Genomic DNA, 57,671 nt, shown 5'->3' with positions numbered 1-57,671 from the left:
CCCCCTCGCCCTGCTGGTCCTCCGGCGGGGTCCAGAACGCCGCGATGCGTGCCTCCTCCAGCAGCGACAGGGTCGCGGCGTTGTTGACATGCCCGTACGCGTCGAGGTCGGACCAGCGGACGTCCACATGCAGATCGAGATGCGCCATGGGGTGATTGTCGCAGGGATGACCGTGAGGTGGGGGCCGGCGGCGTGCGGGAGAGTCGGCGCCCCTACGATGGCGGTATGGCCGTCTCCCCCGACCCCACGCCCCATGCCGTCTCCGCCGCCCTGCTGTCCCTGCTGGATCTGCGCACGGCGGAGGCCGCGCAGTCCCTGAACCCCGGCACCACCGTCGCGGCGTATGAGGGTGACACCGCCGCCGCCCCCGACGGGCACGTGTTCGGCGGCCAGGTGATGGGTCAGGCCGTGGTCGCCGCCTCCCGCACCGTCCCCGACGGCCGCACCATCCACTCGATGTACGCGTACTTCCTCGCTCCGGGCCGCCCGGGGATGCCGATCCGTTTCGAGGTCGAGAGCCTGCGCGACGGCGGATCCTTCTCCGTGCGGCGGGTGCTGGCCCGGCAGGGGACGTGACGATCTTCGCGATGACCTCCTCGTTCCAGGAGCTGCAGCCCGGACTGGAGCATGAGGGCACCGCCCCCGAGGCCCCGGACCCCGAGCAGCTGCCCACCACCGCTGAGGTGCTGAGGGACGTGGACCACCCGATCGCCCGCTACTGGTCCACGCAGCGCCCGATCGACATCCGCCACGTCACCGACCCGATCTACCTGCGTCCTGATCCGGCCGGTGCCGATCGGCAGCTGGTGTGGATGCGGGCTGTCGCCCCCCTGGAGGCGAGCGCGGCGGTGCATGACGCGATCCTCGCCTTCGCCAGTGATTTCACGCCCTTCGAGCCGATCCTGCGTCGGCACGGACTGGCGTGGGTGACGCCGGGTCTGCGGATGGCCACCATCAACCACGCCCTGTGGTGGCATCGCCACGTGGACCTGAACGACTGGCTGCTGTTGGAGCAGGTGAGCCCGTCGGCGGCGGGCGGACGCGGTCTGACCACCGGGCACCTGTGGACCCGTGACGGGCACCTGGTCGCGACCATCACCCAGGAGGGGATGATCCGCACCGGACGCCCCTGACGCCACCCGTGGCGGACGTCGTGGGTCTCAGGCGGTGGCGTCGTTCGCGGCCTGCTGCGCCTCGGTCAGGGCCTCGGGCACGGGCGCGGTCCCCGCGAAGGCCTCCCGGATGTGAGGCAGCGCAGCGGAGGTCCCGTCGGCGGAGCGCACTCCGGTCTCGGGGCGCGCGACCTGCGGGGTCGGTTCCAGAGCGGCGGCGACATCCACTCCGCGGGCCGTCCAGGCCTCGGTGAAGGCGGAGCGGGCGTCACGGTGCGCGGGGATCCCGAGGTGCGCCTCGGCGAGGGTCCGCTGCAGCGGCGCCGATCCCAGCCATGCCAGCAGCGCCACGGCCCCGTCCTTGCGGGGGCGGGTCCCGTCCTCTGCGTCCTGCTCCTCGGCCAGGGCCCGGGGCGCGCACGCCGCGATGCCGTGCACCAGGGGGCGGCGGCCGGCGGGGCCCGGCACCACCGGGTGCACGCTCCACGGGAGGGTGTCCCCGATGGCGTCGGCGACGACCCGCAGGTCGTACGTCCCGGTCTGGAACAGCGCCAGGCGACCGCGGGTGAACCATTCCCGGGCGAGGGTCGGCGACGCGGCCGAGTCGGCACCGGGCGGGGCGACATGCCAGGTGTTCGCCATGTCCACCAGGTACTGGACAGCGGCGGTGCCCTCCGGAGAGGCGAAGGTGAAGCGCTCGGCCTCGTCCTGCCAGGTTCCGCCGTTGCCAGCGATGAAGGGGCCCAGCACTCCGGCGCGGTCGGGCACCGCCCCGAAGCCGACGGAGGTGAGGCCGGCGGGGTCGAAACCGGATCCCCCGGGGTGGGTGCCGTTCTGGTCGGCGGTCAGCGCACGGGTGGCGGCGCGCAGGGGGTCATCCTCCGCGGCGGGGTCGAAGGACAGTGCTGCGGGATCCACCCCGGCGCCCTCGACCAGACTGCGGTTGGCCAGCAGGACGGTCACGTCCCACAGCATCGGCACCCCCCACAGGCGGTCATCGCGGCGGTAGAGGTCGACGACCTGTGGCTCCCAGGCCTCATCCCCGGGCAGATCCTCACGACTCAGGTCGAGCAGGCCGTCGCTGACCTGGAACTGGGCGAGGTTCGCGGCGTTCATGAGGAACACGTCGGCGGACGTCCCCCCGGCGATGTCCAGAGGGAGGCTCGTCCAGTAGTCCTCCCAGTCCCGCACCTCGACCTGAAGCTTCCAGCCGCTGGCGCGGGTGAACTCGGGGGCCGCTCGGGTGATCGCCTCACCCAGGGGTCTGCTCCAGACCCGCAGCACGAGGGTGTCGGCGGGGACGTCGGTGGCGCTCGTCGGGGTGGGGTCACCGCTGTCGGAGCAGGCCGCGAGCGCGCCGACGCCCCCCGCGGCGAGGGCCGCGAGGAGGCGTCGGCGACTGAGGTCGCTGGTCACGCGGTGGCGACCAGTCCCAGTTCGGCGCGGTCGGCCAGGGCGGGATGCTGCGGGACCACGCGGATCGTGTACCCGGCGGGGCCGGTGGCACCGAGCACCGCGCGGGTGGCCCAGCGGCCGTCGGCCTCCTGCCGCATGGGCAGCAGCTCGACATCCTGCAGCTCACCGTCGCTATCGGGGGTGCCGACGATCGCCTCGACCTGCACGTCCTGCGCGCTCAGCGGGCCGAGCTCCACCAGGGCGGAGAGGGTGACCTCGGCCCCGGCCGGGACCACGTCCCCGCGGGCGCCGTCGAGCCGGACGTCGTGGATCCGCACCTGCGGCCAGGCGTCGGCGACGGTGGCCTTCCAGTCGCTGAAGCGGCGGCGCAGCTGCGGGTCCTCACCGAACGCGGCGGCGGCGCGTGCCGCGGGGGCGTACAGCTCGGTGACGTAGTCCCGCACCATCCGGGAGGAGGTGATGCGCGGGGCGATCTCCACCAGGGAGGCGCGGATCTTCTGCAGCCATCCGACGGGCACACCCTGGGCGTCGCGGTCGTAGAACAGCGGCGCGATGCGGTGCTCGAGGATGTCGTAGAGGGCCTCGGCCTCGATGCGGTTGCGCTCGGCTCGGTCCTCCCGATCGGCGGTGGGGATGGTCCAGCCGGCGTCATCGGTGGCCATCTCGTCCCACCAGCCGTCGGAGATGGAGAAGGTCAGGCCGCCGTTGAGGACCGCCTTCATGCCGGAGGTGCCGGAGGCCTCCTCCGGGCGCACCGGGTTGTTCAACCACACGTCGGACCCGGCCACCAGCACCGAGGCCATGGAGATGTCGTAGTCCGGGAGGAAGGCGATGCGGTGACGCACCCCCGCCTCGTCGGCGAACCGCACCATCTGCTGCATGAACTCCTTGCCGGGGCGGTCCGCGGGGTGGGCCTTGCCGGCGATGACGAACTGCACGGGCCGGTCGGGGTTCAGCAGGATGCGGCGCAGACGCTCGGGGTCCTGCAGCATCAGGGTCAGGCGCTTGTAGGTGGAGACGCGGCGGGCGAAACCGATGGTCAGCACCTCGGGGTCGAGGATGCTGTCGGTCCAGCCGAGCTCCGCCGGGTCGGCGCCGCGCACCAGCCACGACTCCCGCACGCGGCGGCGGGCCATCTCCACGAGATCCCTGCGCAGGGTGGCGCGCACGTCGAGGAGATCGTGGTCGGTGAGGGTGCCCAGGGCGCTCCAGTCGCCCATCGAGGAGATGTCGACGTCCCCGAGGGCCTTCTTGTACAGATCGTCCATCGCGCGGGAGGTCCAGGTGCGCCGGTGCACACCGTTGGTGACGGAGGTGATGGGCACCTCCGGCACGTCGAACCCGGGGTACAGGTCCTGGAACATCTCGCGGGAGACGGCGCCGTGGAGCTGGGAGACACCGTTGGCGCGCTGCGCCAGGCGGAAGCCCATATGCGCCATGTTGAACACCTGACCGCCGGCCTCGGTGCCCAGGGAGAGGGCGGCCTCCACCGGCAGGCCCTCCACCAGGCGGGAGATTCCGGCGGCATCGGCGTCGAGGTACCGGCGCAGCTGGGCGGCGTCGAACCGGTCGATGCCGGCGGGCACCGGGGTGTGGGTGGTGAACACGGTGCCGGCGCGGGTCTCCCCGAGGGCCTCGTCGAAGCTGGCGCCCTCGCGCATGAGGCGGCCGATGCGCTCCAACCCGGAGAAGCCGGCGTGGCCCTCGTTCATGTGGAACACCTGCGGGGTGGGGAATCCACTGGCCTCGCAGAAGGCGTCGACCGCGCGGACGCCGCCGATGCCCAGCACGATCTCCTGGACGATGCGGTGCTCGTGGTCCCCGCCGTAGAGACGGTCGGTGATGGCGCGGGCGTCCTCGTCGTTGGCCTCGAGGTTGGTGTCCAGCAGCAGCAGCGGCACCCGGCCGACCTGCGCCTTCCACAGGGCGATGGCGACCTCGCGGCTGCCGGGCAGGGTCACCGACACCTGCAGCGGCTGGCCGTCGGTGCCGAGCACCCGTTCCACGGCGAGCTTCGAGGGGTCGTTGAGCTTGTAGTTCTCCTGCTGCCAGCCGTCACGGTCGAGGCTCTGCGAGAAGTAGCCCCACTGGTACAGCAGGCCGATCGCGACCAGCGGCACCCCGAGGTCGGAGGCAGCCTTGAGGTGGTCGCCGGCGAGGATGCCGAGACCGCCGGAGTAGATCGGCAGCGTGGGGGTGATGCCGAACTCCATGGAGAAGTACGCCACCGACGGGGTGGCGGGGCCCTGGTCGCCGACGGTCCGCTGGAACCAGCGGGTGGCGCCCATGTAGGTGTGCAGCTCCCCGGCCTCGTGCCGCATACGGGCGAGGAAGGACTCGTCGCGGGCGAGTTCGGCGAGGCGATGCGCGGGCACCAGCGGCAGCATGGCGATGGGGTCCTCGCCGCTGCGCTGGAAGGCCCGCTCGTCGATCATGCGGAACAGGTCGACGGCCTGGCGGCGCCAGGTCCAGCGGAGGTTCAGGGCGAGCTCGCGCAGCGGGGCGAGCTCCTCGGGCAGGTCGGACGCAACCGTGATCGTGCTGATCGGCTTCATGCCTGCGAGGCTACTGGAGGAGGCGGATCCGATGCAGTTCCGGAGGTCCCGCGTCGACGTGCGCTGAACCACGCTCGGCGCCCACGATCCGCCGTCCGGGGCGTGGACGCCCGCTGCTCACCCCATGCGCTTGAGGATCCGCCCCATCATGACCACCTCCACGGCGGTGGCGCCGACGCGGGCGACCTCCTCATCCAGGAAGGCCACGACGTCGGAACGATCGGGCAGGCACACGTTCACGACCACGGAGGTCGGGCCGGAGGTGGCGGCGGCGAACCGCACCGCCGGATGGGCCCGCAGGGCCTTCCCCGCTGCGGTGATCCGCCCCGGGGGATGCTCAGCCACACCATGGCGTCGCCCAGGGCGTCGAGGGCCGCGGGGTGCAGATCGGCCTCCAGGTAGAGGATGCCGTCCTCGATCAGTCGACGGCGGCGCCGCGAGACCGTGGAGGAGTCCATCCCGAGCCGCAGGGCGAGGGTGCTGGTCGGCAGGCGGCCGTCGGTGCTCAGCAGCGTCAGGAGGGCGCGGTCGCGGTCATCGAGGTCCCGGGACGGGCGGTCCACCACCGTCCCGGCGCGCGGCCAGACCTGCAGCAGGGAGGCGACGTGCACCTCGCGCACCTCGTCGTGGTCGACGAGTTGTTCGAGGGCCGGGTCGGGCCCCTCCACGGAGACCAGGCCGCACATGAGCTCCGTGCGGTCCTCGGACAGGCGCACCCACCGGGAGGAGGGCCGGGAGGCGACGGCGGAGGCCATCCGGGCGAGGACGGCGGGGCGGCCGTGGACCCGCACCAGGTGCGCGAGGGTGCCCTCGAAGGTCGGCAGGGTCCGGCCCCGGACCTGGACCACATCGGCGGCCCGCAGACGCTCCAGTCGGCGGGCGGCGGTCCGGGCGCTCACCCCGACCTGGGCACCGAGGTCGGTGACGCTGATACCGGGATCGGCGTCGAGGGCGAGCAGCACGGCCCGGTCCACGGGGTCGAGGTGGATGCGCAGGGGTCCGCGCCGGGGCATGGGGGCTCCTCACTGCTCGGGACACGGCGATGGTGCCGCATTCAGGCACCATCTGCCCCGAGCATGCCGGGATTCGTGCCACCAGCGTGCACCATCTGACGGATCTGTGCATACAGGCGCGAGGACGATCACGGGGTTGCTGTCATGGATCCCGCTGTCCACCCCCTCCCCCACGAAAGACAGGATCTCGATGCGCGCTGCCCCGCGTCCTCCGCCCCTGCATCCTCCGCCGCGGCATCCTCCGCCGCCGTCGAGACCACCGCTGCGTCCACTGCCGCGGTGGAGCCCCCGCACGGGGGCAGTGCACCCACGCCCCCTGCCGTGCCCCCGGGGACGCGCGGTGCGACCCGCGCCATCACCGCCGTCGGTGCCTTCAGCTGCCTGGTGGTGGCCCTGCAGCAGACCCTCGTGGTGCCCGCGGTGCCGCGGTTCGGTGTGCTGCTGGGTGCCGGACCCACCGCCATCGGCTGGTTGGTGACGGCGACGCTGCTCACCGGAGCGATCGCCACTCCGGTGATCGGCCGACTCTCCGACCTGGTGGGCAAGCGCCGCATGGCGGTGCTGTCCATCGCGGCGATCGTGCTGATCGCTCTGACCTTCCCGCCGTCCGTGCCCGATGACCGCGGTGGTTTCGACCTGACCGGTGCCATCCTCATGACGATCGCGCTGAGCGCACTGCTGCTGGCCGTGTCCCGGGGCAACACCTGGGGCTGGGGCAGCCTCGCGACGATCGGCTGCCTGGCGGTGGGTCTCGTCGTCGGCGTCGCCTGGGTGGTGTTCGACCTGCGCGTGGAATCGCCTCTGGTGGACATCCGCACCTCGGCCTCGCGACCGCTGCTGATGACGAACCTCGCCTCGATCGTCATGGGCGTGCTGATGTTCACGAACCTGCTGCTGACCACCCTCACTCTGCAGAACCCCGTGGTGGACGGCGGCTTCGGGTGGAGCGCCGGCGCCGCCGGGCTCGCCATGCTGCCCAACGCCGCGGCCATGTTCGGGGTCGCCGCACTGTCGAGCTCCCTGGCCCACCGCATGGGCCCGCGCTCGGTGCTCGCCATCGGCGCCGTGGTGATCGGCATGGGGTACCTGCTGCGTCTGCTGGTCACTCCGAACGCGGTGGCCGCGATCATCTGGACGACGGTGATCGGCATCGGCGCCGGCATCGGGTACGCCGCCCTGCCGATGCTGGTGGCGCGCTACGCCCCGGTGCGGGAGATGGGGTCCGCCAACGGGGTGAACGCCCTGATGCGGGCGATCGGATCGGCGATCTCCAGTTCGATGGTCACGGCGATCACCACCGCCCTGGCGGTGCGTGCGGCCGGGGCCTCCCATCCCAGCGCCGCGGCGCTCGCCCTCATCGCGGGGCTCGGTGTGATCCTCGCGGGCGTCTCACTGGTGCTCGCCCTCGCCGCCCGTGGTGATGCAGCGACCGAGCGCGCGATCATGGCGCAGAACGCCGCCTGACGACACCCCCAGGAGCCATCATGACCCGTGACCTTCCCACCCCCGGTGCCGGGGCGATCGACACCCACGCCCACGTGTATCCGGCCGAGTACCTCGACCGGCTCGAGGCGATGGGCGTCGACCCGGAGACCACGCGCATCGCCCGCGACATCGACGCCGACATCACCGAGGACGATCTGCGCGAACGCCTGGAATGGATGGACCGCGCCGGTGTCGCCGCCCAGGTGCTGTCGGTGGTGCCGCAGTCGCCCGCCGGGACCGACCCGGAGGCGTCCCTCCGGGCAGCACAGTGGATCAACGACTGCTATGCCGGGCTCGTCACCGCCCACCCCGGCCGCTTCCTCGCCTACGGGGCGCTGCCGCTGCCCCACATCGACCAGTCCCTCGCGGAGCTCGAGCGGGTGCTGACCCTGCCCGGGATGGTGGGCATCGCCCTGCCGGCGGTCCTGGCCGGCGGGGTGACCCTCGACGATCCCCGGCTGGACCCGGTGTGGCAGGCGCTGGATGCGGCGGCCACGGTGGTCTACGTGCAGGCCACCGGCGGCGGGCTGCAGTCTCCGCTGCTGTCCGATCACGGGCACACCTGGGTCAACGGCGCCCCGGTCGAGGATGCCACCGCGGTGCTGCACCTGCTGCGCGCCGACGTCCCGGCGCGGTTCCCGGCGATCCGGTTCCACGTCGCGCATCTGGGAGGCGACCTGCCGTTCCTGGCCCGCCGGCTGGAGGACAACTACGAGGATTGGGGGTCCTTCGCGCAGTCGCCGCTCGAGGCCCTGACGCGGATGTGGCTCGACGCGGCGAACTTCCATGAACCGTCGCTGCGACTGGCGGTGGAGACCTTCGGTCGCGGCCGGGTGATGGCAGGCTCCGACATGCCGTACTTCCGCCGGGAGAAGTACGTGCGGGCCCACGAGAACGTCCGCACCTCCTCCCTGGAGGCGGCGGAGATCGAGGACATCCTCGCGGGGACCGCCCGCCGTCTGTACGGTCTGCCGCCGGTCGACTGACGTGGACGGACCGACGGCGACGACCTGAGGCCGCGGGATGATGCTGGGGCCCCGGGACGCACCGGGGCCCAGCATCATCCCCACTCCCACGCCCGGAGGCCCGATGGCATCCCCCCTGTCCGATTCCCCCACCCCCGGGATGCGCGCCGCCGTCATCGACGAGGTCGGCCGCATCGACGCGATCCACACCACCCACCTCCCTGTGCCCCGGTGCGGCCCCGGAGAGGTCCTCATCCGTGTGCGGGCGGCGGCCATCGACCATGTCGACGTGCTGGTGGTGACCGGCGCCTACCCCACCCGCACACCGTTCCCCTTCGTGATCGGCCGTGACGCGGTCGGTGAGGTCGTCACCGTCGATGGGGAGGCTGTCCCCTTCACCCCCGGGGAGATGGTGTGGACGAACTCCCTGGGATATGACGGGCGTGCCGGCGTGTTCGCCGAGTAAGCGGTGGTGCCGGCGGAGCGCCTGTACCACCTGCCGCGCGACGCCGACCCGGTCGCTGCGGCCGCGGTCCTGCACACCGGGGCCACCGCAGCGGTCGGCCTCACCCAGCGGGCCCCCGTCCGCGCCGGGGACACCGTCCTGGTGGGATCCGCCGCGGGCGGTGTCGGCAGCGCCGCCGTGCAGCTCGCCGTCCAGGCCGGGGCGCGCGTGGTGGCGACAGCCCGGGACGACGACACCGACGCGGTCCGGGCCCTCGGGGCCGAGGAGGTGGTGGACTCGCGGGCCGCTGATCTTCCCGCCCGCCTGCAGGCCGCGCTGCCCGACGGGGCGGACATCGTGTGGGACACCTCCGGGCACCTCGGCCTCGAGCGGGCCCTCGCGTGCGCCCGGCCCGAGGGCACAGTGCTCCTCACAGCGGGCCTCGGCGGCAGTGCGCAGCTGCCGCTGGCGGACTTCTATCCGCGCAACCTCACCCTGCGCGGTTTCGCCATGTCGGCCCTGGGGGTGGAGGAGCTGGCCCTCGCCGCACCCGTGGTCGAGCGGTTGATCGCGGCCGGCGCCCGGACCGTGCGCGGCCGCCGCGTGATCGGCCTGGAGCAGGTCGCCGACGCCTACCGCCGCCTGCTGGAGGGCCGGGCGCGGGACCGGTTCGTCGTCGTCCCCTGAGCATGCGACAGGGCGCCCGCATCGCTCGAGATCCCTCGGTGATGCGGGCGCCCTGTCGTGTGACGGAGGCGACCGGTGTGCGGGGCGCGCCCGCCGGGGTCAGTCGCGGGTGAGACGACGGTGGGTGACGCGGTGGGGACGGGCGGCGTCCTCTCCGAGGCGCTCCACCTTGTTCTTCTCGTAGGCCTCGAAGTTGCCCTCGAACCAGTACCAGCGGGCCGGATCCTCCTCGGTGCCCTCGTAGGCGAGGATGTGGGTGGCCACACGGTCCAGGAACCAGCGGTCGTGCGAGACGACCACGGCGCAGCCGGGGAACTCCAGCAGCGCGTTCTCCAGGGACCCGAGGGTCTGGACGTCCAGGTCGTTCGTCGGCTCGTCCAGCAGCAGCACGTTGCCGCCCTCCTTGAGGGTCAGCGCCAGGTTCAGGCGGTTGCGCTCACCACCGGAGAGCACCCCGGCCTTCTTCTGCTGATCGGGGCCCTTGAAGCCGAACTGCGAGACGTACGCACGGGAGGGGATCTCCACCTTGCCCACCTGGATGAAGTCCAGGCCGTCGGAGACGACCTCCCACAGCGTCTTCTCCGGGTCGATGTTCTCGCGCCCCTGGTCGACGTAGCTGATCTTCACGGTCTCACCGATCTTCAGCTCGCCCGCATCCAGCGGCTCCAGGCCGACGATCGTCTTGAACAGCGTCGACTTGCCCACGCCGTTCGGACCGATGACCCCGACGATGCCGTTCGGCGGCAGGGAGAAGGACAGGCCGTCGATGAGAACGCGGTCGCCGAAGCCCTTGCGGATGTTCTTCGCGTCGATCACCACGTTGCCCAGGCGCGGGCCCGGCGGGATGGTGATCTCCTCGAAGTCGAGCTTCCGGATCGACTCGGCCTCCTTGGCCATCTCCTCGTAGCGGGCCAGACGGGCCTTCGACTTCGCCTGACGGCCCTTCGCGTTGGAGCGCACCCACTCCAGCTCCTCCTTGAGGCGCTTGGCGAGCTTCGCGTCCTTCTTGCCCTGGATCTCGAGGCGCTTCTCCTTCGTCTCCAGGTAGGTGGAGTAGTTGCCCTCGTACGGGTACAGGTGGCCGCGGTCGACCTCGGCGATCCACTGCGCCACGTGGTCCAGAAAGTAGCGGTCGTGGGTCACGGCGATGACGGCGCCCTCGTACTGCTGCAGGTGCTTCTCCAGCCACAGCACGCTCTCGGCATCGAGGTGGTTGGTGGGCTCGTCCAGCAGCAGCAGGTCCGGCTTCTCCAGCAGCAGCTTGCACAGCGCCACGCGGCGGCGCTCACCCCCGGAGAGGTGAGTGACGGGCTCGTCACCGGGCGGGCAGCGCAGCGCATCCATGGCCTGCTCCAGCTGGGAGTCGAGATCCCAGCCGTTGGCGGCGTCGATGTCGGTCTGGAGCTTGCCCATCTCCTCCATCAGCGCGTCGAAGTCGGCGTCGGGGTCCGCCATCTCCTCGCCGATCTGGTTGAAGCGCTGCACCTTGCGGTACAGGTCGCCCATGCCCTCCTGGACGTTCTCCAACACCGTCTTGGACTCATCCAGCGGCGGCTCCTGCAGCAGGATGCCGACGCTGTACCCGGGCGACAGTCGCGCCTCACCGTTGGAGGGCTGGTCCAGGCCCGCCATGATCTTGAGGATGGTCGACTTGCCCGCACCGTTGGGGCCGACCATGCCGATCTTCGCCCCCGGGTAGAAGCTCATGGTGACGTCATCGAGGATGACCTTGTCACCGACGGCCTTACGGGCCTTGTACATCGTGTAGATGAACTCTGCCAAGCTGCTCTCCCTGCTCGCGTGGGTGGTTCGGGTGGGTTCGAGGGGACCGGTGTCCAGGACGGACGGGGCGGTCCGGGTGGGGCGCTCGCCGCAGTCGGCGCGCCCGCGCACCACCCGTCAGAGTACCGGGTGGCGATCGGCGGGGATCAGGTCACTCCAGCGGCACACCGCGGTCGGTGAGGATCTCGCGGGCCTGCGCAGCGCCACGACCGGAGCCATCGTTCGTCGGCCACAGGTGGGCGTCGATTCCCAGCTCCCGTGCTGCCTCGACGTTCCCCTCGACGTCGTCGAAGTAGATCACCTCACGGGGACGGGACACTCCGCCGGTGTGATGGGCGAGGGTCTCCAGCAGGATCTCGTAGATCTCCCGGTCGGGTTTCTGCACACCCTCCTCCCCGGAGATCACAGCGAGGCTGAAGGCCTCGAACCAGTCGGCGCGTCGCACCGCCTGCCCGAAGGCCGCCGAGGTGTTCGACAACAGGGCCAGACGCACCCGGTTGCGGGCGAGGTCGTGGACGAGGGCGCGGGCGGCCGGGTCCAGGCGCAGGAAGTAGCGGTTGTCGGCCTCCTGCAGGTCCTGCGCCTGCTCCTCGGTGAGAGTGGTGACGCCGACGCCGGCGGCGACCCTCCTCCAGTACTCGGTGCGGTCCAGGCGACCGCCGTCGTAATCACGTCGCGGGGCCCACAGGGCCCGGCGCAGCTCCTCCGGTTCCCCGCCCAGCAGCTCCTGCAGATCGGGCACCGGATCGAGGCCGCCGGAGAGGACCCCTCCGAAGTCGAAGACGACGGTGGGCAGGCGGGGTGTGCTGCGGCGGTGGGCTCGGCTCATGATCTCCTCACTGGCAGGTCGGCAGGCCCGCAGCGCTCCCGCTGCGGCCGATCTCGGTCACGGCCCCGAGGGCCTCGTCGAAGGTCTGCACCCGCACCACGGTGAGGCCGTCGGGCACGTGGCCGAGGACCTCATCGCAGTTCGCGGCGGGGGCGAGGAAGAACTCGGCGCCCTCCTCCCGGGCACCGATCATCTTCTGGCGGATCCCGCCGATGGCGCCGACCTTCCCGGCGTCGTCGATGGTGCCGGTCCCGGCGATCTCGCGTCCACCGGTGAGGGGCCCAGGAGTGAGTTCGTCGTACACCCCGAGGGCGAAGATGGTGCCGGCGCTGGGGCCGCCGATGTCTCCGACGGCGATGCGCACGTCCACCGGCAGGTCGTACCCGGGGGCGAGGACGACGCCCATCCGGGGGGTGCCGTCCACCATCCGGGTCGGCACCCGCACGGTGGTCTCGGTGCCGTCACGGCGCACCCGCACCTCGACGGGTCGCCCCTCCGGGGTGCCGGCGGAGGCATCGCGCAGAGCCTGGACCTCGGTGGAGGCGGTGCCGTTGATCGCGAGCACCTGGTCACCGGGTCTCAGGACCCCTTCGGCGGGGGCACCCTCCTCCACGCCCGCGACCACGACGACGGCAGGAACCTCCCGCCCGAGCTCCCGCAGGGCCACGGCGACGGCGGTCTGCTGGGAGGTGGACATGTCGACGCTGTTGATGAGGGCGGTCTGGTCCTTGGTCTGGCCCTCGGGGAACACGGCCTCCCGGGGCAGCACCTTCCGGGTCGGGTCCACCCAGGCGCGCAGCACCTCGACGCCGTTCACCGGGTACCCGGGGCCGCCGTTCACGGAGACGGTGGTGAGCATGAGGCTGCCGGTGACCGGGTAGGTGCGCTCGTCCTCGACGGAGACGATGTCCTTGCCGTCGAACTCCCCGAGCACATCCACGGCAGGGCCGGGGCTCTCCACGGCGTACGGCACCGGCATCAGCATCCCTCCCAGCAGGAGGACACCCATCGCCGAGAGCGAGGCGAGCGCGGTGCGGGGTCGGATCGTCACCGGGTCATTGTGCCGCACCAGGGTCTGCCCTAGGACGTGTTGCTAAATCCATTGCAAGGCGGCGGAGAGGCAGAGCCCTGCCGCGTATGAACGGTTCGCCGGAGCCGCCTGTCGGAATTGAACCGACGACCTAATCACGTCGGCTTTGCGTCTATCGCTTGATGCGCCCACTGGGCGAACGAGCCGCTGACCTGCGCAAACGCCGGGGCCTTGGCCCTTGATCGTGGACACGGTGTCGGTTCGGTTATGCCGCTTCCGCGAGCGTAGCGGAGCGTGCGGCTTCGTAGGCGTTCGGGCTGATGTTGCCGATCGCGGAGTGCCGCCAGTGAGTGTTGTAGCGGTTCGCCCACCGGAACACGGCCCGGTAGGCGGTGGCCTGGTGGGCGTGACTACTTGCTCGTGTGCGGCATGTCCATCTCTGTGGGACGGCTCGCACCGAGGATGTCCGTCGCAAGCAATGCGGTATGAAGTGGACTGAGATCCGTGCCAAGGTCTCGGCCGAGGATCTCTTCTGCGCGCCGGAGCCGGTAACTCACGGTGTTCTTCGAAACGTGAAGCCGACGTGCAGCTGCGTGTTGGCTGCGATTGACATTGAGGTACTCCAGCATCGTGCTGCGCAGGTCGGTCTCGCGCCGACCGGCACCGAGGAGACCGCCGAGCTGAACCTCCAGGAATCGTTCCAGACGCTCGGGCCGGGCGGCGAGCTCTGCAACAGCCCCATATCGGTCATAGGGAAGGATTCGGCCGAGGTTCCGCCACCCTGCCATCATGGAGACTCGTTGCAAAGCTCGTGCCTCGTCATGACTGGCGATAAACCCGGCTGTTCCCCTCCCCGGGAGGCCGACGGCCAGCGTCCATGCGTTGCACTGAGTCGGCGGCTCCAGGTGGAGATCGTCAGCAGTGCGTACGCTGCCCCACGCCCAGAGCACGTTTGGTGCGATCATCACCTTGAATATTTGATCGCATCCCATGCTTTCGAGAGCCTCCATGGTCGCCGCCTCAAGCTTGCTGGGCTCTCGCCGTTTGCTGAATGCGATGGCCGCTACATGGATGCGGTCGAGTGGGTATCGGGTGACCTGCTCGAACCGTTCCGGTCGCCCGCGCCCGCTCAACAGGGATGCGAGGACTCCCGACTCTGTTTCGTGGAGGAACCGTACGGGGTCGCCCGTGGCCGGTTGCATGTCCGCGATGGCCACCGCTCCCAGCTTCCGCATGCCTCCCGAGGCGTTCCCCGAGCTCGGCGACCGCCTCACGGCCTACGCGCAGCGCCTGGGCCGGATGATCGCCGCCTGAGGGACCCGCGCCGGACGGTTCAGCGGGCCGCGGGCTCGTCCTGGCGGGCCTGCGCGAAGTAGAGGGCGGTCGCCTCTGCGCGGCTCGAGACGCCGAGCTTGCGGTACACATTGGCCAGGTGGAACTTGACGGTGTTCTCGCTGATGGTCAGCTCCGCCGCGATCTCCCGGTTGCGCAGGCCAGATGCGACCCGCACCAGGATCTCCTGTTCGCGCGCCCCGAGCGCCCAATCCGCAGAGAGTCCGGCCGATGCGTGCGGCGGATCCAGCGGGATGACGATGGACAGGTGGGTCCCCCACCTGGGCGTCGCGTCCAGCGCGATGCGCCCGCGCAGCGCCTGGATGCGGTCCTCGACCAGCTGGTACTGGATCGATTCGCGGGACAGTCCTCCCTCGCCGTCGTCGCGCATGCCGATCAGGAGGTTCCTGCCGTCGCAGTCCCACTGCACGCGCACCCGCCCCACCTCGGGGTCGTCGAGCATGGCCAGGATCGTCCCGCGCACCACCGCCCGCGCCCCGTGCGCGACCTCGCCGGGGAGAGGACGCCCGTCGAGCGGCGGCTCGACGAACTGCATGTCGATCTCGCGGTAGCGCACGAGCGGACGCAGATCGTCGCGCAGCCGCTCGAACGCCGTCGTGACGGGCTCCTCCCCGACCGTCCGGACACGGTCGCTCACCGTGCGCAGGTGGACGAGCCCCGCCGCCGCGATGCCGGTCGCGGTCGTGCGCGCCGCGGCGTCGTCGAGCGCCCGCGATCGCAGCGCCGCGAGCACGGTCTCGAGAGTGGTCGAATACTCGTCCGCGAGCTCGGTGAGAGCCTCCATCCGCTCTCCCGCCGACATCCGGGCCAGGCGCAGCCAGCTCGGCGGAGCGGTGTCCGCGAACCGCTGCACCCGAAGGCTCACGATGTTCCAGAGGTCGAGCACCGCCCGCTCGCCCTCCGCGTCGCAGGTGGGGCCGGCGAGCGCCAGCAGCGCGCCGTTGCGCGACAGGGCGAGCAGCACCTCCTCGGCAGCGCCCTCCGCAACGATCGTGTCGCGCCGGACCGTGCCGGGCGACATACGGCGGCGCATCTCGACGAGATCGAGATACGGGACCTGATCGAGGACGGACGACTCTCCGGCGCCGCGTCGATGCCCGCCGTCGACATCCGCGGCGAGGATCGTCAGCGCCCGGTGGCCGGCGCCGGGCGCGAGCAGGCGGGACAGCGCCGCCGGCAGCTCCCCGATGGGCCCGTGGATCACCTCGGACAGCTCACGAAGCGTCTCCACCCGCATCCCCTCCTCGGGGCACGAGCCTAGACCTACCCGTTCGGGTAGGGGAAACCGCCCGTCAGGGTGATCGTGTCCCCTGGGCGGGCCGGAGAGGCTCGTCATGCAACCATCCGCACACAGATCGGAGGGCGAAGATGCCTGGGAACAGAGCGGTTGTCTACAAGGGTCCGGGAGAGGTGGAGGTCGTCGACACCCCCTACCCGGAGTTCGAGCTGAAGGACGGGCCGGGGGTCCACCCCGCGAACGTGGGCCGCAAGGTGCCGCACGGCGCGATCCTGCGCACGGTGAGCACCAACATCTGCGGCTCGGACCAGCACATGGTGCGCGGCCGCACGACCGCCCCGGCCGGGCTGGTGCTCGGCCACGAGATCACGGGCGAGGTCGTCGAGGTCGGCCCCGACGTCGAGTTCATCAAGGTCGGCGACATCGTGTCGGTGCCGTTCAACATCGCCTGCGGGCGCTGCCGCAACTGCAAGGAGGGCAAGACCGGCATCTGCCTGAACGTGAATCCGGATCGCCCCGGCTCGGCGTACGGGTACGTCGACATGGGCGGCTGGGTGGGTGGGCAGGCCGAGTACGTGCTCGTCCCGTACGCCGACTGGAACCTGCTGAAGTTCCCGGACCGCGACCAGGCGCTCGAGAAGATCCTCGACCTGACGATGCTGTCGGACATCTTCCCGACCGGCTTCCACGGCGCGTACACGGCCGGCGTCGGGCCGGGGTCGACCGTGTACATCGCGGGCGCGGGACCGGTCGGCATCGCCGCGGCTGTGGGGGCGCAGCTCCTCGGCGCCGCGGTCGTGATCGTCGGCGACCTGAACCCCGACCGCCTGGCCGCCGCGAGGGCGATCGGCTGCGAGACCGTCGACGTGTCGCAGGGCGATCCGAAGGACCAGATCGAGCAGATCCTGGGGGTGCCCGAGGTGGACGCCGGCGTCGACGCCGTCGGCTTCGAGGCACGCGGCCACGGCGCGGACGCGTCGCACGAGGCGCCCGCGGCGGTCCTCAACTCGCTCATGGACCTCACGGCGGCAGGCGGCGCGATCGGCATCCCGGGGCTCTACGTCACGGCCGACCCGGGCGGGATCGACGAGGCGGCGCAGCACGGCTCGCTGTCCCTCCGGTTCGGGCTCGGCTGGGCCAAGTCCCTGTCCTTCACGACCGGGCAGTGCCCCGTGATGCGCTACAACCGCAAGCTGATGCAGGCGATCCTGCACGACAAGGTGCAGATCGCGAAGGCCGTGAACGCCACGGTGATCTCGCTCGAGGACGCGCCCCGCGGCTACGCGGAGTTCGATCAGGGCGCGGCCAAGAAGTACGTGCTCGACCCCAACGGCTACATCAAGGCCGCCTGATAAGAAGGAGAACCATATGTCCGTCACCCTCGAGGACGCCCGCCGCGTCATCGCCGCCGCCGAGAAGCGCGCGGACGAGATCGGCCAGCCCATGAACATCGCGGTCGTCGACGCCGGCGGCAACCTCGTCTCGCACGTGCGTCAGGACGGCGCGTGGATCGGCAGCATCGAGATCTCGATCAGCAAGGCCTGGACGTCGCGGGCGTTCGACATCTCGACGAAGGACCTGGGCGACAACGCGCAGCCCACGCAGCAGTTCTTCGGCATCCACACTACGAACGCGCACGGCCGCGGGGTCGCGATCTTCGCGGGCGGCGTGCCGCTCCGCCGCGACGGCGCCGTCGTGGGTGCCGTCGGCGTGAGCGGCGGCTCGGGGGAGCAGGACCAGACGGTCGCGGAGGCCGGCGCCGCCGCGCTCTGACCGCCCGCGCACGCGAGGGGTCGTCCCGCCGAGGCGGCCCCTCAGCGCGCGCGGGCGTGGTCGGCGTCACCACCCTGGGCCGGACCCTGAAGAAGCGAGCCGCCGACGTGCTCGCCTACTTCGAACGACCCGGCACCAGCAACGGGCCGACCGAGGCGCTCAACGGACGGCTCGAACACCTGCGCGGCTCCGCACTCGGGTTCCGCAACCTGACCAACTACATCGCCCGAAGCCTGCTCGAGACCGGCGGCTTCAGACCCCAACTCCTACACCCCCGATTGGGATGAGCCGGCTTCACGATCCGCTTGACCACGGGCAGTGGCGTCTTCGTCGGCGTCGATCGCGGCCGACTCGAACGATCGGTCATCCCGGCGGGGCCCTCCAGCCTCAGCCGAGCCGCCCATTTTCGGGCCGTGACGCGGGAGAGACCATGAACATCTTCGCCGCGACCTGCGGCGACCAGCCGTCCTCGACGATCAGGCGCGCCAGGCGGAGTCGAGCGCGCGGGGTCAGGGCAGCGTTAGCGTGGGACACGAGGGCCTCCTGGTACGTGAAGCGGTTGAACTCAACAGCTCCACTTCACAACCGGAGGCCCTCACCTCTCAGCTGTTCACGGCCGTGTCGCCGAAACAACGTCCCTGGACATCAGACCTTCTCATTGCGAAAGCCTCCCTGCCGTGGATTGGCCCCGTATGGAGGCGGTTCCACGCCTGCCGAGAGCTGCACGGATGCTGTCGATTTCAGCCCGGGGGTCCGCCGGGGGCCCGCGCCTGACGGCTGTTCGAATCTTCGGTCCGGCGCGGTCCATGCCGGTGAGAACTTTGCCACCGCCGGTGCTGCCGGCATGGACCGTGGCGGCGTTCTACCTGCTGACGAAGCCCAGGTCTGCGTAAAGGGCGTGAGCTGCGGGCGAGGTGCCCTCCCCTACTCTCAACGACAGCTGTTCATCACCGGTTTCAGTGCACTGGCTGATTGCGTGCTGGACCAGGGCTCGACCAAGCCCCGCGCCCTGGGCGACCGGATCGACGAACAGGTCGATGACGAACGGCCCGTCGAGTTCGGCATCCCAGATGGACCGTTCGACAACGAAGACGGCGCCCACGACACGGCCCTGATGGGTGGCCATGGCCGACGCGTCGTGACGAAGGCTGCCGTACTCACCGGCGAAGGTCTCGCGGATCTCCTGAACGGCTTCTTCGATGGTGTTGCAGGCGATGCCAGGCGGGTAGGCGTTGAAGTAGGCCTTGGCGAGTTCCTGGGTGCGGTTCGTGTCCAGCGGGACGAGCTCGACGGAGGGTGACTGAGGGGTGGCACCGGTGAGGTGCAGGGTCATGAGGTCTGAGGGCATGGTGGTTCCGTTCGGGTCGAGGTTGTTGGCTGACTGAATCGCCGGGTCTGATGGAGGCTCTCATTCCACGGAAGGATGAGAGTCATGGCAGCACCGCGGAAGTACAGCGAGGAGTTGAGGGACCGCGCGACGCGGATGGCGATGGACGCGCGGAAGGACCCTGCGACGGCCACGGGAGCGATCACGCGGATCGCCGATCAGCTTGGGATTCATCCCGAGGCGTTGCGGACCTGGGTCCGCCAGGCCGAGATCGATGGTGGGGTCCGGCCCGGCACGACGACGGATGACGCGACGCGGATCGCCCAGCTCGAGCGCGAGGTCCGCGAGCTGCGGCGGGCGAACGAGATCCTGAAGACGTCCGCGGCTTTTTTCGCGGCCGCGGAGCTCGACCGCAAGATCAAGTAGCCCGCGAAGTGCCGACCGAGGTGGTGGTCGAGTACATCGACACCCACCGCGATCGGGTCGTTGAGGGTCGCCGGCTCGGGGTCGAGCCGATCTGCGCCGTGCTCAAGGACGCCGGCGTGCAGATCGCCCCGAGCACCTACTACGCCGCGAAGAACCGTCTCCCGTCGGCGCGCGCCGTGCGGGACGCTGAGCTGATCGAGGAGATCAAGACCGTGCACACCGACAACCTGGGCGTCTACGGGGCTCGGAAGGTCCACGCCGAGCTGGTCCGCAAGGGCATCGCCGTGGCCCGGTGCACCGTTGAGCGGCTCATGCGCGCTCACGGGTTGCGCGGGATCGCGCGGGAGAAGACCCGCCGCACCACCCTGAGCGAGGGCGCCGAGACGCCACGGCCGGCCGACTTGGTCGAGCGGCGGTTCGTCGCCGAGGCACCGAACCAGCTGTGGGTGGCGGATCTGACCTACATCCGCACCTACTCCGGGTGGGTCTACGCCGCGTTCGTCCTGGACGTCTTCTCCCGGATGATCGTCGGCTGGCAAGTCTCGACCTCGCTGCGCACCGACCTGGCCCTGGACGCCCTGGACATGGGTCTGTGGGCCAGGCGCCGCGCCGGGCAGGACGTCACCGGTCTGGTCCACCACTCCGACAGGGGCGTGCAATACCGCGCGGTTCGCTACACCGAGCGGCTCGCCGAGGCCGAGGCTGTCGCCTCGGTGGGGTCCCGCGGCGATTCGTATGACAACGCGATGGCGGAGGCGCTGAACTCGCTGTTCAAGGCCGAGTGCGTGCGCAACCCGGTCATGCGTCAGGGCGGCTGGAAGTCCATCAGCGACGTCGAGATCGCCGTCGCTGAGTACGTCGACTGGTACAACCACCGGCGCCTGCACGGCGAGCTCGGCCACGTCCCGCCCGCCGAGTACGAGGCCACCTACTGGGCCACCCACTACCCTGACAACCGCGCCCTCATCGAGGCCGGAACCAACTAACCGAGCCTCCACCAAACCCGGGATGCTTCAGACGGCGCTCAGAGACGGAACAAGGCTCGACCCTAGACAGACGCCCAGACGCGGCACAAGTGAATATCGGGCTCATCACAGATGAGGGTGTAGGGGGCTGTTCGGCGCGTCGGGCCGGGTAGGGATCGAGGTCTCCCGATGATGGAAGTTCTCACACTGCCCATCTGGAAGACCTCGACGTGTCTGATGCTACCCCTGTGGCGGGGTTCGCCTGCCCTGACCTGTCCTCGTTCTGTCGGCTCGATGAGCTCGGCTTGGAGGTCACCGGCCAACTGCTGGAGCCTGGCCGCGCGGTCCTCGCCTGCCGGGTCGTGGAGCCGGATCAGTGGTGCCGACGTTGCGGCTGCGAGGGCCTCGCGCGTGACACCGTGACGCGGGCGTTGGCGCATGAGCCGTTCGGCTGGCGGCCGACGACGTTGCTGGTCACGATCCGTCGCTACCGTTGCACCGGCTGTGGTCATGTGTGGCGGCAAGACACCAGCCTCGCCGCGGAACCGCGGGCGAAGCTGTCACGCCGCGGACTGCGGTGGGGCGTTGGAGGGCTTGGTAGTTCAGCATCTCACCGTCGCCCGGGCCGCCGCAGGTCTCGGGGTGTCCTGGAGTGCCGCGAACGCCGCCGTCCTCGCGGAAGGCAAGCGGCGCCTGATCGACGACCCCGCCCGATTCGACGGGGTCACCACGATCGGTGTCGACGAGCACGTCTGGCGACACACGAGGCTGGGCGACAAGTACGTCACCGTGATCATCGACCTCACGCCCGCGAGGAACAAGACCGGGCCGGCGAGGCTGCTGGACATGGTCGAGGGCCGCTCCAAGGCGGTGTTCAAGCAGTGGCTCGCCGCCCGCCCTGCGGACTGGGCGAAGCGGATCGAGGTGGTCGCGATGGACGGCTTCGCCGGGTTCAAGACCGCTGCCGCCGAGGAACTCCCCGACGCCGTCCCCGTCATGGACCCGTTCCACGTGGTCCGCCTCGCCGGCGACGCGCTGGATGTCTGCCGGCGTCGGGTCCAGCAGGTGACGTCCCCGGGGGTGGTGGGGTTTTCGGCAGGGCTCGCGGTGTCGTAGACGCTGGTGAGCCATCGTGCGATGGTCAGTGAGTACCGATCAAAGTCACTCACAGGAAGACACAAACGCACGATGGCTCTAGACCAGTCTGCTCTCCTCGAGCTTCTCGGGGAACTGCAGTCCACCGATGTCAGCGACCGGATCCGGCTCGCGATGCAGAAGCTCTACCAGGAACTGATCGACGCGGAGGCGACCGCGTTCATCGGCGCTGCTCCGTATGAGCGCGCCGAGGGCCGTGTCGCAGTCCGCAACGGGTCGCGTCCTCGGACGCTGACCGCCACGGCCGGGGATCTGGATCTGCGGATCCCGAAGCTGAGGTCGGGGTCGTTCTTCCCGTCGCTGCTGGAGCGGCGTCGTCGGGTCGATCAGGCCCTGTTCGCGGTCGTGATGGAGGCCTACGTTCACGGCGTGTCCACCCGTAAGGTCGATGACCTCGTCAAGGCCCTCGGCGCGGACACCGGGATCTCCAAGTCGGAGGTGTCCCGCATCTGCCAGGACCTCGACGAGGACGTCGCCGCATTCCGGAAGCGCCCGCTCGGGGAGCAGGCCTACCCGTATGTGTTCGTCGACGCGACCTACTGCAAGGCCCGAATCGGGCGGCAGGTCGTCTCCCAGGCGATCGTCGTCGCGATCGGCGTCGCCGCTGACGGCACCCGGCAGGTCCTCGGCTTCGACGTCGGCGACACGGAGTCCGAGCCGTTCTGGACGGCGTTCTTCCGGTCGTTGAAGGCGCGCGGCCTCGGCGGGGTTCGACTGGTGATCTCCGACGCGCACTCCGGGTTGATCTCCGCGATCCAGGTCGCGTTCCAGGGCGCGTCTTGGCAGCGTTGCCGGGTTCATTTCATGCGCAACGTCCTGGCGAAAGTCCCCAAGGTCGCCGGCCCCATGGTCGCCTCGATCATCCGCACTGTGTTCGTCCCGCGCGGCAAGGCCAGCCTCGTCAAGGCTCAGTTCGGCGAGGTCGTCCGCATGCTCGAGAAGTCCCACCCGGTCGTCGCGGAGATGCTCGAGGACGCCGTGACACATCTGCGGCGTTCACGAAGAGCGCATCGGCGAGCTGCTGGGCGGTCTCCGCCGCGCGCCGGTTGGACTCGATCTTGTCGTCGAGCGCGCCGAGCGTCGCAGCGATCGCACGCTGCTCCGGGAGGGGCGGCAGATCTACGAACTCGGTGTCTAGGAAGTACTGGAACTGGAAGTTTGCGATGCCCGTCGATCGGTTCTGGTAGCCCCACGTACGGCCATCGACATACATTCCCTGGAGCCACCAATAGATATACCTCGGGTCGGCGAGTTCGGGATCCACGCGCACCAGGCGGCAGAAGCTCGCCGGGCGTGCGTCTCTTAGCGTGGTGTCACTTCCCGCGAGGCTCTCGTCGTCGTTGACGTAGAAGGGGCCATCGTGGGAACCCCAGTTGTTTCCGGCAAGAAGCAAAGAAGTGATCCCACGATGACCCATAACCAGTCTGCCTTGACGACCCTGACCTCGATGTTTCATCGGGCTGGTGAGCGGGGTGGGTCGGCGTCGTTGCCGGTGTTGAGCTGCTGATTGTGGCATTCGGGTATGACAGATCGTCGCAGTGTCCGTTGCGGGCGGTCGGGTTCCACTCCCGAGAAGAGGAGCTGCTGGTCGTAGGGGCGGGTGGTCTCGCCGGGTTAGGTCTGTGCGACGGTGGTGCGGAGCCGGTTGACGCCGGTCAGGACCCTCACGGCTTCGGGTGCATGTTCGGCGAGGTGGAGGACCTTGTGCCGGGCGCGGCGCACGAGGGTCGCGGGGATCTCGAACAGCCGTGCGCGGAGCCGTTTGGGCTCCCACTTCCGTGCATCATGGCCGGTCAGCGCGATGGTCTGCATCCAGGCGACGAGCTCGCTGGCGATCTGGACGATCTGGCACCAGAGCTGATTCTGCGCGAAGGACTGCAGCGGGAACTTCTCAAGGCCCATGTCCTTGGCGTTACGGATCCGGTCCTCGCAGCACGCCCGGCGACGGTGCCGCAGCTCCAAGACCGGGAGCTGGCCGCGCGGGGAGTTGGTGGCGAACGCGGTGATGCGCATCCCCTCGTGATCGGTGATCCGCAGCTGCGCCCCAGGATGAGGACGTTCCTTCCGCACGATCACCCGCATCCCGGCAGGCCACCCGGACAGGTCCAGCAGTCCGGTCAGCTCCGCCACCCATGCCCCGTCGCGGATCCCGTCGGTATCGGTGTCATAGGCGGGGGTCCACGCCTCCGCCTCGTCGAGGCGTTTCAGCAGGTCGGGAGTGTTTGCGGGGAGGGTGAACCCGACTGAGTAGGCTAGACGCTGCCGCTGGAGCCAGGCCAGGAAGTCCTTGGTGCCGCCGGCCCCGTCGGTGCGGATCAGGATCTTCTTCGACCCCCGTCCGCCCCGGGCCAGCAGGCCCGCAGGCAGCTGCGCGAGAGCCTGCCGGGTGACGGTGATGTGATCAGCGGCGGTGTTCGAGCCGGCGTTGCCGGGGCGCAGCTGGATCGCCAGTGGTTCCCCGGTCCCTTCGCTGCCGTGGTCCAGGAACGCGCACAGCGGGTGGTATCCGAAGCCGCGTTTGAACGTCGGTGCGGCCTGCTCCTTCTCACTGTGGACGTTGATCAGGGTGGCATCGAGGTCGATGACCAGCGGGTTCTTCGCACTGGCCCCCGCAGCCGGGGAATGGTCTCCGGCGAGGGTCCAGGCTCTTTCCCGCGCGATGCGGCGGGCTTTCGAGATCGCCTCGATCACGGTGGGCGCGTCCTGGGCGAGGGTGGTGAGCGTGCGGGAGATCGTCGGGGTCGAGGCGACGTCTCCGAACAGGTCCGGTTCGCATCGCAGCAGATCAGTATCCGAAGCGTGCTCGCCGCCGATTGCGAGAGTGAGTGCGAGGTCCAGCAGGACCTTCGCCGCGTGGTGCTCGGCCAGCGGTTTCGTCCAAGGAGCCAGTGCTTCCCGCAGCGAAGAGGCGAGGCCGGTGGCGTGAATCGTGTCGGTCAGCAGCACCGCGCCCGCATGCGAGAGGGCCGGGACCTCAGCGATGTCCACGCGCGGACGGGGGTAGAAGAACAAGGTAGGGTGGGACACCTGAAAGGTGCTCCTTCCAGCGGATGGGTACGAGACTCAACACCCCGTATCATCCCAGGCCAGGAGCACCTTTCGCCATTCATTCCGCCGGTCGAGACCACACCTCGATGAAATCTCGAGGCTGATCGGCGAGGTCCTCGCCGACCCCGACCTCGCCCACTCGGACGTGTTCCGGCGGATGCTGCAGGCCGGGTTGCAGGACCTGATCAACGCGGAGGCGACCGCGAAGATCGGCGCCGCCCCGCATGAACGCACACCCGAGCGCGTCACGCGCCGCAACGGCACCCGCCCGAAGTCCCTCGCCACTGCCGCCGGGGAGGTCGACCTGGCGATCCCGAAGCTGCGGGAGGGGTCGTTCTTCCCGTCGCTGCTGTCCCCGCGGCGCCGGGTCGACAAGGCCCTCTACGCGGTGATCTGCCAGGCCTGGGTCGACGGGGTCAGCACCCGCAAGGTCGACCAGCTGATGCGGGCCCTGGGCAACGACACCGGCATCTCACGCTCGACCGTCTCGCGGATCTGCCAGGAGATCGACGAGGCCGTCGCGGAGTTCCTGCACCGTCGCATCGACCACACCTGGTTCCCGTACCTGTTCCTCGACGCCACCTACCTCGATGTCCGTCTCCGCGGCCGCGTCGTCTCTCAAGCCCTCGTGGTCGCCACCGGCGTCTGCGGTGACGGCCGCCGTGAGATCCTCGGCATGAGCCTGGGCGACGCGGAGACGACGGACTTCTGGACCGAGTTCCTGCGTTCCCTGCGCGAGCGGGGACTGAAGGTCGCCACTGACGCCGACCCGCTGGGCGTTGCCCTGGTCACCAGTGACGCGCATGCCGGCCTGAAAGCCGCTGTCAAGGCGATCCTGCCGGGAGCTGCCTGGCAGCGCTGCCGTGTCCACTTCGCCCGCAACGTCACCCAGCGGCTCGGCTCGGCTCGTTCCAAGCCCGTCAACGCGCTGATCACGACGATCTTCGCCCAGACCAACCCGGAGGCCGTGACCGCTCAATACCGGCAGGTCACCGACAGCCTGCGCGCCTCGTTCCCCGAGATCGCCGAGACGCTCCAGGCCGCCGAGGCCGACCTGACCGCCTTCGCGAGCATGCCGCGCGAGCACTGGCAGAAGATCTGGTCCAACAATCCCATCGACCGCCTCAACCGCGAGATCAAGCGCCGAGCCGACGTCGTCCAGATCTTCCCCGACCGCGACACCATCACCCGCCTCATCGGCGCCGTCCTGCAGGAACAGCACGAGGAATGGCAGTACGGCGAACGCCGCTACTTCTCCGAGACCTCCATGCGCAAACTCATCCACACCCTCCACGACCACGCAGAACCCGCCCGCCCCGAGCTTTACCTCACAGCCTGACCCCATCCATCACGGGAACAACGAAGTGACACCACGCCACAGGACTTGACCTTCCACTGCGCATCCGTGAACACCCGATATCGAGAACCCGTCGACCTCACCCCACCAGACTGCCGCGAACCTCACGATGCATATGGGAGACACGCCCTAGTGCATCTCCCCCAGCCTGAGCCTCGCCGCGGCGAGCTCGGCCTCGAGGTCGGCCACCCGACGGCGAAGCTCCAGCACTCGCCGGACCCCCGGGAGCGTGACGCCCTCCTCGGTGAGCGACAGCACCTCCCGGATCCAGTCCAACTCGTTCAGCGAATACCGACGCTGGCCGCCGGTCGACCGACCCGGTGAGACCACGTCGAGTTCGTCGAGGCGCCGCAGCGCAGCGGGCTGCGTGCCCAGGAACTCGGCCACCTGCCCGATGGTGCAGAAGGGCTGATCCGCTCGGAGCTCGGGCGGTGAGCCGATGGGGTCGTGCCGCCTGCTCACGACGCCTTCCTCACGACGGCGTCGACCTCGTCGGGGAGGCCCTCGATGGCGCAGCGACCGGTGTCCGTCCGGACGTTGACAAGGTCGCGGCCGACCGCCAACTCGGTCAGTTTCACGGCGCCGATGACGTTCGGGGTCGGCTCGGCGTGGCAGGTGCCGCGCACCACGTCGACCTCCAGTCCGAGCGACGTGCGGAGCATCTCGAACGGCACCGCGGCGGCCCATGCCTGCGGCGAGCAGGACGTCGGATACGGCACCGGAGCCGGCTGGTGGGCCCGGTCGAAACCGCAGAAGAGCTCCGGCAGCCGACCCCGGAACGCCTCGAGCGCGTCGAGCAGTCCCTCGACGACGGTCATCGCGGCGTCACGGTGGCCGTAGCGCGCCATGCCCGAGGCGCCGAGCATCGTGTCGTGGGGCCAGACGGAGCCGTTGTGGTAGCTGACCGGGTTGAAGCGCTTCGCGTGCGAGGACAAGGTGCGGATGCCGAAGCCGGTGAACATGTCGGGCGCCAGCAACCGCTCCGCCACCCGGCCGGCGGTGTCGTCGGGAACGATGCCGCTCCACAGGCAGTGCCCGATGTTCGAGGTGACCACCCGCAGTGGCTCCTTGTCGGCGTCCAGGGCGAGAGCGTAGAACCCCTCGTCCGGCATCCAGAACGCCTCGTGGAACCGGTCCTTCAGCCGTGCCGCCCGTGCGCGGAGGTCGTCGGCCGCCGGTCGGTTCCCGGACAGCACCTCCTCCAGGTCGGCCGCGGCCAGGAGCGCCGAGTAGGCGTAGCCCTGCACCTCCGCGAGCGCGATCGGTGGGGCGGCGAGCCGCCCGTCGCGATGCACCATGGAGTCGCCGCTGTCCTTCCAGCCCTGGTTTAGCAGCCCCCGGTCGCTGCTGCGGCGGTACTCGACGAACCCGTCGCCGTCGAGGTCGCCGTAGCGGGACAGCCACTCCACCGCGGCGTCGACGGCGGGTTTGAGCTCCGCCAGGTCATGGTGGGGAATGCCCCAGCGGAGCGCCATGCCGACGAGCGTCACGAACAACGGCGTGGAGTCGACGGAACCGTAGTAGACACGCTCGCCGCCCAACGCGAGCGACGCGTCGGTGCCGAGCCGCACCTCGTGCAGGATGCGGCCGGGCTGCTCCTCGCTCATCGGGTTCTCCTGCCGCCCCTGCAGGCGTGCCAGGGTCCGGAGCGTCCCCATCGCGAGCATTGGCGCGAACGGCATGAGCATCGCGCTCGTCAGGAGGGAGTCGCGCCCGAACAGCGCCATGAACCAGGGCGCGCCGGCGGCCACCACGTCGTCCTCCGGGTGAGCGGGGTCGGAGATCCGCAACGCACCGAGGTCCCGGAGGCTGGTCTCCAGGGACAGGGAGAGGACCGTGTTGTCGACGCTGATGTCGGCCACCTGGTCGCGCCAGTCGCGCATCCGCCTCGCAGGCTCCGCCTCCTCCAGCGGGGTCTCGAGCGGGAACGCGCGGGCGAGTTCACTGCCATCCACCGACGGGCGCGCCTCGACGGTGGTGTGCCAGGCACCCCCGGCCGGGACGACGACCTGGAAGAGCAGCGCACCCGGGACCGTCCGCGCGCCGCGCGCCGCCACCCGCAGGCTCCGCTCCCCTGCGTCGCCGGATCGCAGCGCGAGCGTCAGACCGGCCGGGTCGGCGAGGTTCTCGACGTCGAGGGCCCGGGGCGGGCGTCGCCCCTTGACCTCGAACAGGTCGGCGAAGTCCGCCTCCACGTGCAGCGCGACGTCGAGACCCGCCGGCTCCTGGCCATGGTTGTGGATGGTGATGTCCTCCCGCAGTCCCTTGCCGACCATGCGATGCCGTTCGACGATGAGGGTCGGTTCGATGTTCCCGGGGCGGGCGGGCAAGCGCCCGATGAAGCGTGCCTCGAAGGGTTCGGCGGGGATGTGCGAGAGGGGTTCGACCTCCGCGCCGTCCACCCTGAGCTGCCACATCGAGAGCACCCGGGTGTCATGGACGAACAGTCCGTCGCTGTGGTACGGCGTGATGTCGCCGTTCGTGCCGGAGACGCAGAACGTCGAACCTTCCACCAGGGTGACCTGCGTCTTCGGCTGGAACACGGGCTTGATTCCGCGCGGTCGCGTGTGACTGCTGTGCCACTCCTGCGGCTGGCTGACCTCTGGGGGTGTGATGATGACCTCCCGGGGCTGGGCGGAGAACTATCTTCTTCCTGCCTACGATAGGCATAAAGTTACAACTGCGGTTGTAGGTATGGCAACCATCCCGGAAAGGTCCCGACGACAGAAAGGGTGTTGTTGTCACCGCGCTGTGCATGACTTGGAGGTCGCGTATGTCCCTCATCACGGAACCGACGTTCGACGCCTTGAACCAGGGCGACGATGCTCTCCGGATCGGTGTCGTCGCACCACCTTGGTACTGCATTCCGCCGAAGGGCTACGGGGGGACGGAAGCTGTAGTCGCGGCGGTGGTCGACCAGTTGGTGGCCAGGGGCCACCACGTCACGCTCGTCGCCTCCGGGGAGCCCGGGACGGCGGCGCAACGCTACATCCAGGTGTACGAGCAGCCGCCGTCGGAACTGCTCGGCCACGACGTGATGCCGGAGCTCGTCAACGCCGCCGAGGCGCACGCGGCCCTCGCGGACCTGGCGCTCGATGTGATCCACGACAACTCGGCGGCGGGGCCGCTCTCCGCGCCGGCCCGCAGGTGCCCGACCGTCGTCACCACCCACGGTCCGGTCGCCGGTCCCAATGGCGACTACTACCGCCGCCTCGGCGCGACGGTCGAGCTCGTGGCGATCTCCGAGGCGCAGCGGCGGCAGGCGCCCGACCTGCATTGGGCCGGCATGGTGCACAACGCCATCGACGTCGCCTCCTTCCCCTACGAGCCCGACAAGGCGGACTACCTGCTGTGGGTGGGGCGCTTCTGCCCGGACAAGGCACCCGACCTCGCCATCGAGGTGGCCCGCCGCAGCGGGCGCCCCATCGTGCTCGCGGGCAAGCTGAACGACCAGCGCGAACGGGAGTACTTCGAGACGGTCGTGAAGCCGTTGCTCGGGCCGGGCGTCGACTACGTCGGCGAGGCGGACTCGCAGCTGAAACGCGAGCTCTACGCCAAAGCTGCCGCCCTGGTCTTCCCCATCCAGTGGGAGGAACCCTTCGGGATGGTGATGGCGGAGGCCCTCGCCTGCGGTACACCGGTGGTGGCCACACCCAGGGGTTCGGTGCCCGAGATCGTCCGGCCGGGGGTGAACGGCTTCATCGCCGGCGACGTGGCCGGCCTGGTGGATGCGGTCCAGCGGCTCGACGAGATCAGCCCGGCCGTGTGCCGCGCGGACGCCCAGGCCCGGTTCGACCTGCCCGTCATGGCGGAGGGCTACGAGCGCGTGTTCCGGCGCGTGATCGGCGAGGGCGGCTCGGTGGCCAAGCGCCTCATCACGGCTGCGTGACGCCCGCCGGAGGTGCTTGTGCGGAACATCCGGCGGCGGGACACTTTGTGTGGACCGGGTGCTCCGGCCCGCGGAGGAGGCTCCCATGTCGAGCAAGCCCAGTCCCGCCCAGGCCGCCGCTCCTGAGTTCCCGACGACTCCGGCGCAGGCCGACGCGCTGACGCCGCCCACCGCGTCCGAGCGCCTGGCGAGGAATCCGCGAGCGGTGGCGGCGCTGGCGCTGGCAGCCCTGGGCGTCGTCTTCGGGGACATCGGAACCAGCCCCCTCTACGCATTGCAGACGGTGTTCAGCGCCGAACACAGCGCCGTCGAGCCGTCCCGGGAGGACGTGTTCGGTGTGGTGTCCATGGTGTTCTGGGCGGTGACGATCGTGGTGTCCTACGGCTACGCGGCGCTGATCATGCGGGCGGACAACGACGGTGAGGGCGGCATCCTGTCGCTGGTGGCGCTCCTGCGCCGACATCTGAGCGGGCGCCCGCAGACGATCGCGGTGGCACTGGTTCTGGCGGTCGTCGGCGCGGGCTCTTCTACGGTGACGGCCTGATCACCCCTGCCATCTCGGTGATGTCGGCCATCGAGGGCCTCTCGGTCGTCGACCCCCGCTTCCACACGCTCGTGATGCCGTTGTCGCTCGTGATCCTGGCCGGCCTCTTCTCGGTCCAGAGGTTCGGCTCCGGCCACGTCGGGCGGTTTCCCGGCCCGGTCATGGCCATCTGATTCGTCACCCTGACGGCGCTGGGAGTCCCCCACGTGCTGCGCAATCCGGAGATCCTCGGCGCGATCTCGCCCCATCATGCGCTCGCCTTCGGCTTCGGCCACCCGGGCATCGCGTTCATCGCTGCGGGCGCGGTGGTGCTGACCGTCACCGGCGTCGAGGCGATGTACGCTGACATGGGGCACTTCGGACCGCGTCCGATCCGTCTGGCCTGGTTCCAGCTGGTGTTCCCCGCACTGATGGTCAACTACATGGGGCAGGGCGCCGAGATCCTCCGGAACCCGGCCACCGCGTTGAACCCCTTCTTCCTGATGGCGCCCGAATGGTCGAGGATCCCCCTGGTGGTGCTCGCGACGATGGCGACGATCATCGCATCGCAGGCCGTGATCTCGGGCGCGTTCTCCGTTTCGAGGCAGGCAGTGCGTGCAGGGATCCTCCCGCGGCTCAACGTGCGGCACACGTCGAAGGAGGAGGGCGGGCAGATCTACATCGGCTCGATCAACTGGATCCTCTTCATGGGCATCGCCACGTTGATCCTCGTGTTCCGCAGCGCAGAGGCCCTTGCCAGCGCCTACGGGCTCGCCGTCACCGGCACCCTACTGATCGAGATGGGCATCTTCCTGCTGCTCGCCAGGCTCGTGTGGCGGGTGGCGGTGTGGAAGATCGCGGCCGCAGTGGTCCTCGCCCTCGGGGTCGAGGCGGTGTTCTTCGCCGCCAACATGGCCAAGCTCCTCTACGGCGGCTGGCTGCAGCTCGTCGTGGCCGGCGTGGTGGTGACCGTGATGCTGACCTGGCGTTGTCGAGCGCCGTTCGAGGGCCGGATCGTTCGATGCGTGGCCGTCGGTCCGGTGGTGCACCTCGTAGCCTCGACCCAGGCGTAGAACGAGGACCGGTTGATCTCCAGCACCTGGCACAGCCGCTTCACCTCGTAGGTGTCTCGGTGGTCGGCGACGAACTGGAAGCGGCTCACCAGTTCGTCTCCCCGGCGAAATACTTGGCTGCCTTGCGCAGGATGTCGCGCTCGGTCGCCAGCATCCGCTTTTCGTCCTCCAGGCGACGTACCTGGGCCTCCAGGCGGGCGATCCGGGCCTGTGGGGACTCACCCTCGGGCGCGTCGCTGTGCGGGTCGGAGGCTTCGGTCCTGGGGCCGGTGTACCCCTGCTCGCGCCGCCAGGTCGCCAGCGTGCCGCAGGAGACGCCGAGATCGGCAGCGACCCCCCTCAACGTGGCGCCCGGGGTGTGCTCGTACAGCTCGACCGCCTCACGCCGGAACTCATCGGTGTAGTTCTTCCTGGGCATGGTGTAGATCTTCTCGCTTCCTCCAGCCAGTGCTGGGTTCGGCGTGTCCACCCTCCGGGGTCAGGGCCCGCTCGCGCTACGCAGGTCAGCAGAGCGTGCGCCGGGCTCAACGCCCGATGGTGTTTTGTCTCGCTGCGCGGCCGCGCGCTGCGCAACCTCCTCCACGACGTAGCGGTGACGTGGGAGCAGCTGCGCTGGCGGGTAGGTGCGTGTCAGCAGCTCTCGACCCTCGGCGGCCGTTGTGTAGCCGATCTTGTTGTAGAGCGTGGCGGCATCGTTCAGGTCCCGCTCGTCTCGGGCGGCATGCAGCTTCATCGCCAGCAGGTACTGCGGTGAGGGGACTTGCACCAGCAGCGACTCGGACTCGAACACGGTGCGTGGGCTGTCGTCCTGGCCGGGCATGAAGCCCTTGACGGCATCGTTGATCCAGTCCGGTTCGAGGCCGTGTGCTGCGCTGAGCTCCTCGGCAAGCTGACGGACCTCGGGGCCTGGCGCGAACACCGCATCGACATCGCGCGTGACGCGGCCGCCGTCGTACTCCAGCGCCATCGCCGCTCCCCCGACGACGAACAACTGCGCCTGCTGGCCGCGCTCCGCGAGCCGGTCGGAAAGTTCCTGGAACAGCTCACGGAGCCGATCAGCGTCCAACTCCTCGGCGTCATCCCTCATGCGCGAGCCAGGGAACGCCCGGTGATGAGGATGCCGCGCTGCCGGAAAGCTCGCGGGCTCTCCTGCTCCGCCTCGTCGCGGAAGATGGTCGGCACCGCCGGGTACCACCACGGTGCCACGGCGCGCGCGGGGTCCAGTGCCCACGCCGGGACCATCCATCCGTCCCGCTCGGCCAGATGGTCGGCCAGCGCGGCGAACGCGGCATCCAACTCCACCGAGCCCGTGCGGGCCGGCTCCTCCGCGAACACACCCCGCCCCAACGCGACACCACCGCGCCGCACCGCGGACGTGTAGTCATCAAGGGTCTGCAACACCCCGAACCGCCAGGCCTCGTCCAACCCCTCCCCGGCGGCAAGGAGGTCAGCTGCACGGCGCGCGTTGCTCGCCGCCGTGTGGCGCACCCTCGATGGCCCACGGGCGGCGGACGGCCCGCCGGTGTCCTCACGGGAACGATCGAGCAGGGCACCGATCGACAACACCTCGCCCTTGAACGGCATCACTCCCCCTCTCGGCTGGTCGACCCCGTGCCGCCGACCGCCACACTGCGCCGCGCCGCGGCGTGTGCCCGGCGGCGGTACTCGGCAGCGTCGATCGCCCCGCGGGCCTCGTCGGTCAGGTTCGCCACGTCCTCCCGGTTCGGGGTCCAGCCCTCGTGCCAGGCCGAGGCCAGCGACTGCACCACCGCATAGCGCTGGGTCTCGTCAAGCCCGGCGAACAGCTCGGGCCAACGCTGCTCGACGTCGAACCTCTCGGACATGACCGGCTCCCCTCTCGGTGGGATTCCAGTCTACCCGCCAGCCCGAAAACGGTCTACAGGCGGTTTCGGGGCGTTTGGGTTTCGGTCCCGAGTTCCGGGCCGAGAAATGGCGGCGTGTCGTCGATGCTCGGCAGGTGTCCGAAGTCGGCTGCACAAACGATCGTTTTTGGCGGGCAGGGTGTTTGTGCCAACGCCGTTCGGTACGGGAGGATGGGACCGTGCCCGCGTCGATCCCTGCTCTGGTAGAGCCATCGGTGCTCCGCTGGGCGCGGGAGACGATCGACCTGTCCGGTGGCAACGCCTTCGCGGCATATAGACCCGGTCGGGAGGCGCCTGCTTCAGCCACTGTTCACGCTTGGCCTCGAGGTAGGCCGAGCAAAACCAGCTCAGGTCACGCCTAGCTCACATGAGTCATCCAGACGGACCGCTGACCTAAGCCGCACGGGGGACCACCTGAACCACCCCCGCCGGTGGCAATGGGTGAGCAAAAGTGGATTCACCGTCATGAGGCTCCAAAGACTCCGATCAGAAGCCCCGCAGCCAGACTGATCACGAAGTAGCCCACACCGACCCAGAGTCCGATCCGACCAGGCAGACTGCGCCGGCTAACCCAACCGGCCACAATCCCCAGCAAGACAGACCCCAGAGCTAGCAGAGAGACCACATTAGCCGAAAGGAACGTCAACCGCTCGATGATTCCAGGCACCCCTCCATCCCGGGAGTGGATGCTGAGAACAAGGATCCCGATCGCGTCCAGGAAAATCGAAATCCATCCCAACGCAGGTCGATCAGGAGCCCGCCCCTCGCGTACGTTAACCCCCGAGCTCACCTCTGGGGGGACAGAATGTGTCGCCATGGCTCATCCTAAATAGATTCTTCCAGTCTGCACTAGAACTAGAGATGCGGTCAGGGCAAGGAGTCAACTAACCAGTTGACTCCTTGCCCCAAGGGTTGGGCGCAACCACCCCGACTTCGCACAGGGCCGCACCCTGGTGCATCAAAGGTGCTTGCCCAGAGGGCACCTACTCGGAGGCTCACTGGGCAAGCACTAGCTGTGACGCTTCTGGAACACCTCAGAGGTCGGTGTATGTCGTTTTTACAATCCTGCTACCCGATACCTTGAACCCCGTGAGAAACGTCTGCCTCCCCCCAGAGTGACCCCCTTGAAGATATAGGAGATCTGCCCCTTAATTTGGATCTTAAGTCGAGTGTTCGATTTCGTTCGAGTGAGCGCAGTGTATGCCGGAGTCCAGCTACCGATGCTCGCTCCCGACATCCACGAAAGGCCAACGTTGGAAGCTGACGTAATCTTCCCGCCGGTAACAGTTGCCCTGACCTCCTGGTTAACGTAGCCATGCCCGATGGCAGGGATCCCTGACCGCACTCTGGCCTTGTAAACAGAAGTTCCAAAGGGAACCATCACTGGAGGCCCCGACGCCTCTATCGGCTCAACCCCCTCCCCAAAGTGCTCGGCTACCAGATCCGAGAGTAGAAGGTCGACATTTTCGTCATACTCCCCCCACAGCTCAGGTGTAAGCAGGAACGAGATTCGCTCGAAAGTTACCGGAATCACCAGCTCAACCGCTCGAGCCGTCAGCAGGGTCGGCAGTCGGCGTTCGACTTCCTGTTGCGCATCTTCGAGAGTAACTGGACCCGCCAACGCGGATCCAGCCCCCAAAAAGCTCGCGGCCAACCCCGCCACACCCCCGATGATCAGCGATTTGCGGCTAATGTCGTTTTTCATACTGACTCCTTCGTCGGTTAACACAAGGACTCACGTCTATCATACACAGCGCTAGCGCATACGGTCATTTGGGAAACTGGCGTGATCGCCCCGGCTCAACACGGATCAATGTCCCCGATCAGTACACCTAGGGCGTGTCTGAGAATAGATGCACGAGTCAGCTGAGACCCTGGGGACATGTCCCGGTTCCAGATGCTCTCCGACGCCCAATGGGAGTTGATCGCCCCGATGCTCCCGACCCGGACCGGCCGCGCCGGCAGGCCGTTCGCCGACGCCCGCACCATGGTGGAGGCGATCATCTACCGGTACCGGTGCGGAATCGCTTGGAGGGATCTGCCCGAGGTCTACGGGCCCTGGCAGAGAAGTGTGGACCTGGCATCGGCGCTTGGCCGAAAAAGGCACCTGGGACACGGTGCTGGCCACGCTGACCGCCGCCGCTGACGCCGAAGGCCTGATCGATTGGTCGGTCTCGGTGGACTCCACGATCGCCCGCGCCCACCAGCACGCGACGAACATCACCCGCCACACAGGGGGATGGATCGAACTACAAGAATCCGCGTGAGGAGCCGGCCGATCACGGCATCGGGCGCTCCCGTGGCGGGCTGAGCACGAAGATCCATCAGCTCGTCGATGGGACCGGGCTGCCGCTGGTCAGCCTGATCACCCCCGGCCAGGCAGGGGACTCCCCGATGCTGCTTCCTCTTCTGGAGCAGCTGCGCGTGACCCGGCCAGTAGGGCGGCCCCGGACCCGCCCCGAGGCCGTGCTGGGCGATAAGGCCTGAGTTGGACCTCTTTAGTGACCCATGCGTCAAGTCATCTTGAGGGCCTTGAGGATGGTGCGGGCATCGTCGGTGAGCTCGGCCTTGGCCGTGATGTCCTGGCCGGCCAGGGTGATGGTCACGTCCTGCAACGGCCGTAGGGTCCGGATGATCTTGCGGATGCTGAACCCCGTCTGGGCCTGCAGGAGACGGGCCATTGCCAGGGCGGTGAACACGATCGTGAGGTGAGCTTCGATCGCGTCCCGCTGCCGATGAAACATGGGCCTGGCCTGTAGGTCCGTCTTGCTCATCCGGAAGGACTGCTCGACCTGCCACAGGTCGTGATAGCTGGAGAGCACCTCCGCCGCGGACATCACCGTCGCGGGGATGTTGGTGACGTAGCCCTTCAGCCCCACGAGGCTCCGTGCCCGCTTGAGGGAGGCTTCGTCGAGGCTGCGACCGGCCGCTGTGGTCTTCACGAACCGCGTCGACTTCACGGTCACGTCCCCGTCGATCACAGCGCGGGCTCGGTTCTCCTGCGCGGTCAGCGTGTGCCCATCCCGGATGGCGCGTTTCTTCGAGAACGCCCAGACTGCTCGCCAGTGCCCGGGATGCTCCGTCGGGTCCCAGACCGGCTCCCGGCGGTGCTGCTTCGTGTCGGTTTTCGTGTTGCCGTGACGTGGGGTGATGGTGTCGATCAGCTGCCCGTCGGTGAACGCGTCACCGTTCCAGTGGAAGTGATGTGCAAGGTCACCAGGGGCTTTGACCTGCCGCGACCCGACGATGAACCGCAGTCCCGCTTCGTTAAGGGCGGTCAGGTTCGCGGTGGAGAGCATCCCGGCGTCAGCGACGACGACCATGTCCGCCAGGCCGTGGCGGGCCTGGAACTGCTGGATGATCGGCACGATCGTCGTGGTCTCGGCCTTGTTGCCCTCGAAGCAGCCGATCTCGAGCGGGAACCCGCCCCGATCCACCAGCAGCCCGACCACGATCTGCGGATCCACTCGGCGCTCCTTCGAGTAGCCGACCTTCCGCAGTTCGTCCTCGTGCTCGGCCTCGAAGTAGAGCGTGGTGACGTCATAGAGCACCAGAGAGATATCGCCGCTGGTCGAGGCATGTTCAAAGCAGTTCTTCGCTATCTGGTCGCGGTACTTGCACTGCTGGATCCGGGTCAGGCAGCGCTTCATCGTTGAACGATGCACCGGATCGATCCCCACCTCGCTCAGCACGCGAGCGGAGTCGAGCATCGAGGTCGGGAAGATCAAACGCGCGGCGACGAGCTGGAAGAACGCCTCGTCCTCGAGCGCATCGAAACCAAGCCCTCTCCAGGTCGCCTGGAGCACGTCCAGCAGCAAGCGCGACCGCATGGACCGCACCACAGCTGCCTGGGGATCCTGCTCCAAGCCGAGGTCGAGAGTCTCCTGACCAGCATTGAGCTTGTCCCGGCCGGCCCTCATCAAAACAGCGAGCTCAGCCTCGGTATGCGCGGACCCGAGGTGCTCAAGGATCTTGTTCCGCCGACCCTCCTTAGCGACCACCTGCACGGCAGTCGCGCCAGACGCCGTGGTCACCTTCCTCAAAAACGGGCTCACAACCCCCGACCCTACCCCCAATTAGTGACCCATCCAGCCACCCTGGAAACCCCACGACCAGCAGAAACGCTACTGAAATCTCTCAAACCAGGCCCGAGAGGTCCAACTCAGGACTCCCCGATGCTGCTTCCTCTTCTGGAGCAGCTGCGCGTGACCCGGCCAGTAGGGCGGCCCCGGACCCGCCCCGAGGCCGTGCTGGGCGATAAGGCGTACTCCTCCCGGGCGATCCGCACCCACCTACGTGCCCGTGGGATCAAAGCGGTCATCCCCGAACCGGCCGACCAGCAGGGCCACCGCAGACGGCGCGGTGCCCGCGGCGGGCGCCCCGTCAGCCTCGACGCGGACGCCTACAAGGGCCGCAACGTCATCGAGCGTCAGTACGCTCACCTGAAGCAGTGGCGGGGTCTGGCGACCCGGTATGACAAGTACGCGATCATCTACAGGGCCGCTGTGGTCCTGAATGCTGTGCTCGCATGGTCAAAACGATTGTCAGACATGCCCTAGGCGCCCGGGGGACTCCAAAGGGCCTCAACGCCACACAGCCGGCACTGCTGGACCAACATGGTATTGCCCTTGCGAGACAAGTGCAGCTCGGACACCTTCCATGAGTGACCGTCCGGGGTGCATTCGCCCTCAACGTGGGAGCTACGCGGGCGGTCACTGGCGGCCGACAGAGGGGCGAGGAACATCGGCATGGCAGGCTCCTCCACAGGCAGACGGCGCTCCCAGCCCAGCGCCTCCCAGAATGCGCCCGCCTCCGGGGCCAGGGCGAACACCCGCCGATCCGGGTTCCTAGGGCGTGTTGTCAAACTTTGCTGGTCAGCCAGTGGAGGGTCGCGGCGAGCGAGATGGCCGCGGCGTAGCTGCGGGCGGTCTTGCAGGTGCGCATCGCGATGCCGCGCCATTGCTTGAGCTTGGCGAAGCACCGCTCGATCACGTTGCGTCCACGGTAGACCTCGGGGTCGAAAGCGGGTGGGCGTCCGCCGGCTGAGCCGCGTCGGCGCCGGTGCGCGGCCTGGTCTTGCCGGTCGGGGATGGTGGCCTTGATGCCGCGCTCGGCGAGCCAGGCCCGGTTCGCGCGGGAGGGATACCCCTTGTCCGCGAGGACCCTGTCCGGGCGGGTGCGGGGCCGGCCAGGGCCTGGCCTGGGGACCCGGATCTGGTCCAGGACCTCGGGGAGCAGGCTCGTGTCGGCGGCCTGGCCGCCGGTGAGGACGAAGGCGAGCAGGCGGCCCTTCCCGTCCGAGACGGCGTGGATCTTGCAGGTCAGGCCGCCTCGGGAGCGGCCGATCGCGTGGTCGCCCGGCTCAGGCCCGAGATTCTTGTAGTTCGATGGGCCCCCCTGTGTGGCGGGGAAGGGTCGCGGCGTGCTGGTGGGCGCGCACGATCGTCGAGTCGATCGAGCACACCCAGTCCAGCTCGCCCTGCGCGTCGGCGGCCTGCTGGGCGCGCTCGAGCGCGCACGCCCACACGCCGGTCTTGGCCCACCGGTCGAAGTGGCGGTAGATCGTGTTCCAGTTCCCGAACCGTTCCGGCACGTCCCGCCACGGCGACCCGGTCCGGAACTTCCACGCGACCGCTTCCGCGACCAGCCGCCGATCCATCGGCGGCCGACCCGTCGCCTTCGGCGCGGGGAAGCACGGCCCGATCAGCGCCCACACCTCGTCCGTGATCACATCTCGATCGCTCATACCGAAAGGGTGCCCCGCCGATGGCGGGACACCCTTTCACAACACACCCTAGCTACAACGAGGTCCACGACGGCCCGCCCGATCCCTAGACGCCGGTATCGGCGGTGTACGTCGAGCCGTTCGATTTCGAGCAAGGGCCGCGGCCCGAATCCTTCACTGCCGGCGTAGTGGTCCACGTTCGATCCCCAGTCGAGCTCTACCCGCGCCACCTCCTGGCCCCTACTACGGACGACGTGCGCGGTCCATTGGTCGTCATGGTAGGCGTCCGTCCACCATCCCGGGGTGTAGTCGTCGCCGGCTCCCTCAGGGAACGGCCTCCACCAGCTCACCCCGGCCGGACGCGGCACATCTTCGAATGTCAGTCCCTCCATGAGCACGACGGTAGCGCAGGACAACGGCCCCCCTCCCGTGCGGCAGGGGGGGCGTTGCTACATCCGGTCGGGCCGCTGGAACGGTCATGCCGCCCATCGCTCCGGGTCGCGTCGAAAGGAGATAAGCCGCGCCCGGTGACGTTGACGGCCCGCCGGGGGTCTAGGGCGTGTCTGAGAATAGATGCACGAGTCAGCTGAGACCCTGGGGACATGTCCCGGTTCCAGATGCTCTCCGACGCCCAATGGGAGTTGATCGCCCCGATGCTCCCGACCCGGACCGGCCGCGCCGGCAGGCCGTTCGCCGACGCCCGCACCATGGTGGAGGCGATCATCTACCGGTACCGGTGCGGAATCGCTTGGAGGGATCTGCCCGAGGTCTACGGGCCCTGGCAGAGAAGTGTGGGGCTTGACCCCGGTTCTTGGACACGCTGAATCCAGCACCTGCTGGGGAAGCGAGATGATCCAGGAATCATGGCCAGGAAGAACTACTCCGAGGAGTTCCGTCGTCAGGCCGTCGACTTGTACGAGTCCACCCCGGGCGCCACGGTCCGCGGCATCGCCGAGGATCTCGGCATCGTGCGCGGCACGCTGCGGCACTGGCTCGAGGTCTACGGGACCGGCAAGAAGACCGCCGCTGACGGGACATTGACCTCCAGCCCACTGCAGTCCAAGCCGTCGCCGACAAGCCCTACGGGTCCCGCCGGTGAGACGCCTGAGCAGAAGATCGCCCGGCTCGAGGCCCGGGTCAACGAGCTCGAGGTCGAGACGACGAAGCTGACTACCGAGCGGGAGATCCTCCAGCGGGCGGCCAAGTATTTCGCTGGGGAGACGGGCTGGTGAGTCGCTTCCAGTTCGTCGCCGACAACTCCGCCACCTTCGAGGTGAAGCGACTGTGTGAGCTCGTCGAGATCGAGCGCTCGTCCTACTACGCCTGGCTCAAGGCTGCCCCGGCCCGAGAAGCCAGGGCAGCTGACGACGCGGCGCTGGCAGAGCGGATCAGGGCTGTCCATGCCGAGGACAACACCCAGGGTGCGCCACGGATCACCGCCGAGCTCAACGACAGCGCGCCTGCCGGTGAGCGGGTAAACCACAAGCGCGTCGCCAGGGTGATGCGGCTGCAAGGAATCCGGGGCTATGTGAAGAAGCGGCGGGTGCGGACCACGATCCCCGAACCGTCTGACCAGAAGTACCCCGACCTGCTCAAGCGCGACTTCACCGCCCCGGCGCCAGGGCTGCGCTACGTCGGCGACATCACCTATCTGCCGATCGCCGACGGCACGAACCTCTACCTGGCGACCGTGATCGACTGCTACAGCCGTCGGCTTGTCGGGTGGGCCATCGCTGACCACATGCGTACCGAGCTCGTCGAGGACGCGTTGAAGGCCGCCGCCGCAACCCGGGGCACCCTCGAGGGCAGCGTATTTCACAGCGACCACGGGTCGGTCTACTGCTCGAAGGATTACGCCCAGCTCTGCAAGAAGTTCGGCGTGACCCAGTCCATGGGCGCCGTCGGGTCCAGCGCGGACAACGCGTTGGCCGAGTCGTTCAACGCCACCATGAAGCGCGAGGTTCTCCAAGACGCCGCCTGCTGGAGCAACGAACTGGTCTGCCGCCGGCAGGTCTTCAGGTGGCTCGTCCGCTACAACACCAAGCGACGCCATTCGTGGTGCCGCTACGTCCCGCCGGTCCTCTACGAGACCGGCAACACCGCTACGCTGCCGACGGCTGCGTAATCACACCCCGTGTCCAAGATCCGGGGGTAGGGCCCCCGTGGCGCTTGACCCCTGATCTTGGACACGCTGATTCCAGCACGATGATTGGGAAGCGAGAATCCAAGGGATGGCTAGGAAGAACTACACGGACGAGTTCCGGCAGCGGGCGGTGGACTTGTACGAGTCGACGCCCGGTGCGACGTTGAATGGCATCGCGGCGGACCTCGGGATCTCCCGCGGTGCGCTGCGGGAGTGGGTCGAGAAGCACGGCTCGGGCACGACGACCGCCGGCACCATGTCGCCGCCCACGTCGGGGCGGTCGGAGTCGCAGGCGGCGAGGATCGTGCGGCTGGAGGCGGAACTGGCGGCGTCGAAGGCGGAGAAGCTGAAGCTCGAGACGGAGCGGGACATCCTCCGTCAGGCGGCGAAGTATTTCGCCGGGGAGACGAACTGGTGAACCGCTTCCAGTTCGTCGAGGACCACAAGGACGCCTACGGCGTGAAGCGGTTGTGCGAGATCGTCGAGATCGCGAGGTCGTCGTTCTACGCCTGGCTCGCGGCGGCTCCGGGACGGGCGGCGAGAGCGGCCGAAGATACAGCCCTCGCCGCACGGATCAGGGTGCTGCAGGACCCCGCCCAGGGCGGCGACCGCGCCTACGGGGCACCCCGGATCACCGCCGACCTCAACGACGGCGTCACCACCGCCGCCGAGCGGGTGAATCACAAGCGCGTCGCCCGCGTGATGCGTGAGCACCAGCTGGTGGGGATCCGGCTGCGACGCCGGGTGAAGACCACGATCCCGGACCAGTCCGGGAGGAAGTTCCCCGACCTGATCGGCCGGGACTTCTCGATCGGGGAGCCGAACCGCCGGTACGTCGGCGATATCACCTACCTCCCGATCGCAGACGGGTCGAACCTGTATCTCGCGACGTGCATCGACCTCGGCTCCCGCAAGCTCGCGGGCTGGCAGGTCGCCGACCACATGCGCACCGAACTCGTCGAGGACGCACTCCGCGCCGCGGCCCGCGACCGCGGCAGTCTCGCCGGCGCCGTGTTTCACAGCGACCACGGCAGCGTCTACGCCTCGAAGGCCTGCGCGGCCCTCTGCGAGCAGCTCACCGTCGTCCAGTCCATGGGTGCGGTGGGCACGAGTGCCGACAACTCACTCGCGGAGAGTTTCAACGCCGCGCTCAAGCGGGAGCTTCTCGAGGGCCGGGCCGCATTTCCAGATCAGGCCACGGCCTACCGGGCCGTGTTCCGATGGGCGAACCGCTACAACACCCGCCGACGCCACTCCACGATCGGCCAGGTGAGCCCACATAGTTACGAGAACGCCTACGACGCCGCGAGGTCAGCTACCCTCACGGAAGCGGCATAACCGAACCGACACCGTGTCCACGATCAAGGGGCAAGGCCCCGTATTCCGAGGCGTGGTTCAAGACCTTGAAGTACGCCCCGGTCTTCCCGGACCGCTTCGGCTCTCTGGCCGACGCCCGGGCGTTCATGGCCGGTTTCGTCGAGACCTACAACCACGGACACCGTCACACCGGGATCGGGCTGCACACCCCCGCCGACGTCCACTACGGCCACGCCGCGACCGTGAGTCAGCAGCGCTCAGCGGCCCTGGCCGCGGCCCGCGCTACTCACCCCGAGCGCTTCTCCACCACCGCTGACCCGAAAATCCTCGCGCTACCCACCCACGCCTGGATCAACCAACCAACCGCCGCCGAACCGGTAGCCGCCTGACACCCACTGGCCTCAAACACCTTGAAGAATTCCGGAGACGACCAGCGGCCACAGGAATCCCGAGGCGGCATACGCCACACAGCGCACTGCCACATCGATCTACCCGTACGGCCCCCGCGGGAACCCCAACTGCGTCATCGTTGCCGCGGGTGACCGGTAGCCGGGCCTTACGTAAAGCAAGGGGGTCCCTGGCTGCGTCACCTACGAGGGGCGCTATGGCAGCCGTGTCGGTCGCCGCCGGACGGAATCCCCGGCTCGTTCGGCCTCGAGCGGGACAGGGCTGTGCAGTACGGCCGGCCCGCGGTGCAGGAACCCGTCCGAGAGCACTTGGCAGCGCAGGCCGCCCCGGCCGCGCATGGCGGCGTGCGCGCCCGGGGCGAGCACCCGGTCCATCCAGGCGCAGGGGTGGGCCGGCCGCCCACCCCGCAGCCGCACGAAAGCACCTTGGGACTCCAACGCGAATTCCCCGCCGAGCAGGGGCGCCAGCTCGGCGCCCCGGAGGACCACGTTGCGCCGGGTCAGGAGCGGGTCGAAGGGAGGTGTGCCCAGATCTGCCGCCATGGCCTCGAGTGCTTCGACGGCGAGCAGGGTGAGGGCGGCGTCCATGTGCGCGGCCTTGCCGAAGAACCGGTCGCCCACCACGCCCTTGCCGGCCACCAGCTCGACCCGGTCGGCATCCGTGGTGGGCACGTCCGCCGCGCCGTCCCGGGCGCGGCCGAAGTAGGCATGGCCCGGGGACACGAGCAGGTGCAGGATCTCCACGTCGTACTGATAGGTCTGCATCATGCCATCATTCCCTTCGTCACCACGGTTGCCGGCACACCGTAGACACCACCGGACGCACCGTTGATAGCGAGAATTTCAGCGTTCAGGTTTCCTCCTCCAAGCCCCGTCAGAGACCCGGGGGATCGGTTGTCTTACGGGCCTCCGGCGCGGCGCCAGCCACGATTGTAGACGGATCCGTCTAGCCAGAATAGACGGATCCGTCTAGGGCGTGTCTGAGAATAGATGCACGAGTCAGCTGAGACCCTGGGGACATGTCCCGGTTCCAGATGCTCTCCGACGCCCAATGGGAGTTGATCGCCCCGATGCTCCCGACCCGGACCGGCCGCGCCGGCAGGCCGTTCGCCGACGCCCGCACCATGGTGGAGGCGATCATCTACCGGTACCGGTGCGGAATCGCTTGGAGGGATCTGCCCGAGGTCTACGGGCCCTGGCAGAGAAGTGTGGACCTGGCATCGGCGCTTGGCCGAGAAAGGCACCTGGGACACGGTGCTGGCCACGCTGACCGCCGCCGCTGACGCCGAAGGCCTGATCGATTGGTCGGTCTCGGTGGACTCCACGATCGCCCGCGCCCACCAGCACGCGACGAACATCACCCGCCACACAGGGGGATGGATCGAACTACAAGAATCCGCGTGAGGAGCCGGCCGATCACGGCATCGGGCGCTCCCGTGGCGGGCTGAGCACGAAGATCCATCAGCTCGTCGATGGGACCGGGCTGCCGCTGGTCAGCCTGATCACCCCCGGCCAGGCAGGGGACTCCCCGATGCTGCTTCCTCTTCTGGAGCAGCTGCGCGTGACCCGGCCAGTAGGGCGGCCCCGGACCCGCCCCGAGGCCGTGCTGGGCGATAAGGCGTACTCCTCCCGGGCGATCCGCACCCACCTACGCGCCCGCGGGATCAAAGCGGTCATCCCCGAACCGGCCGACCAGCAGGGCCACCGCAGACGGCGCGGTGCCCGCGGCGGGCGCCCCGTCAGCCTCGACACGGACGCCTACAAGGGCCGCAACGTCATCGAGCGTCAGTACGCTCACCTGAAGCAGTGGCGGGGTCTGGCGACCCGGTATGACAAGTACGCGATCATCTACAGGGCCGCTGTGGTCCTGAATGCTGTGCTCGCATGGTCAAAACGATTGTCAGACATGCCCTAGCTGTTGTGGGTCATGAGGTTCTTGGCACGAGGCCCGGGCTGAGATGAGACGAGCGGGCCCCGCCCGGCAGGATGGAAGTTCCTCAACAACCCACCTGCCAGAAGAGACCCGCTCATGACTCACGCTAACGCACCCCTGACCCCCACCGGCCGTCTCAGGATGGTCCACCGCCACCTGCACGACGGGATCCCACAGGCGCACGTGGCCGCCGAGTTCCGGGTGAGCCGGCCCACGGTGGCCACCTGGGTGGCCCGCTACCGCGCCCAGGGAGAAGCCGGCCTTCAGGACCTGCCCAGCCGGCCGCGCCGTTCACCTGCCCAGCTCGACCCCGAGGTGGTGGCTCAGATCCAGACCCTGCGTCGCAGGGAGAAGTGGTCGGCCCGCCGCATCCATCACCACCTCGTCTCTGAAGGCCACCGGGTGTGTCTTCGTACCGTGGGGAGGTGGATGCACCGGCTGGGCATCTCCCGGTTGCCAGACCTCGCGCCCACGGGTGAGGACCTGCGCCAACGACCGCAGAAGATCACCGCCCGCGGCCCGGGGCACATGGTGCACCTGGACGTGAAGAAAATCGGACGCATCCCCGAGGGGGGAGGCTGGCGTGCTCACGGCCGGGACTCCGAGAACGCGCGAGCGGCCAAACGCGGGCCTGGCCGACGGGTCGGCTACACCTACCTGCATTCGGCGATCGACGGGTACACCCGGCTGGCCTACACCGAGGTGAATCGCCCCGGGTCTGATGGAGGCTCTCATTCCACGGAAGGATGAGAGTCATGGCAGCACCGCGGAAGTACAGCGAGGAGTTGAGGGACCGCGCGACGCGGATGGCGATGGACGCGCGGAAGGACCCTGCGACGGCCACGGGAGCGATCAAGCGGATCGCCGATCAGCTTGGGATTCATCCCGAGGCGTTGCGGACCTGGGTCCGCCAGGCCGAGATCGATGGTGGGGTCCGGCCCGGCACGACGACGGATGACGCGACGCGGATCGCCCAGCTCGAGCGCGAGGTCCGCGAGCTGCGGCGGGCGAACGAGATCCTGAAGACGTCCGCGGCTTTTTTCGCGGCCGCGGAGCTCGACCGCAAGATCAAGTAGCCCGCGAAGTGCCGACCGAGGTGGTGGTCGAGTACATCGACACCCACCGCGATCGGGTCGTTGAGGGTCGCCGGCTCGGGGTCGAGCCGATCTGCGCCGTGCTCAAGGACGCCGGCGTGCAGATCGCCCCGAGCACCTACTACGCCGCGAAGAACCGTCTCCCGTCGGCGCGCGCCGTGCGGGACGCTGAGCTGATCGAGGAGATCAAGACCGTGCACACCGACAACCTGGGCGTCTACGGGGCTCGGAAGGTCCACGCCGAGCTGGTCCGCAAGGGCATCGCCGTGGCCCGGTGCACCGTTGAGCGGCTCATGCGCGCTCACGGGTTGCGCGGGATCGCGCGGGAGAAGACCCGCCGCACCACCCTGAGCGAGGGCGCCGAGACGCCACGGCCGGCCGACTTGGTCGAGCGGCGGTTCGTCGCCGAGGCACCGAACCAGCTGTGGGTGGCGGATCTGACCTACATCCGCACCTACTCCGGGTGGGTCTACGCCGCGTTCGTCCTGGACGTCTTCTCCCGGATGATCGTCGGCTGGCAAGTCTCGACCTCGCTGCGCACCGACCTGGCCCTGGACGCCCTGGACATGGGTCTGTGGGCCAGGCGTCGCGCCGGGCAGGACGTCACCGGTCTGGTCCACCACTCCGACAGGGGCGTGCAATACCGCGCGGTTCGCTACACCGAGCGGCTCGCCGAGGCCGAGGCTGTCGCCTCGGTGGGGTCCCGCGGCGATTCGTATGACAACGCGATGGCGGAGGCGCTGAACTCGCTGTTCAAGGCCGAGTGCGTGCGCAACCCGGTCATGCGTCAGGGCGGCTGGAAGTCCATCAGCGACGTCGAGATCGCCGTCGCTGAGTACGTCGACTGGTACAACCACCGGCGCCTGCACGGCGAGCTCGGCCACGTCCCGCCCGCCGAGTACGAGGCCACCTACTGGGCCACCCACTACCCTGACAACCGCGCCCTCATCGAGGCCGGAACCAACTAACCGAGCCTCCACCAAACCCGAGGCGTTGGAGGACGAGCGCGCGGTGACCACGATCGGGTTCTTCTGCCGGGCGCGGGCGTTCTTCGCCGCCCACGGCATCCGGATCGACAGGGTGATCACGGACAACGGGAACAACTACCGGGCCGCGGAGTTCACCGCCAAGGTGGTCTCGCTCGGGGGCCGGCACCACCGGATCCGCCCCTACACCCCGCGCCATAACGGGAAGGTCGAACGCTACAACCGGCTGATGGTCGATGAGGTCCTCTACGCCCGCCCGTATACCTCAGAGCAAGCTCGGCGTGAGGCCCTGGCGGTGTGGGTGAACCACTACAACTACCATCGGCCTCATACCTCCTGCGGAGAGGCTCCTCCGGCCTCACTGGCACCGACCCGAGTCAACAACGTCATGCCCTCCTACAGCTAGAGCCAACGCTGACGGCGGAAGACGGCGTACAGGCCCGCGGAGATGATGACCATTGCCAGAATCGATAGCGGGTAGCCAAAATCCCAGGTAAGTTCCGGAATTGACTCAAAATTCATCCCGTATATCGCTCCGACAAGGCTCGGAGTGAATAGGATGGCGGCCCACCCTGAAATGCGCTTCATGTCCTCGTTCTGTTTCTGGGCCACTAGGGCCAAGTAAACCGTAACGAGCTGTGTCAGCCGTGCGTGGATGCCGGACACTCTGGACAGAAGGTCATCTGCGTCCTCGGCGAAGGCCGCAGCATCGGCTGACCAGTCTGAGTTCTTCGACGCCCCTGGCGCGGGGATTCGATCGATGAACCGGCACAGGGAAGCAAGAGAGGAGCGGACCTTGCTGGCATCGGAGCCGAGCCGATAAACGCTCTCGATGTCCTTCTCGAATTCCCCGAAAATACTCGACTCGCAGTCCGCAGTGCCGTCCTCCAGGGAAAGTGCGGCAGAGTCATAGGAATCGATCGCGGCCTCGACGATGAGCGTTAGCGTCAGTTCCGCCTCATCTGCGGCAAAGTATCGCCCTGAGTTGTCTTCCGCCGGATGCCAGGCGGTCCCGATTCCGTCGACATCTTCAAAGACCACCAGCCAGTCGTCATGAAAGACAATGTGTAGTGATTCTATTCGTAGATCTTCTTGCCCTGCTTTTGCGATCCGGTTTATTCGCAGAAGGAAGGAGGGGCCGAATACATCCAGGCGAGGGCGACCGGCTCCTTCACGCAGGATTTCTCGCATGTTCTCCGGGAACTCGAATTCAGTTCCAAGTTGGTCAACCGTGTGCTCGCGCCCACATTGGCAGTCGACGACCTCGCCTCGATCCGTGATCAATGATCGGAGATCCGCAATCGGCTGCTGTTGCTTTGGTCGGACCTGCGGTCGCATCGCGTGTGCGGTGCCACCGGAGCATTCAAGGTGTTCAGTCATCCGGGGAGTGTAGTGGCGCAGAGGGGAGAGGTCAAGTCCCTGGAAGTGGTGTAACAGCCTTCGAAGCAATGGGGGCGTGAGTCGGTCAGGTCTTCAGGGTCGGCATCACCTCCGTGCCCATCCCGGTGGCCGATTCCTGCGTGCAGGGCTCGCTGCACCTGGCGAGCAGCTCGAGCCCGAGGTAGCGGCGGCCCTCGGCCCATTCATCGGTCTGCTCGGCCAGCACGGCTCCCACGAGCCGGATCACCGCCTCCCGGTTCGGGAAGATGCCCACCGCGTCCGTGCGACGCCGGATCTCCCGGTTCAGCCGCTCGGCAGGGTTGTTCGACCAGATCTGGGACCACACGTCCTTCGGGAAGCCCGTGAACGCCAGGATGTCCTCCCGGGCAGCGTCCAGGTGCGTAGCCACCGCGGGCAACCTGTCCTGCACGTAGTCCAACAGGCGCTCGAACTGGGCGTGCACGGCCGGCCCGTCGGGCTGGTCATACACGCTGTGCAGCATGGCCTTCACCGCCGGCCACATGCTCTTCGGGGTCACGGCCATCAGATTCGCCGCGTCATGGGTGCGGCAGCGTTGCCACACGGCCCCGGGCAGGTTCGCCGCCACCGCTTCCACGAGGCCGCGGTGGGAGTCCGAGGTCACCAGTCTCACCCCGGTCAGACCCCGCGCGACCAGGTCAGCGAAGAACTCGTTCCACGCCGCACCCGACTCCGTGGTGGCCACCCTCAGCCCGAGCACCTCCCGGCGCCCGTCGGCGTTGACCCCGGTGGCGACCATGGCCACCGCGTTGATCACCCGCCCGCCCTCTCTGACTTTCATGGTCAGGGCGTCGGCGGCGAGGAACACGAACGGGCCGGCCTCACCCAGGGGCCGGTGACGGAAAGCCTCGATGTGCTCGTCCAACTCCTGTGCCATCCGGCTGACCTGGGACTTCGAGAGCGAGTCGATGCCCAGCTGCCGTACGAGCTTGTCCATGCGCCGGGTCGAGACCCCGGCCAGGTAGCAGTCCGCGACCACGGTGATCAACGCGGACTCGGCCCGTTTGCGGCGCTCGAGGAGCCATTCGGGGAAGTACGTGCCGGCCCGGAGTTTGGGGATGGCCACATCGATCGTGCCGGCGCGGGTGTCCAGGGGTCGGTGGCGGTAGCCGTTGCGCTGCGCTGTCCGGTGTTCGGAGGGCTTGCCGTACTCGGCCCCGCAGACCGCGTCAGCGTCGGCGGAGAGCAGTGCGTTGATCACGGTCTGCAGCAAGTGGCGCAGCAGGTCTGGGGAGGCCTCCCCGAGAGCTTCGCGCAGCAGGCGTTCAGGGTCGACAATATGAGGAGCGGTCATCGTGGTGATGTCCTTTCGAGAGTGCTGTGGAAGGTTCGCTCGAAGGCTCCCACGGTGACCGCGTCCGTCTCGAAGATGGTCGTGGCCACCGGGGAGGGTTACACCACTATCCGGGACTCAACTGAGGGGAGATGCGAGAGCCAGAGCCGCTCACGATGCCGGCCAGGACGCTGTAGCGCGCTGGGTCTCCTTCCCGAGTCTCACGAAGGAGAACTGGAGTATGCCCACGAAGTTCTGCTCGGAGCTGCGTGATCGTGCGGTCCGCATGGTCTACGACCGCCACGCCCTTGAAAGTGGCCCAGGAGCGCAGTCGACCCGCGCCGTCGCGCCCGAGCTCGGCGTCGGTGAGGAGCCCTTGCGGAGCTGGTGCAACCGCTACGGCCCCGCCGAGAGATCGTCCCGTCCGCAGGAATCGCTCGAGGAGGAGAATCGCCGGCTGAGGAGCGAAGTGACCGACATGCGCCGTGCGAACGAGATCTTGAAGAAGGCATCGGCATTTTATCCGCGCAGCCCGATCGCCCCACGACGAAATGATCCGGTTCATCGATATGCACCGTGAACAATTCGGTTTCGAGGCTGTCTGCCGCGTGGTCGGCACGACAGAATGTGGGTTTCTCACCTCCCGCGGCTGCCGAGCCGCGAAGCAGCGCCCAGCCTCTGCCCGCGGCATCTGGGCCGCAAAGTTCACCTGCGTTCGCATCCCGAAAGGGCTCTGCGACGCCGCGCTCTTCACGGACGTCCGCACGCGGCGGATCGTCGGCTGGGCCGTCGCGGCCCGCCTGCCCACCGAGGCATTGCCGTTGCAGGCCCTCGAGCACGCTCTACTGTGCACCTGCGCCGAAGCCTCTAGCATGGTGCGCATGATGGCAGTCATCCCCGAAGCCCAGGCCACTGCGCCGAACCGGTCGCCTGCGAGGTCCACGGGAGCTCGTGAGCGGATCATGGCGACCGCCCGCCGGCTGTTCTACACACGCGGCATCAATGCCACCGGCATCGATCTGGTGATCGCTGAGGTCGGCGTGGCCAAGGGCAGCATGTATCACCACTTCGGCAACAAACAGGCTCTGGTAGTGGCTTACCTCCAGCAGGAGGAGGCCACCTGGAAAGCCGCTTCCGAAACCAGGGACGACCCCCGGGCCAGCGCGACTGAGCGCTTGAGAGTCTTCTTCGATGGAATCTCTGTCGATGTTCTGGCCGGCACGTTCCACGGATGCCCGTTCATGAACGCCGCCATCGAACGCCCGGATGATCTCGGGGTGGGCCAGGTGATCGCTCATTACCGGGAAGCACTGGCCTCACATATCGCCCATTTGCTCGGGGAGGACGGGTCCTCGACCGCGGTGGACAAGGTGATGGTGCTGTACGACGGGGCGAAAACGTCCGCCAAGATGACACGGGATCCTGCGCTGGTCGAGCTGGCCGCCGACATGGCCTGCGAAGTTGTTCATGGGCACGGTTCGACTCGCAGGCCGATAGCTCGGAAGGGATGAGCCCTGTTGACACCTGGCGACGACGATTCCGGACCATGATGCGTCCGGAAGCACGTGAGGTGGCGCACGAAGCCGACGAGGTCGTCCCGACGCGCCTGTGCGCGCGAGTTCCGCAGGTGGCCCGGGGAAAGGGTTGCGGCACAGACAACGCGGAAGACGGGGTGTGCGTACCACGCTGCGTCGGTGGGAAACCGCGGGTTGCCGGTGCAGAACCAGGTGCTGCATGAGCATGGAACCGTGGGTTCCTTTTCAAGTCCGAGTGATATCTACAAGAAAAAACGAGGAGACAAGAAAATGATGACGAAGAACACTTCCACCACGGGGATCGAGCAGATGGGGAATTCGGTACTGCGCTATTCCCTGGTGACGAACCTCGTCTGGATCGGTTCCCTGAAATTCCAGGACTACGAGATGGAGAACATCAGGCCCCTGGTCACCTCCAGCCCCTTGTTCTCCGGGGTGCTCAAGAAGCTGGGGGAGAAGAAGACAGCGCAGCTGATCGGGGTGGCCGAGATCGGTATGGGAGCTCTCATCGCCGCCAAGCCCCTCGCCCCGCGCGCTTCGGCCCTGGGCAGCCTCGGGGCGGTAGGGATGTTCGTCACCACGCTCAGTTTCATGGCCACGACCCCGGGAGTGCAGCAGGAGAACCACGGGAAAACCAAGTTGTCCATGGTGGGGCAGTTCCTGCTCAAGGACACCGTGCTTCTGGGGGCATCCATCCTCACGGCTGCCGAGTCGCTGCAGCACGCCCGTCGCCGGTAGCCCGGAAACGACCGTTGCCGTGACCCGGAACGAGCCGGGACGGGAACTGCTGGTGCGGTACCCCGTCCCGGCCCATGTTCTCTGCCCCGGTGACCTGGGGGCCGGTTGGTCAGCGCGCCGGCGGCGGCGAAGCCCTGGAGCCGGCGCGCTGAGGGTTCAGCCGGTGGGCGGCCACTCAGTCGGAGGAAATCAGTTTCATGGAGATCGAGTTGATGCAGAACCGCTGATCGGTGGGGGTCTGGAAACCTTCACCTTCGAAGAGGTGCCCCAGGTGGGAGTCGCATCGGGAACAGCGCACTTCGATGCGCTCCATCCCCAAGGACCGATCACGTAGGTAACGCACCCTGTCCTCGGCCAGGGGAGCCCAGAACGAGGGCCACCCGCAGTGCGAGTCGAACTTATCAGTGCTGGTGAACAGCTCTTGGCCACACGCCCGGCACTGATAGACACCGGTGGTGTGCGCGTCGTAGTACTGGCCCGTGTACGGCCTCTCGGTGCCCGCCTTCCGGAGTACCTGGAACTCCTGCGGCGTCAGTTCCTCACGCCACTGCTCCACACTCTTGTGCACCTCGGGCCGGTAGTTGTCGTATCCAGTGTTCATGACGGCTTCAACGGTCCCCGGCCCCTGCGTGTCAGGGTGAGTTGAGTCCAGTGGTTCACAGCAAGTCCGCCTGACGCAGGGCGAGATTCAGGATCGATCACCATGAGTAGTTCCACGTTCGCCCCGCCGTTGTCCGCGATCGCCGATGATGGACAGATGAGTGACGCTCACCCTCGTGCTGGCCTCGATGTTTCATGGGGCTGGTGAGCGGGGTGGGTCGGCGTCGTTGCCGGTGTTCAGCTGCTGATTCTGGCATTCGGGTATGACAGATCATCGCAGTGTCCGTTGCGGGCGGTCGGGTTCCACTCCCGAGAGGTTGATGCTGGTCGGTGGGGCGGGTGGTCTCGCCGGGTTAGCCTCGATGTTTCATGGGGCTGGTGAGCGGGGTGGGTCGGCGTCGTTGCCGGTGTTCAGCTGCTGATTCTGGCATTCGGGTGTGACAGATCGTCGCAGTGTCCGTTGCGGGCGGTCGGGTTCCACTCCCGAGAAGAGGAGCTGCTGGTCGTAGGGGCGGGTGGTCTCGCCGGGTTAGGTCTGTGCGACGGTGGTGCGGAGCCGGTTGACGCCGGTCAGGACCCTCACGGCTTCGGGTGCATGTTCGGCGAGGTGGAGGACCTTGTGCCGGGCGCGGCGCACGAGGGTCGCGGGGATCTCGAACAGCCGTGCGCGGAGCCGTTTGGGCTCCCACTTCCGTGCATCATGGCCGGTCAGCGCGATGGTCTGCATCCAGGCGACGAGCTCGCTGGCGAGTTGGATGATCTGGCACCAGATCTGGTTCTGCGCGAAGGACTGCAGCGGGAACTTCTCAAGGCCCATGTCCTTGGCGTTACGGATCCGGTCTTCGCAGCGTGCACGGCGACGGTGCCGCAGCTCCAAGACCGGGAGCTGGCCGCGCGGGGAGTTGGTGGCGAACGCGGTGATGCGCATCCCTTCGTGATCGGTGATCCGCAGCTGCGCCCCAGGATGAGGACGTTCCTTCCGCACGATCACCCGCATCCCGGCAGGCCACCCGGACAGGTCCAGCAGCCCGGTCAGCTCCGCCACCCATGCCCCGTCGCGGATCCCGTCGGTATCGGTGTCGTAGGCGGGGGTCCACGCCTCCGCCTCGTCGAGGCGTTTCAGCAGGTCAGGGGTGTTCGCGGGGAGGGTGAACCCGACTGAGTAGGCTAGACGCTGCCGCTGGAGCCAGGCCAGGAAGTCTTTGGTGCCGCCGGCCCCGTCGGTGCGGATCAGGATCTTCTTCGACCCCCGCCCGCCCCGGGCCAGCAGGCCCGCAGGCAGCTGCGCGAGAGCCTGCCGGGTGACGGTGATGTGATCAGCGGCGGTGTTCGAGCCGGCGTTGCCGGGGCGCAGCTGGATCGCCAGTGGTTCCCCGGTCCCTTCGCTGCCGTGGTCCAGGAACGCGCACAGAGGGTGATAGCCGAACCCGCGTTTGAACGTCGGTGCGGCCTGCTCCTTCTCACTGTGGACGTTGATCAGGGTGGCATCGAGGTCGATGACCAGCGGGTTCTTCGCACTGACCCCCGCAGCCGGGGAATGGTCTCCGGCGAGGGTCCAGGCTCTTTCCCGCGCGGCCCGGCGGGCCTGGGAGATCGCCTCGATCACGGTGGGCGCGTCCTGGGCGAGGGTGGTGAGCATGCGGGAGATCGTCGGGGTCGAGGCGACGTCTCCGAACAGGTCCGGTTCGCATCGCAGCAGATCAGCATCCGAAGCATGCTCCCCGCCGATCGCGAGAGTGAGTGCGAGATCCAGCAGGACCTTCGCCGCGTGGTGCTCGGCCAGCGGTTTCGTCCACGGATCCAGAGCTTCCCGCAGCGAAGCAGCGAGGCCGGTGGCGTGGATCGTGTCGGTCAGCAGCACAGCGCCCGCATGCGCGGCCGCCGGGACCTCAGCGACGTCCACCCGCGGACGGGGGTAGAAGAACAAGGTAGGGTGGGACACCTGAAAGGTGCTCCTTCCAGCGGATCAATACGAATCTGAACAACCCGTATCATCCCAGGCCAGGAGCACCTTTCGCCATTCATTCCGCCGGTCGAGACCACACCCCCGTGAAATCTCGAGGCTGGTGGCCCGGCTCGGCGCCGGAGCTTCACCCCGGAGCAGAAGCTGGCGCATCTGGCCGCCTACGAACAGGCCTGCCAGGAGCAGCAGGGTGGGGCCTACCTTCGCCGGGAGGGCCTGTACTCCTCGCTGATCAGCGAATGGCGCCGGATGCGCGATGCTGGCGTGCTCGAAGGCAAGGCGGCCGATGAAGCCGTTGGCCGGCCGAGTGCGGAGCAGGCCGAAATCGCCCGGTTGCGCCGCCAGCTGGCCGCCTCCCAGCAGAAGCTGGCCACCACCGAGACCGCCCTGGACATCATGGGAAAAGCACACGCGCTCTTGGAGCAGATTTCCGAAGTTGAGTCCCGCATAGTGGTGTAGCGCCCGGTGGTTGGCCACGTCGTCTCGGACGTGGACGCGGCCACCGTGTGATCCTTCGAGTGAACCTCTCACAGCACCCTCGAATGGAGTCATCACGATGACCGCTCCTCATATTCTCGACCCTGCCGGCCTGCTGCGCGAAGCCCTGTCCGAGGCGTCCCCGGACATGATGCGCCACCTGCTGCAGACGATGATCAACACCCTGCTCTCCGCGGACGCCGACGCGGTGGTCGGTGCCGAATGGGGCAAACCCACCCCGGGCCGAGCTACCCAGCGCAACGGGTACCGGCACCGGGACCTGGACACCCGGGTCGGCACCGTCGATGTGGCCATCCCCAAACTCCGCTCTGGGACGTACTTCCCGGAGTGGCTGCTGGAGCGCCGCAAGCGCGCGGAGTCGGCGCTGATCACGGTGGTGGCGGACTGCTACCTGGCCGGGGTGTCCACCCGCCGGATGGACAAGCTCGTCAAGACGCTGGGCATCAACGCCCTGTCGAAGTCCCAGGTGTCCCGGATGGCCGCGGACCTCGATGAGCAGGTGGAGGCCTTCCGCCACCGGCCGCTCGGGGAGGCGGGACCGTTCACCTTTGTGGCCGCGGATGCGCTGACGATGAAGGTCCGCGAGGGCGGGCGGGTGGTCAACGCGGTGGTGTTGCTGGCCACCGGGGTCAACGGCGATGGCCACCGCGAGGTGTTGGGCCTGCGCGTGGCCACCAGTGAGACCGGGGCGGCGTGGAACGAGTTCTTCGCCGACCTCGTGGCCCGCGGTCTGGCCGGGGTCCGCCTGGTCACCTCCGATGCCCACACCGGACTGCGCGAGGCGATTGCCGCGAACCTGCCCGGCGCGACCTGGCAGCGCTGCCGCACCCACTACGCAGCGAATCTGATGGGCATCACCCCGAAGAACATGTGGCCGGCCGTGAAGGCCATGCTGCACAGCGTGTACGACCAGCCCGACGCCCAGGCGGTGGACGCCCAGTTCGACCGACTGCTGGACTACGTGAGCGAGAAGCTGCCGGCGGTGGCCGAGCACCTGGACGCTGCCCGGGCGGACATCCTGGCCTTCACGACCTTCCCGAAGGACGTGTGGACGCAGGTCTGGTCGAACAATCCGGCCGAGCGGCTCAACCGCGAGATCCGCCGCCGCACCGACGCGGTGGGCATCTTCCCCAACCGGGCAGCCATCGTCAGGCTGGTCGGTGCGGTGCTGGCCGAGCAGACCGATGAGTGGGCCGAGGGCCGCCGCTACCTCGGCCTCGAAGTCCTGCACCGCTGCCGGCTCACCCCCGTGAGCAACACCGGAGACGAGGTGGACACCGACACCGCCCTCGAGCTCAGCGCCTGAGCACCCCCACGAAGGATCCAACCGCTACACCACTTCGAGGGACTTGACCCGCGTCGAGGCTGACGGGGCGCCCGCCGCGGGCACCGCGCCGTCTGCGGTGGCCCTGCTGGTCGGCCGGTTCGGGGATGACCGCTTTGATCCCACGGGCACGTAGGTGGGTGCGGATCGCCCGGGAGGAGTACGCCTTATCGCCCAGCACGGCCTCGGGGCGGGTCCGGGGCCGCCCTACTGGCCGGGTCACGCGCAGCTGCTCCAGAAGAGGAAGCAGCATCGGGGAGTCCCCTGCCTGGCCGGGGGTGATCAGGCTGACCAGCGGCAGCCCGGTCCCATCGACGAGCTGATGGATCTTCGTGCTCAGCCCGCCACGGGAGCGCCCGATGCCGTGATCGGCCGGCTCCTCACGCGGATTCTTGTAGTTCGATCCATCCCCCTGTGTGGCGGGTGATGTTCGTCGCGTGCTGGTGGGCGCGGGCGATCGTGGAGTCCACCGAGACCGACCAATCGATCAGGCCTTCGGCGTCAGCGGCGGCGGTCAGCGTGGCCAGCACCGTGTCCCAGGTGCCTTTTTCGGCCAAGCGCCGATGCCAGGTCCACACTTCTCTGCCAGGGCCCGTAGACCTCGGGCAGATCCCTCCAAGCGATTCCGCACCGGTACCGGTAGATGATCGCCTCCACCATGGTGCGGGCGTCGGCGAACGGCCTGCCGGCGCGGCCGGTCCGGGTCGGGAGCATCGGGGCGATCAACTCCCATTGGGCGTCGGAGAGCATCTGGAACCGGGACATGTCCCCAGGGTCTCAGCTGACTCGTGCATCTATTCTCAGACACGCCCTAGACCCCCGGCGGGCCGTCAACGTCACCGGGCGCGGCTTATCTCCTTTCGACGCGACCCGGAGCGATGGGCGGCATGACCGTTCCAGCGGCCCGACCGGATGTAGCAACGCCCCCCCTGCCGCACGGGAGGGGGGCCGTTGTCCTGCGCTACCGTCGTGCTCATGGAGGGACTGACATTCGAAGATGTGCCGCGTCCGGCCGGGGTGAGCTGGTGGAGGCCGTTCCCTGAGGGAGCCGGCGACGACTACACCCCGGGATGGTGGACGGACGCCTACCATGACGACCAATGGACCGCGCACGTCGTCCGTAGTAGGGGCCAGGAGGTGGCGCGGGTAGAGCTCGACTGGGGATCGAACGTGGACCACTACGCCGGCAGTGAAGGATTCGGGCCGCGGCCCTTGCTCGAAATCGAACGGCTCGACGTACACCGCCGATACCGGCGTCTAGGGATCGGGCGGGCCGTCGTGGACCTCGTTGTAGCTAGGAACCCGGATCGGCGGGTGTTCGCCCTGGCCCCGGAGGCGGGCGCATTCTGGGAGGCGCTGGGCTGGGAGCGCCGTCTGCCTGTGGAGGA

44 protein-coding genes and 15 pseudogenes (2 of these 59 only partly in view) are annotated in these 57,671 nt (G+C 68.4%); 31 read left to right on the top strand and 28 right to left on the bottom strand.

The window, feature by feature from the left end:
- On the bottom strand, positions 1-148 hold the start of the coding sequence (locus JSY14_RS11050; protein WP_259559077.1) for an acyl-CoA thioesterase. The gene continues 338 nt to the left of window position 1, outside the view; 148 of the gene's 486 nt are visible here — the first part of the coding sequence; the start codon lies at positions 146-148; its stop codon lies beyond the left edge, outside the window.
- 77 nt (positions 149-225) lie between these two features.
- On the opposite strand from JSY14_RS11050, the gene JSY14_RS11045 reads away from it, so the two are divergent.
- Together JSY14_RS11045 and JSY14_RS11040 are read left to right on the top strand one after the other, a co-directional pair.
- Positions 226-576 (top strand): acyl-CoA thioesterase, encoded by a 351-nt coding sequence (locus JSY14_RS11045; protein WP_259559076.1) that lies wholly within the window; start codon positions 226-228, stop codon positions 574-576.
- 11 nt (positions 577-587) lie between these two features.
- A complete protein-coding gene (locus tag JSY14_RS11040; protein ID WP_349773611.1) occupies positions 588-1,133 on the top strand; it encodes an acyl-CoA thioesterase in 546 nt (181 codons plus the stop codon).
- Positions 1,134-1,160: 27 nt separating this feature from the next.
- On the opposite strand, the gene JSY14_RS11035 is transcribed toward JSY14_RS11040, so the two are convergent.
- From JSY14_RS11035 to JSY14_RS11020, 4 genes are all read right to left on the bottom strand, one after another.
- Entirely contained in the window at positions 1,161-2,528 is a 1,368-nt protein-coding gene (locus tag JSY14_RS11035; protein ID WP_259559075.1) for an extracellular solute-binding protein, read from the bottom strand.
- On the bottom strand, positions 2,525-5,083 hold the full coding sequence (gene glgP / locus JSY14_RS11030; RefSeq protein ID WP_259559073.1) for an alpha-glucan family phosphorylase: 2,559 nt from the start codon (positions 5,081-5,083) through the stop codon (positions 2,525-2,527). The genes JSY14_RS11035 and glgP overlap by 4 nt, the downstream gene beginning before the upstream one ends.
- 117 nt (positions 5,084-5,200) lie before the next feature.
- On the bottom strand, positions 5,201-5,365 hold the full coding sequence (locus JSY14_RS11025; RefSeq protein WP_490715678.1) for a hypothetical protein: 165 nt from the start codon (positions 5,363-5,365) through the stop codon (positions 5,201-5,203).
- On the bottom strand, positions 5,320-6,096 hold the full coding sequence (locus JSY14_RS11020; RefSeq protein WP_259559069.1) for a winged helix-turn-helix transcriptional regulator: 777 nt from the start codon (positions 6,094-6,096) through the stop codon (positions 5,320-5,322). Before JSY14_RS11020 ends, JSY14_RS11025 begins: the two co-directional genes overlap by 46 nt.
- A gap of 321 nt (positions 6,097-6,417) precedes the next feature.
- On the opposite strand from JSY14_RS11020, the gene JSY14_RS11015 reads away from it, so the two are divergent.
- The 4 genes from JSY14_RS11015 to JSY14_RS11000 all read left to right on the top strand — a co-directional run bounded on the left by JSY14_RS11015 (position 6,418) and on the right by JSY14_RS11000 (position 9,678).
- Complete coding sequence (locus JSY14_RS11015; protein WP_259559067.1) at positions 6,418-7,560, top strand: MFS transporter; 1,143 nt, start codon at positions 6,418-6,420, stop codon at positions 7,558-7,560.
- 20 nt (positions 7,561-7,580) lie between these two features.
- On the top strand, positions 7,581-8,567 hold the full coding sequence (locus JSY14_RS11010) for an amidohydrolase family protein (protein ID WP_259559066.1): 987 nt from the start codon (positions 7,581-7,583) through the stop codon (positions 8,565-8,567).
- A 103-nt stretch (positions 8,568-8,670) separates the two neighbouring features.
- Complete coding sequence (locus tag JSY14_RS11005) at positions 8,671-9,012, top strand: alcohol dehydrogenase catalytic domain-containing protein (RefSeq protein ID WP_259559064.1); 342 nt, start codon at positions 8,671-8,673, stop codon at positions 9,010-9,012.
- Positions 9,013-9,018: 6 nt separating this feature from the next.
- The gene (locus JSY14_RS11000) at positions 9,019-9,678 is read left to right on the top strand and encodes a quinone oxidoreductase family protein (protein WP_259559063.1); all 660 of its coding nucleotides are present in this window, start codon (positions 9,019-9,021) and stop codon (positions 9,676-9,678) included.
- 99 nt (positions 9,679-9,777) lie between these two features.
- Here the strand turns inward: JSY14_RS11000 and ettA are convergent, their stop codons facing one another.
- The 5 genes from ettA to JSY14_RS10975 form a co-directional block, all read right to left on the bottom strand.
- Positions 9,778-11,460 (bottom strand): energy-dependent translational throttle protein EttA, encoded by a 1,683-nt coding sequence (ettA, locus tag JSY14_RS10995; RefSeq protein WP_259559062.1) that lies wholly within the window; start codon positions 11,458-11,460, stop codon positions 9,778-9,780.
- Positions 11,461-11,611: 151 nt separating this feature from the next.
- Positions 11,612-12,289, bottom strand: a complete 678-nt coding sequence (locus tag JSY14_RS10990) for an HAD family hydrolase (protein WP_259559060.1) — start codon at positions 12,287-12,289, stop codon at positions 11,612-11,614.
- A 7-nt stretch (positions 12,290-12,296) separates the two neighbouring features.
- Positions 12,297-13,340 (bottom strand): YlbL family protein, encoded by a 1,044-nt coding sequence (locus JSY14_RS10985; protein ID WP_259559059.1) that lies wholly within the window; start codon positions 13,338-13,340, stop codon positions 12,297-12,299.
- Between the two features lie 389 nt (positions 13,341-13,729).
- Positions 13,730-14,536 carry a PucR family transcriptional regulator gene (locus JSY14_RS10980; protein ID WP_259559058.1) on the bottom strand — a complete coding sequence of 269 codons (807 nt, stop codon included), beginning with the start codon at positions 14,534-14,536 and terminating at the stop codon, positions 13,730-13,732.
- A gap of 116 nt (positions 14,537-14,652) precedes the next feature.
- Positions 14,653-15,903, bottom strand: a complete 1,251-nt coding sequence (locus JSY14_RS10975; protein ID WP_259559057.1) for a helix-turn-helix transcriptional regulator — start codon at positions 15,901-15,903, stop codon at positions 14,653-14,655.
- 137 nt (positions 15,904-16,040) lie between these two features.
- Here JSY14_RS10975 and fdhA point away from each other — a divergent pair, with 137 nt between their 5' ends.
- From fdhA to JSY14_RS10960, 3 genes and pseudogenes are all read left to right on the top strand, one after another.
- A complete protein-coding gene (gene fdhA / locus JSY14_RS10970; protein ID WP_259559056.1) occupies positions 16,041-17,261 on the top strand; it encodes a formaldehyde dehydrogenase, glutathione-independent in 1,221 nt (406 codons plus the stop codon).
- A gap of 16 nt (positions 17,262-17,277) precedes the next feature.
- Entirely contained in the window at positions 17,278-17,682 is a 405-nt protein-coding gene (locus JSY14_RS10965; protein ID WP_259559055.1) for a GlcG/HbpS family heme-binding protein, read from the top strand.
- Between the two features lie 65 nt (positions 17,683-17,747).
- Positions 17,748-17,969: pseudogene (locus tag JSY14_RS10960) on the top strand (transposase); the annotation flags it as partial.
- An 8-nt stretch (positions 17,970-17,977) separates the two neighbouring features.
- Here JSY14_RS10960 and JSY14_RS10955 read toward each other — a convergent pair.
- Together JSY14_RS10955 and JSY14_RS10950 are read right to left on the bottom strand one after the other, a co-directional pair.
- Positions 17,978-18,216, bottom strand: a pseudogene (locus tag JSY14_RS10955) (leucine zipper domain-containing protein); the annotation flags it as partial.
- Positions 18,217-18,544: 328 nt separating this feature from the next.
- On the bottom strand, positions 18,545-19,015 hold the full coding sequence (locus JSY14_RS10950) for a GNAT family N-acetyltransferase (protein WP_259559054.1): 471 nt from the start codon (positions 19,013-19,015) through the stop codon (positions 18,545-18,547).
- A gap of 99 nt (positions 19,016-19,114) precedes the next feature.
- On the opposite strand from JSY14_RS10950, the gene JSY14_RS10945 reads away from it, so the two are divergent.
- The 3 genes and pseudogenes from JSY14_RS10945 to JSY14_RS10935 all read left to right on the top strand — a co-directional run.
- Positions 19,115-20,421, top strand: a protein-coding gene (locus JSY14_RS10945) for an IS3 family transposase (RefSeq protein ID WP_259559052.1) whose coding sequence is annotated in 2 segments (ribosomal slippage) — positions 19,115-19,406 and positions 19,406-20,421 — 1,308 coding nt in all. Because the reading frame shifts where the segments join, the coding sequence is not laid out codon by codon here.
- A 209-nt stretch (positions 20,422-20,630) separates the two neighbouring features.
- Positions 20,631-21,465, top strand: a pseudogene (locus JSY14_RS10940) (ISL3 family transposase); the annotation flags it as partial.
- A 123-nt stretch (positions 21,466-21,588) separates the two neighbouring features.
- Positions 21,589-22,533, top strand: a pseudogene (locus JSY14_RS10935) (IS256 family transposase); the annotation flags it as partial.
- A 636-nt stretch (positions 22,534-23,169) separates the two neighbouring features.
- On the opposite strand, the gene JSY14_RS10930 reads toward JSY14_RS10935, so the two are convergent.
- Positions 23,170-24,582: an IS1380 family transposase gene (locus tag JSY14_RS10930; RefSeq protein WP_432803638.1), complete on the bottom strand. Its 1,413-nt coding sequence runs from the start codon at positions 24,580-24,582 to the stop codon at positions 23,170-23,172.
- 112 nt (positions 24,583-24,694) lie between these two features.
- Here JSY14_RS10930 and JSY14_RS10925 point away from each other — a divergent pair, with 112 nt between their 5' ends.
- The gene (locus JSY14_RS10925) at positions 24,695-25,942 is read left to right on the top strand and encodes an IS256 family transposase (RefSeq protein ID WP_259559672.1); all 1,248 of its coding nucleotides are present in this window, start codon (positions 24,695-24,697) and stop codon (positions 25,940-25,942) included.
- 147 nt (positions 25,943-26,089) lie between these two features.
- Here the strand turns inward: JSY14_RS10925 and JSY14_RS10920 are convergent, their stop codons facing one another.
- Positions 26,090-26,422, bottom strand: coding sequence for a MerR family transcriptional regulator (locus JSY14_RS10920; RefSeq protein ID WP_259559050.1), 333 nt, complete (start codon positions 26,420-26,422; stop codon positions 26,090-26,092).
- Positions 26,419-28,503, bottom strand: coding sequence for an amylo-alpha-1,6-glucosidase (locus tag JSY14_RS10915; protein WP_259559049.1), 2,085 nt, complete (start codon positions 28,501-28,503; stop codon positions 26,419-26,421). Before JSY14_RS10915 ends, JSY14_RS10920 begins: the two co-directional genes overlap by 4 nt.
- 263 nt (positions 28,504-28,766) lie before the next feature.
- Between JSY14_RS10915 and JSY14_RS10910 the strand changes: the two genes are divergently transcribed.
- Positions 28,767-29,849 carry a glycosyltransferase family 4 protein gene (locus tag JSY14_RS10910; RefSeq protein WP_259559048.1) on the top strand — a complete coding sequence of 361 codons (1,083 nt, stop codon included), beginning with the start codon at positions 28,767-28,769 and terminating at the stop codon, positions 29,847-29,849.
- 85 nt (positions 29,850-29,934) lie between these two features.
- Positions 29,935-31,445, top strand: a pseudogene (locus tag JSY14_RS10905) (KUP/HAK/KT family potassium transporter).
- Here the strand turns inward: JSY14_RS10905 and JSY14_RS10900 are convergent.
- The 4 genes and pseudogenes from JSY14_RS10900 to JSY14_RS10885 all read right to left on the bottom strand — a co-directional run.
- Positions 31,427-31,863: pseudogene (locus JSY14_RS10900) on the bottom strand (transposase); the annotation flags it as partial. The pseudogenes JSY14_RS10905 and JSY14_RS10900 sit on opposite strands and share 19 nt — an antisense overlap.
- A 60-nt stretch (positions 31,864-31,923) precedes the next feature.
- Entirely contained in the window at positions 31,924-32,532 is a 609-nt protein-coding gene (locus tag JSY14_RS10895) for a DUF6036 family nucleotidyltransferase (protein WP_259559047.1), read from the bottom strand.
- Complete coding sequence (locus JSY14_RS10890; protein WP_259559046.1) at positions 32,529-33,029, bottom strand: hypothetical protein; 501 nt, start codon at positions 33,027-33,029, stop codon at positions 32,529-32,531. Before JSY14_RS10890 ends, JSY14_RS10895 begins: the two co-directional genes overlap by 4 nt.
- Positions 33,029-33,289, bottom strand: a complete 261-nt coding sequence (locus JSY14_RS10885; RefSeq protein WP_259559045.1) for an antitoxin VbhA family protein — start codon at positions 33,287-33,289, stop codon at positions 33,029-33,031. Before JSY14_RS10885 ends, JSY14_RS10890 begins: the two co-directional genes overlap by 1 nt.
- A 1,921-nt stretch (positions 33,290-35,210) precedes the next feature.
- Here JSY14_RS10885 and JSY14_RS10880 point away from each other — a divergent pair.
- A pseudogene (locus JSY14_RS10880) lies at positions 35,211-35,812 on the top strand (IS5 family transposase); the annotation flags it as partial.
- Positions 35,813-35,841: 29 nt separating this feature from the next.
- On the opposite strand, the gene JSY14_RS10875 reads toward JSY14_RS10880, so the two are convergent.
- On the bottom strand, positions 35,842-37,383 hold the full coding sequence (locus JSY14_RS10875; protein WP_259559044.1) for an IS1634 family transposase: 1,542 nt from the start codon (positions 37,381-37,383) through the stop codon (positions 35,842-35,844).
- 111 nt (positions 37,384-37,494) lie between these two features.
- Between JSY14_RS10875 and JSY14_RS10870 the strand changes: the two are divergent.
- Positions 37,495-37,887 (top strand): annotated as a pseudogene (locus tag JSY14_RS10870) (transposase); the annotation flags it as partial.
- Positions 37,888-38,188: 301 nt separating this feature from the next.
- Here the strand turns inward: JSY14_RS10870 and JSY14_RS10865 are convergent.
- Positions 38,189-39,074 (bottom strand): IS5 family transposase gene (locus tag JSY14_RS10865; RefSeq protein ID WP_259558416.1). Its coding sequence is split into 2 segments (ribosomal slippage): positions 38,189-38,725 and positions 38,727-39,074, totalling 885 coding nucleotides; the frame shifts between segments, so codons are not numbered across the junction.
- Positions 39,071-39,445, bottom strand: a complete 375-nt coding sequence (locus JSY14_RS12595; protein WP_432803637.1) for a GNAT family N-acetyltransferase — start codon at positions 39,443-39,445, stop codon at positions 39,071-39,073. The genes JSY14_RS10865 and JSY14_RS12595 overlap by 4 nt, the downstream gene beginning before the upstream one ends.
- Before the next feature lie 210 nt (positions 39,446-39,655).
- Between JSY14_RS12595 and JSY14_RS10860 the strand changes: the two are divergent.
- The 4 genes and pseudogenes from JSY14_RS10860 to JSY14_RS10845 form a co-directional block, all read left to right on the top strand.
- Positions 39,656-39,838, top strand: a pseudogene (locus JSY14_RS10860) (transposase); the annotation flags it as partial.
- 78 nt (positions 39,839-39,916) lie between these two features.
- Positions 39,917-41,178 (top strand): IS3 family transposase gene (locus tag JSY14_RS10855; RefSeq protein WP_259559043.1). Its coding sequence is split into 2 segments (ribosomal slippage): positions 39,917-40,268 and positions 40,268-41,178, totalling 1,263 coding nucleotides; the frame shifts between segments, so codons are not numbered across the junction.
- Between the two features lie 106 nt (positions 41,179-41,284).
- Positions 41,285-42,534, top strand: a protein-coding gene (locus tag JSY14_RS10850; RefSeq protein ID WP_259559042.1) for an IS3 family transposase whose coding sequence is annotated in 2 segments (ribosomal slippage) — positions 41,285-41,594 and positions 41,594-42,534 — 1,251 coding nt in all. Because the reading frame shifts where the segments join, the coding sequence is not laid out codon by codon here.
- Positions 42,531-42,902 (top strand): annotated as a pseudogene (locus JSY14_RS10845) (integrase core domain-containing protein); the annotation flags it as partial. The gene JSY14_RS10850 and the pseudogene JSY14_RS10845, both read left to right, overlap by 4 nt.
- 213 nt (positions 42,903-43,115) lie before the next feature.
- On the opposite strand, the gene JSY14_RS10840 reads toward JSY14_RS10845, so the two are convergent.
- Complete coding sequence (locus JSY14_RS10840; protein ID WP_011117093.1) at positions 43,116-43,688, bottom strand: MOSC domain-containing protein; 573 nt, start codon at positions 43,686-43,688, stop codon at positions 43,116-43,118.
- Positions 43,689-43,939: 251 nt separating this feature from the next.
- Between JSY14_RS10840 and JSY14_RS10835 the strand changes: the two are divergent.
- From JSY14_RS10835 to JSY14_RS10820, 4 genes and pseudogenes are all read left to right on the top strand, one after another.
- Positions 43,940-44,835 (top strand): annotated as a pseudogene (locus JSY14_RS10835) (IS5 family transposase).
- A 114-nt stretch (positions 44,836-44,949) separates the two neighbouring features.
- Positions 44,950-45,555 (top strand): annotated as a pseudogene (locus JSY14_RS10830) (helix-turn-helix domain-containing protein); the annotation flags it as partial.
- Positions 45,556-45,608: 53 nt separating this feature from the next.
- Positions 45,609-46,915, top strand: a protein-coding gene (locus JSY14_RS10825) for an IS3 family transposase (protein WP_432803630.1) whose coding sequence is annotated in 2 segments (ribosomal slippage) — positions 45,609-45,903 and positions 45,903-46,915 — 1,308 coding nt in all. Because the reading frame shifts where the segments join, the coding sequence is not laid out codon by codon here.
- A gap of 19 nt (positions 46,916-46,934) precedes the next feature.
- Positions 46,935-47,339, top strand: a pseudogene (locus JSY14_RS10820) (integrase core domain-containing protein); the annotation flags it as partial.
- On the opposite strand, the gene JSY14_RS10815 reads toward JSY14_RS10820, so the two are convergent.
- A complete protein-coding gene (locus JSY14_RS10815) occupies positions 47,336-48,313 on the bottom strand; it encodes a magnesium transporter CorA family protein (protein WP_259559039.1) in 978 nt (325 codons plus the stop codon). The pseudogene JSY14_RS10820 and the gene JSY14_RS10815 sit on opposite strands and share 4 nt — an antisense overlap.
- A gap of 85 nt (positions 48,314-48,398) precedes the next feature.
- Positions 48,399-49,646 (bottom strand): IS256 family transposase, encoded by a 1,248-nt coding sequence (locus JSY14_RS10810; protein ID WP_259559037.1) that lies wholly within the window; start codon positions 49,644-49,646, stop codon positions 48,399-48,401.
- A 220-nt stretch (positions 49,647-49,866) separates the two neighbouring features.
- On the opposite strand from JSY14_RS10810, the gene JSY14_RS10805 reads away from it, so the two are divergent.
- The 3 genes from JSY14_RS10805 (at position 49,867) to JSY14_RS10795 (ending at position 51,898) form a co-directional block, all read left to right on the top strand.
- The gene (locus JSY14_RS10805) at positions 49,867-50,205 is read left to right on the top strand and encodes a transposase (RefSeq protein ID WP_160119514.1); all 339 of its coding nucleotides are present in this window, start codon (positions 49,867-49,869) and stop codon (positions 50,203-50,205) included.
- A complete protein-coding gene (locus JSY14_RS10800; RefSeq protein ID WP_259559036.1) occupies positions 50,177-51,136 on the top strand; it encodes a TetR/AcrR family transcriptional regulator in 960 nt (319 codons plus the stop codon). Before JSY14_RS10805 ends, JSY14_RS10800 begins: the two co-directional genes overlap by 29 nt.
- 297 nt (positions 51,137-51,433) lie before the next feature.
- Positions 51,434-51,898 (top strand): YkgB family protein, encoded by a 465-nt coding sequence (locus tag JSY14_RS10795; RefSeq protein ID WP_051050204.1) that lies wholly within the window; start codon positions 51,434-51,436, stop codon positions 51,896-51,898.
- 175 nt (positions 51,899-52,073) lie between these two features.
- Here the strand turns inward: JSY14_RS10795 and msrB are convergent, their stop codons facing one another.
- Together msrB and JSY14_RS10785 are read right to left on the bottom strand one after the other, a co-directional pair.
- A complete protein-coding gene (gene msrB / locus JSY14_RS10790) occupies positions 52,074-52,499 on the bottom strand; it encodes a peptide-methionine (R)-S-oxide reductase MsrB (protein ID WP_259559031.1) in 426 nt (141 codons plus the stop codon).
- A 528-nt stretch (positions 52,500-53,027) separates the two neighbouring features.
- A complete protein-coding gene (locus tag JSY14_RS10785; RefSeq protein ID WP_432803636.1) occupies positions 53,028-54,440 on the bottom strand; it encodes an IS1380 family transposase in 1,413 nt (470 codons plus the stop codon).
- A gap of 120 nt (positions 54,441-54,560) precedes the next feature.
- On the opposite strand from JSY14_RS10785, the pseudogene JSY14_RS10780 reads away from it, so the two are divergent.
- Positions 54,561-54,887, top strand: a pseudogene (locus JSY14_RS10780) (transposase); the annotation flags it as partial.
- Positions 54,888-55,017: 130 nt separating this feature from the next.
- Complete coding sequence (locus tag JSY14_RS10775) at positions 55,018-56,265, top strand: IS256 family transposase (RefSeq protein ID WP_259559030.1); 1,248 nt, start codon at positions 55,018-55,020, stop codon at positions 56,263-56,265.
- A 49-nt stretch (positions 56,266-56,314) separates the two neighbouring features.
- Here the strand turns inward: JSY14_RS10775 and JSY14_RS10770 are convergent.
- A pseudogene (locus JSY14_RS10770) lies at positions 56,315-57,048 on the bottom strand (IS5 family transposase); the annotation flags it as partial.
- Positions 57,049-57,258: 210 nt separating this feature from the next.
- On the opposite strand from JSY14_RS10770, the gene JSY14_RS10765 reads away from it, so the two are divergent.
- Positions 57,259-57,671, top strand: the 5' portion of a protein-coding gene (locus tag JSY14_RS10765; RefSeq protein WP_259559029.1) for a GNAT family N-acetyltransferase. It continues 286 nt past the right edge of the window; only the first 413 of its 699 coding nucleotides appear in the window; the start codon lies at positions 57,259-57,261; its stop codon lies beyond the right edge, outside the window.

The organism is Brachybacterium sillae (assembly GCF_025028335.1).
Classification (GTDB): domain Bacteria; phylum Actinomycetota; class Actinomycetes; order Actinomycetales; family Dermabacteraceae; genus Brachybacterium; species Brachybacterium sillae.
This window is presented reverse-complemented; position numbering and strand designations above follow the sequence as displayed.

Coding starts and splice junctions, on each gene's coding strand:
- JSY14_RS11045 (WP_259559076.1), top strand. CDS start 226: ATGGCCGTCTCCCCCGACCCCACGCCCCATGCCGTCTCCGCCGCCCTG.
- JSY14_RS11040 (WP_349773611.1), top strand. CDS start 588: ATGACCTCCTCGTTCCAGGAGCTGCAGCCCGGACTGGAGCATGAGGGC.
- glgP (WP_259559073.1), bottom strand. CDS start 5,083: ATGAAGCCGATCAGCACGATCACGGTTGCGTCCGACCTGCCCGAGGAG.
- JSY14_RS11020 (WP_259559069.1), bottom strand. CDS start 6,096: ATGCCCCGGCGCGGACCCCTGCGCATCCACCTCGACCCCGTGGACCGG.
- JSY14_RS11010 (WP_259559066.1), top strand. CDS start 7,581: ATGACCCGTGACCTTCCCACCCCCGGTGCCGGGGCGATCGACACCCAC.
- JSY14_RS11005 (WP_259559064.1), top strand. CDS start 8,671: ATGGCATCCCCCCTGTCCGATTCCCCCACCCCCGGGATGCGCGCCGCC.
- JSY14_RS10990 (WP_259559060.1), bottom strand. CDS start 12,289: ATGAGCCGAGCCCACCGCCGCAGCACACCCCGCCTGCCCACCGTCGTC.
- fdhA (WP_259559056.1), top strand. CDS start 16,041: ATGCCTGGGAACAGAGCGGTTGTCTACAAGGGTCCGGGAGAGGTGGAG.
- JSY14_RS10965 (WP_259559055.1), top strand. CDS start 17,278: ATGTCCGTCACCCTCGAGGACGCCCGCCGCGTCATCGCCGCCGCCGAG.
- JSY14_RS10950 (WP_259559054.1), bottom strand. CDS start 19,015: ATGACCCTGCACCTCACCGGTGCCACCCCTCAGTCACCCTCCGTCGAG.
- JSY14_RS10895 (WP_259559047.1), bottom strand. CDS start 32,532: ATGAGGGATGACGCCGAGGAGTTGGACGCTGATCGGCTCCGTGAGCTG.
- JSY14_RS10890 (WP_259559046.1), bottom strand. CDS start 33,029: ATGCCGTTCAAGGGCGAGGTGTTGTCGATCGGTGCCCTGCTCGATCGT.
- JSY14_RS10885 (WP_259559045.1), bottom strand. CDS start 33,289: ATGTCCGAGAGGTTCGACGTCGAGCAGCGTTGGCCCGAGCTGTTCGCC.
- JSY14_RS12595 (WP_432803637.1), bottom strand. CDS start 39,445: ATGGAGGGACTGACATTCGAAGATGTGCCGCGTCCGGCCGGGGTGAGC.
- JSY14_RS10840 (WP_011117093.1), bottom strand. CDS start 43,688: ATGATGCAGACCTATCAGTACGACGTGGAGATCCTGCACCTGCTCGTG.
- JSY14_RS10815 (WP_259559039.1), bottom strand. CDS start 48,313: ATGACTGAACACCTTGAATGCTCCGGTGGCACCGCACACGCGATGCGA.
- JSY14_RS10810 (WP_259559037.1), bottom strand. CDS start 49,646: ATGACCGCTCCTCATATTGTCGACCCTGAACGCCTGCTGCGCGAAGCT.
- JSY14_RS10805 (WP_160119514.1), top strand. CDS start 49,867: ATGCCCACGAAGTTCTGCTCGGAGCTGCGTGATCGTGCGGTCCGCATG.
- JSY14_RS10800 (WP_259559036.1), top strand. CDS start 50,177: ATGATCCGGTTCATCGATATGCACCGTGAACAATTCGGTTTCGAGGCT.
- JSY14_RS10795 (WP_051050204.1), top strand. CDS start 51,434: ATGACGAAGAACACTTCCACCACGGGGATCGAGCAGATGGGGAATTCG.
- msrB (WP_259559031.1), bottom strand. CDS start 52,499: ATGAACACTGGATACGACAACTACCGGCCCGAGGTGCACAAGAGTGTG.
- JSY14_RS10775 (WP_259559030.1), top strand. CDS start 55,018: ATGACCGCTCCTCATATTCTCGACCCTGCCGGCCTGCTGCGCGAAGCC.